The 52,648-nt window shown below is 69.1% G+C and carries 57 protein-coding genes; 30 read left to right on the top strand and 27 right to left on the bottom strand.

Features of this window, described 5'->3' with window-relative positions:
- Nucleotides 1-48: 48 nt before the first annotated feature.
- From ACFVM3_RS26220 to ACFVM3_RS26200, 5 genes are all read right to left on the bottom strand, one after another.
- Nucleotides 49-324: a hypothetical protein gene (locus ACFVM3_RS26220; protein ID WP_016331362.1), complete on the bottom strand. Its 276-nt coding sequence runs from the start codon at nt 322-324 to the stop codon at nt 49-51.
- On the bottom strand, nt 321-1,121 hold the full coding sequence (locus ACFVM3_RS26215; RefSeq protein WP_378442614.1) for a TNT domain-containing protein: 801 nt from the start codon (nt 1,119-1,121) through the stop codon (nt 321-323). Before ACFVM3_RS26215 ends, ACFVM3_RS26220 begins: the two co-directional genes overlap by 4 nt.
- Before the next feature lie 153 nt (nt 1,122-1,274).
- Entirely contained in the window at nt 1,275-2,207 is a 933-nt protein-coding gene (locus ACFVM3_RS26210; protein ID WP_378442612.1) for a hydroxymethylglutaryl-CoA lyase, read from the bottom strand.
- Nucleotides 2,207-2,782 (bottom strand): PH domain-containing protein, encoded by a 576-nt coding sequence (locus ACFVM3_RS26205; RefSeq protein ID WP_378442610.1) that lies wholly within the window; start codon nt 2,780-2,782, stop codon nt 2,207-2,209. The genes ACFVM3_RS26210 and ACFVM3_RS26205 overlap by 1 nt, the downstream gene beginning before the upstream one ends.
- Before the next feature lie 97 nt (nt 2,783-2,879).
- Nucleotides 2,880-3,704 carry a biotin--[acetyl-CoA-carboxylase] ligase gene (locus tag ACFVM3_RS26200; protein ID WP_378442608.1) on the bottom strand — a complete coding sequence of 275 codons (825 nt, stop codon included), beginning with the start codon at nt 3,702-3,704 and terminating at the stop codon, nt 2,880-2,882.
- 80 nt (nt 3,705-3,784) lie between these two features.
- On the opposite strand from ACFVM3_RS26200, the gene ACFVM3_RS26195 reads away from it, so the two are divergent.
- From ACFVM3_RS26195 to ACFVM3_RS26185, 3 genes are all read left to right on the top strand, one after another.
- The gene (locus ACFVM3_RS26195) at nt 3,785-4,900 is read left to right on the top strand and encodes a C40 family peptidase (protein WP_378442606.1); all 1,116 of its coding nucleotides are present in this window, start codon (nt 3,785-3,787) and stop codon (nt 4,898-4,900) included.
- Between the two features lie 72 nt (nt 4,901-4,972).
- Complete coding sequence (locus ACFVM3_RS26190) at nt 4,973-5,584, top strand: gamma carbonic anhydrase family protein (RefSeq protein ID WP_378442604.1); 612 nt, start codon at nt 4,973-4,975, stop codon at nt 5,582-5,584.
- Between the two features lie 55 nt (nt 5,585-5,639).
- The gene (locus ACFVM3_RS26185) at nt 5,640-6,110 is read left to right on the top strand and encodes a hypothetical protein (RefSeq protein ID WP_378442603.1); all 471 of its coding nucleotides are present in this window, start codon (nt 5,640-5,642) and stop codon (nt 6,108-6,110) included.
- Here the strand turns inward: ACFVM3_RS26185 and ACFVM3_RS26180 are convergent.
- Both ACFVM3_RS26180 and ACFVM3_RS26175 read right to left on the bottom strand, forming a co-directional pair.
- Entirely contained in the window at nt 6,107-6,664 is a 558-nt protein-coding gene (locus ACFVM3_RS26180) for a histidine phosphatase family protein (RefSeq protein WP_378442601.1), read from the bottom strand. The two genes, ACFVM3_RS26185 and ACFVM3_RS26180, sit on opposite strands and share 4 nt — an antisense overlap.
- Nucleotides 6,643-7,473, bottom strand: a complete 831-nt coding sequence (locus tag ACFVM3_RS26175) for an alpha/beta fold hydrolase (protein ID WP_378442599.1) — start codon at nt 7,471-7,473, stop codon at nt 6,643-6,645. Before ACFVM3_RS26175 ends, ACFVM3_RS26180 begins: the two co-directional genes overlap by 22 nt.
- A gap of 27 nt (nt 7,474-7,500) precedes the next feature.
- Here ACFVM3_RS26175 and ACFVM3_RS26170 point away from each other — a divergent pair, with 27 nt between their 5' ends.
- The 5 genes from ACFVM3_RS26170 to ACFVM3_RS26150 all read left to right on the top strand — a co-directional run bounded on the left by ACFVM3_RS26170 (nt 7,501) and on the right by ACFVM3_RS26150 (nt 10,246).
- Nucleotides 7,501-7,896 (top strand): nitroreductase/quinone reductase family protein, encoded by a 396-nt coding sequence (locus tag ACFVM3_RS26170; protein WP_378442597.1) that lies wholly within the window; start codon nt 7,501-7,503, stop codon nt 7,894-7,896.
- A 42-nt stretch (nt 7,897-7,938) separates the two neighbouring features.
- Entirely contained in the window at nt 7,939-8,334 is a 396-nt protein-coding gene (locus ACFVM3_RS26165) for a MerR family transcriptional regulator (RefSeq protein WP_192746662.1), read from the top strand.
- Complete coding sequence (gene trxA, locus ACFVM3_RS26160) at nt 8,335-8,670, top strand: thioredoxin (protein WP_378442595.1); 336 nt, start codon at nt 8,335-8,337, stop codon at nt 8,668-8,670.
- Nucleotides 8,671-9,139: 469 nt separating this feature from the next.
- Nucleotides 9,140-9,763 carry a LysE family transporter gene (locus tag ACFVM3_RS26155; protein WP_378442593.1) on the top strand — a complete coding sequence of 208 codons (624 nt, stop codon included), beginning with the start codon at nt 9,140-9,142 and terminating at the stop codon, nt 9,761-9,763.
- Between the two features lie 57 nt (nt 9,764-9,820).
- A complete protein-coding gene (locus tag ACFVM3_RS26150) occupies nt 9,821-10,246 on the top strand; it encodes a VOC family protein (RefSeq protein ID WP_378442591.1) in 426 nt (141 codons plus the stop codon).
- Here the strand turns inward: ACFVM3_RS26150 and ACFVM3_RS26145 are convergent.
- The 5 genes from ACFVM3_RS26145 to ACFVM3_RS26125 are packed head-to-tail and all read right to left on the bottom strand — an operon-like array spanning nt 10,243 to nt 14,577.
- Nucleotides 10,243-12,000, bottom strand: a complete 1,758-nt coding sequence (locus tag ACFVM3_RS26145; RefSeq protein ID WP_378442589.1) for a prolyl oligopeptidase family serine peptidase — start codon at nt 11,998-12,000, stop codon at nt 10,243-10,245. The two genes, ACFVM3_RS26150 and ACFVM3_RS26145, sit on opposite strands and share 4 nt — an antisense overlap.
- 4 nt (nt 12,001-12,004) lie before the next feature.
- Entirely contained in the window at nt 12,005-12,442 is a 438-nt protein-coding gene (locus tag ACFVM3_RS26140; RefSeq protein ID WP_378442587.1) for an SRPBCC family protein, read from the bottom strand.
- Nucleotides 12,439-12,756, bottom strand: coding sequence for an ArsR/SmtB family transcription factor (locus ACFVM3_RS26135; RefSeq protein WP_378240864.1), 318 nt, complete (start codon nt 12,754-12,756; stop codon nt 12,439-12,441). Before ACFVM3_RS26135 ends, ACFVM3_RS26140 begins: the two co-directional genes overlap by 4 nt.
- 59 nt (nt 12,757-12,815) lie before the next feature.
- On the bottom strand, nt 12,816-13,514 hold the full coding sequence (locus tag ACFVM3_RS26130; RefSeq protein ID WP_378442585.1) for a lysoplasmalogenase family protein: 699 nt from the start codon (nt 13,512-13,514) through the stop codon (nt 12,816-12,818).
- Nucleotides 13,515-13,566: 52 nt separating this feature from the next.
- Nucleotides 13,567-14,577, bottom strand: coding sequence for a GlxA family transcriptional regulator (locus tag ACFVM3_RS26125; protein WP_378442583.1), 1,011 nt, complete (start codon nt 14,575-14,577; stop codon nt 13,567-13,569).
- Between the two features lie 43 nt (nt 14,578-14,620).
- On the opposite strand from ACFVM3_RS26125, the gene ACFVM3_RS26120 reads away from it, so the two are divergent.
- From ACFVM3_RS26120 to ACFVM3_RS26085, 8 genes are all read left to right on the top strand, one after another.
- Nucleotides 14,621-15,391 carry an NAD(P)H-dependent oxidoreductase gene (locus ACFVM3_RS26120; RefSeq protein WP_378442581.1) on the top strand — a complete coding sequence of 257 codons (771 nt, stop codon included), beginning with the start codon at nt 14,621-14,623 and terminating at the stop codon, nt 15,389-15,391.
- Nucleotides 15,392-15,459: 68 nt separating this feature from the next.
- Nucleotides 15,460-16,611 carry a sensor histidine kinase gene (locus ACFVM3_RS26115; RefSeq protein WP_378442579.1) on the top strand — a complete coding sequence of 384 codons (1,152 nt, stop codon included), beginning with the start codon at nt 15,460-15,462 and terminating at the stop codon, nt 16,609-16,611.
- Nucleotides 16,608-17,273 carry a response regulator transcription factor gene (locus ACFVM3_RS26110; RefSeq protein ID WP_016331341.1) on the top strand — a complete coding sequence of 222 codons (666 nt, stop codon included), beginning with the start codon at nt 16,608-16,610 and terminating at the stop codon, nt 17,271-17,273. Before ACFVM3_RS26115 ends, ACFVM3_RS26110 begins: the two co-directional genes overlap by 4 nt.
- A gap of 286 nt (nt 17,274-17,559) precedes the next feature.
- A complete protein-coding gene (locus tag ACFVM3_RS26105; protein WP_378442577.1) occupies nt 17,560-19,197 on the top strand; it encodes an acyl-CoA carboxylase subunit beta in 1,638 nt (545 codons plus the stop codon).
- Nucleotides 19,194-19,415, top strand: a complete 222-nt coding sequence (locus tag ACFVM3_RS26100; protein WP_378442575.1) for an acyl-CoA carboxylase subunit epsilon — start codon at nt 19,194-19,196, stop codon at nt 19,413-19,415. The genes ACFVM3_RS26105 and ACFVM3_RS26100 overlap by 4 nt, the downstream gene beginning before the upstream one ends.
- 61 nt (nt 19,416-19,476) lie before the next feature.
- The gene (locus ACFVM3_RS26095; RefSeq protein WP_378442573.1) at nt 19,477-20,310 is read left to right on the top strand and encodes a helix-turn-helix domain-containing protein; all 834 of its coding nucleotides are present in this window, start codon (nt 19,477-19,479) and stop codon (nt 20,308-20,310) included.
- 197 nt (nt 20,311-20,507) lie between these two features.
- Nucleotides 20,508-20,714, top strand: a complete 207-nt coding sequence (locus tag ACFVM3_RS26090; RefSeq protein ID WP_378442571.1) for a DUF397 domain-containing protein — start codon at nt 20,508-20,510, stop codon at nt 20,712-20,714.
- The gene (locus tag ACFVM3_RS26085) at nt 20,711-21,034 is read left to right on the top strand and encodes a hypothetical protein (RefSeq protein WP_378442569.1); all 324 of its coding nucleotides are present in this window, start codon (nt 20,711-20,713) and stop codon (nt 21,032-21,034) included. The genes ACFVM3_RS26090 and ACFVM3_RS26085 overlap by 4 nt, the downstream gene beginning before the upstream one ends.
- A gap of 41 nt (nt 21,035-21,075) precedes the next feature.
- On the opposite strand, the gene ACFVM3_RS26080 is transcribed toward ACFVM3_RS26085, so the two are convergent.
- Entirely contained in the window at nt 21,076-22,881 is a 1,806-nt protein-coding gene (locus tag ACFVM3_RS26080; protein WP_378442567.1) for a glycoside hydrolase family 3 protein, read from the bottom strand.
- Between the two features lie 166 nt (nt 22,882-23,047).
- Here ACFVM3_RS26080 and ACFVM3_RS26075 point away from each other — a divergent pair, with 166 nt between their 5' ends.
- Both ACFVM3_RS26075 and ACFVM3_RS26070 read left to right on the top strand, forming a co-directional pair.
- The gene (locus ACFVM3_RS26075; protein WP_378442565.1) at nt 23,048-23,674 is read left to right on the top strand and encodes a Maf family protein; all 627 of its coding nucleotides are present in this window, start codon (nt 23,048-23,050) and stop codon (nt 23,672-23,674) included.
- A 100-nt stretch (nt 23,675-23,774) separates the two neighbouring features.
- A complete protein-coding gene (locus ACFVM3_RS26070; RefSeq protein WP_378442563.1) occupies nt 23,775-25,136 on the top strand; it encodes a dicarboxylate/amino acid:cation symporter in 1,362 nt (453 codons plus the stop codon).
- 247 nt (nt 25,137-25,383) lie between these two features.
- On the opposite strand, the gene ACFVM3_RS26065 is transcribed toward ACFVM3_RS26070, so the two are convergent.
- A complete protein-coding gene (locus ACFVM3_RS26065) occupies nt 25,384-26,067 on the bottom strand; it encodes a hypothetical protein (RefSeq protein ID WP_378442620.1) in 684 nt (227 codons plus the stop codon).
- 83 nt (nt 26,068-26,150) lie between these two features.
- Between ACFVM3_RS26065 and ACFVM3_RS26060 the strand changes: the two genes are divergently transcribed.
- Nucleotides 26,151-26,435, top strand: a complete 285-nt coding sequence (locus tag ACFVM3_RS26060) for an SAV_915 family protein (protein WP_378442561.1) — start codon at nt 26,151-26,153, stop codon at nt 26,433-26,435.
- 108 nt (nt 26,436-26,543) lie between these two features.
- On the top strand, nt 26,544-28,334 hold the full coding sequence (locus tag ACFVM3_RS26055) for an acetyl/propionyl/methylcrotonyl-CoA carboxylase subunit alpha (protein ID WP_378442559.1): 1,791 nt from the start codon (nt 26,544-26,546) through the stop codon (nt 28,332-28,334).
- 51 nt (nt 28,335-28,385) lie between these two features.
- On the opposite strand, the gene ACFVM3_RS26050 is transcribed toward ACFVM3_RS26055, so the two are convergent.
- Nucleotides 28,386-28,808 (bottom strand): hypothetical protein, encoded by a 423-nt coding sequence (locus ACFVM3_RS26050; protein WP_378442557.1) that lies wholly within the window; start codon nt 28,806-28,808, stop codon nt 28,386-28,388.
- Nucleotides 28,809-28,955: 147 nt separating this feature from the next.
- Here ACFVM3_RS26050 and ACFVM3_RS26045 point away from each other — a divergent pair, with 147 nt between their 5' ends.
- Genes ACFVM3_RS26045 through ACFVM3_RS26035 form a run of 3 tightly spaced genes read left to right on the top strand, consistent with a single transcriptional unit; the run spans nt 28,956 to nt 30,382 of the window.
- Nucleotides 28,956-29,414, top strand: a complete 459-nt coding sequence (locus tag ACFVM3_RS26045; protein ID WP_378442555.1) for a DUF1707 domain-containing protein — start codon at nt 28,956-28,958, stop codon at nt 29,412-29,414.
- A 41-nt stretch (nt 29,415-29,455) separates the two neighbouring features.
- Nucleotides 29,456-29,830, top strand: a complete 375-nt coding sequence (locus tag ACFVM3_RS26040; RefSeq protein ID WP_034304743.1) for a DUF1707 domain-containing protein — start codon at nt 29,456-29,458, stop codon at nt 29,828-29,830.
- A 21-nt stretch (nt 29,831-29,851) separates the two neighbouring features.
- Nucleotides 29,852-30,382, top strand: a complete 531-nt coding sequence (locus ACFVM3_RS26035; protein WP_125680141.1) for a GNAT family N-acetyltransferase — start codon at nt 29,852-29,854, stop codon at nt 30,380-30,382.
- 33 nt (nt 30,383-30,415) lie between these two features.
- Here the strand turns inward: ACFVM3_RS26035 and ACFVM3_RS26030 are convergent, their stop codons facing one another.
- On the bottom strand, nt 30,416-31,879 hold the full coding sequence (locus ACFVM3_RS26030) for an aldehyde dehydrogenase family protein (RefSeq protein WP_378442618.1): 1,464 nt from the start codon (nt 31,877-31,879) through the stop codon (nt 30,416-30,418).
- Between the two features lie 100 nt (nt 31,880-31,979).
- Entirely contained in the window at nt 31,980-33,719 is a 1,740-nt protein-coding gene (locus ACFVM3_RS26025; RefSeq protein ID WP_378442553.1) for a glycerol-3-phosphate dehydrogenase/oxidase, read from the bottom strand.
- A 235-nt stretch (nt 33,720-33,954) separates the two neighbouring features.
- Here ACFVM3_RS26025 and ACFVM3_RS26020 point away from each other — a divergent pair, with 235 nt between their 5' ends.
- Together ACFVM3_RS26020 and glpK are read left to right on the top strand one after the other, a co-directional pair.
- Nucleotides 33,955-34,704 (top strand): MIP/aquaporin family protein, encoded by a 750-nt coding sequence (locus ACFVM3_RS26020; protein WP_378442551.1) that lies wholly within the window; start codon nt 33,955-33,957, stop codon nt 34,702-34,704.
- A 188-nt stretch (nt 34,705-34,892) separates the two neighbouring features.
- A complete protein-coding gene (gene glpK, locus ACFVM3_RS26015) occupies nt 34,893-36,404 on the top strand; it encodes a glycerol kinase GlpK (protein WP_378442549.1) in 1,512 nt (503 codons plus the stop codon).
- A 47-nt stretch (nt 36,405-36,451) separates the two neighbouring features.
- Here the strand turns inward: glpK and ACFVM3_RS26010 are convergent, their stop codons facing one another.
- From ACFVM3_RS26010 to ACFVM3_RS26000, 3 genes are all read right to left on the bottom strand, one after another.
- On the bottom strand, nt 36,452-37,057 hold the full coding sequence (locus ACFVM3_RS26010) for a class F sortase (protein ID WP_378442547.1): 606 nt from the start codon (nt 37,055-37,057) through the stop codon (nt 36,452-36,454).
- A 22-nt stretch (nt 37,058-37,079) separates the two neighbouring features.
- Complete coding sequence (locus ACFVM3_RS26005) at nt 37,080-37,520, bottom strand: hypothetical protein (RefSeq protein ID WP_378442616.1); 441 nt, start codon at nt 37,518-37,520, stop codon at nt 37,080-37,082.
- Nucleotides 37,521-37,623: 103 nt separating this feature from the next.
- Nucleotides 37,624-39,027 carry an NAD(P)H-quinone dehydrogenase gene (locus tag ACFVM3_RS26000; RefSeq protein WP_016331316.1) on the bottom strand — a complete coding sequence of 468 codons (1,404 nt, stop codon included), beginning with the start codon at nt 39,025-39,027 and terminating at the stop codon, nt 37,624-37,626.
- 127 nt (nt 39,028-39,154) lie between these two features.
- On the opposite strand from ACFVM3_RS26000, the gene ACFVM3_RS25995 reads away from it, so the two are divergent.
- Nucleotides 39,155-39,607 carry a gamma-glutamylcyclotransferase gene (locus ACFVM3_RS25995; protein WP_192746686.1) on the top strand — a complete coding sequence of 151 codons (453 nt, stop codon included), beginning with the start codon at nt 39,155-39,157 and terminating at the stop codon, nt 39,605-39,607.
- A gap of 63 nt (nt 39,608-39,670) precedes the next feature.
- Here the strand turns inward: ACFVM3_RS25995 and ACFVM3_RS25990 are convergent, their stop codons facing one another.
- The 6 genes from ACFVM3_RS25990 to ACFVM3_RS25965 form a co-directional block, all read right to left on the bottom strand.
- The gene (locus tag ACFVM3_RS25990) at nt 39,671-40,564 is read right to left on the bottom strand and encodes an endonuclease domain-containing protein (protein WP_378442545.1); all 894 of its coding nucleotides are present in this window, start codon (nt 40,562-40,564) and stop codon (nt 39,671-39,673) included.
- Between the two features lie 178 nt (nt 40,565-40,742).
- Nucleotides 40,743-42,041 (bottom strand): amidohydrolase, encoded by a 1,299-nt coding sequence (locus ACFVM3_RS25985; RefSeq protein ID WP_126735221.1) that lies wholly within the window; start codon nt 42,039-42,041, stop codon nt 40,743-40,745.
- Between the two features lie 238 nt (nt 42,042-42,279).
- Nucleotides 42,280-42,588 (bottom strand): hypothetical protein, encoded by a 309-nt coding sequence (locus ACFVM3_RS25980; protein WP_378442543.1) that lies wholly within the window; start codon nt 42,586-42,588, stop codon nt 42,280-42,282.
- A 57-nt stretch (nt 42,589-42,645) separates the two neighbouring features.
- Entirely contained in the window at nt 42,646-43,644 is a 999-nt protein-coding gene (gene meaB, locus ACFVM3_RS25975) for a methylmalonyl Co-A mutase-associated GTPase MeaB (RefSeq protein ID WP_378442541.1), read from the bottom strand.
- A gap of 3 nt (nt 43,645-43,647) precedes the next feature.
- Nucleotides 43,648-45,816 carry a methylmalonyl-CoA mutase gene (gene scpA / locus ACFVM3_RS25970; protein ID WP_378442539.1) on the bottom strand — a complete coding sequence of 723 codons (2,169 nt, stop codon included), beginning with the start codon at nt 45,814-45,816 and terminating at the stop codon, nt 43,648-43,650.
- Complete coding sequence (locus ACFVM3_RS25965) at nt 45,816-47,687, bottom strand: methylmalonyl-CoA mutase family protein (protein WP_378442538.1); 1,872 nt, start codon at nt 47,685-47,687, stop codon at nt 45,816-45,818. Before ACFVM3_RS25965 ends, scpA begins: the two co-directional genes overlap by 1 nt.
- Nucleotides 47,688-47,814: 127 nt before the next feature.
- Here ACFVM3_RS25965 and ACFVM3_RS25960 point away from each other — a divergent pair, with 127 nt between their 5' ends.
- Entirely contained in the window at nt 47,815-49,581 is a 1,767-nt protein-coding gene (locus ACFVM3_RS25960; protein WP_378442536.1) for a serine/threonine-protein kinase, read from the top strand.
- Nucleotides 49,582-49,663: 82 nt separating this feature from the next.
- Here the strand turns inward: ACFVM3_RS25960 and ACFVM3_RS25955 are convergent, their stop codons facing one another.
- Nucleotides 49,664-50,338 carry a MerR family transcriptional regulator gene (locus tag ACFVM3_RS25955; RefSeq protein ID WP_378442534.1) on the bottom strand — a complete coding sequence of 225 codons (675 nt, stop codon included), beginning with the start codon at nt 50,336-50,338 and terminating at the stop codon, nt 49,664-49,666.
- A gap of 75 nt (nt 50,339-50,413) precedes the next feature.
- On the opposite strand from ACFVM3_RS25955, the gene ACFVM3_RS25950 reads away from it, so the two are divergent.
- From ACFVM3_RS25950 to ACFVM3_RS25940, 3 genes are read left to right on the top strand one after another with little or no spacing between them, the layout of a single operon-like run.
- Nucleotides 50,414-51,382, top strand: coding sequence for a hypothetical protein (locus ACFVM3_RS25950; RefSeq protein ID WP_378442532.1), 969 nt, complete (start codon nt 50,414-50,416; stop codon nt 51,380-51,382).
- Complete coding sequence (locus tag ACFVM3_RS25945; protein ID WP_378442530.1) at nt 51,379-51,810, top strand: ABA4-like family protein; 432 nt, start codon at nt 51,379-51,381, stop codon at nt 51,808-51,810. Before ACFVM3_RS25950 ends, ACFVM3_RS25945 begins: the two co-directional genes overlap by 4 nt.
- The gene (locus ACFVM3_RS25940) at nt 51,803-52,588 is read left to right on the top strand and encodes a purine-nucleoside phosphorylase (protein WP_340684579.1); all 786 of its coding nucleotides are present in this window, start codon (nt 51,803-51,805) and stop codon (nt 52,586-52,588) included. The genes ACFVM3_RS25945 and ACFVM3_RS25940 overlap by 8 nt, the downstream gene beginning before the upstream one ends.
- The last annotated feature ends 60 nt before the right edge of the window (nt 52,589-52,648 follow it).

Here is a 52,648-nt window from a genome sequence, read left to right as displayed (position 1 = left end):
ACCTTCAACGTTGCGAAAGTGGCTTTCGCAACGCGTCGACCAAGACGGTCACTGCGCCCCGGGAAGAAGGCCGACCGCGCCTCGCGCGACCTGCGACCACGCGAGGCGGCCGAAGAGGTAGTGGCAGGCGACCTGTTCGCTGGTGAACCGCGCCCAGTCGTACCGGTTGCCCTGCTCACGCCAGAAGACCTCCCAGGCGGGCTCGGCGCCTTCCTCCTCGGTGCGCATGAGGCACCACGCGTTGTCCGCCTCCGCGCCGACCGACACCACTTCGGGCGGCACGCCCAGTGCGGCCAGCCACCGCAGGATCGTCCCCGTGTTCACCGAACCTCCCCCGTGACGTCCGCCAGGAAGCCCAGCGTGACGAGTTCATCGGCGCCCAGCACCGTGTGGAAACGCACCCCGCCGCCGGGCTGGCCGAACCATCCTGCGGTCACCGAGCGCCAGACCGGCAGCGGCCGCACGACGCGGTAACGCCGATACGAGGTGACCTGATCGGGTGGCAGCGAGCGCATCGAGAACAAGGTCGCGTCCTCGGCGAACACCCGGCCGTGCTGATCCCCGAAGCGGTCGAGATGGGTGCCCACTTCCAGCATCACCGGCCTCGCCGGATCGGCGCCGTCCGGCCACAGATAGCCCGTTCCGGTCACGAAACGCGCTTTCCAGTCCTCTTCGGACATTCCGCCCCACGGATCGTGTCCCCTGGTCAACTCCGCCGGTGGCGCGACGCCCGGAGCCGTCGGCGAGCGCCGGAAACCGCTGCTGACGTGGGACAACGCGTCCAGGTCGTCGAGCACGTCCGCCTCGGGGTGGTCCCGCGGGCCGGAGCCGCCCTCGGGGAGCGGCAGCTGGCGCGCGGGTTTTCCCATCGCGACCGGCAGATGCCCGATGGGGAACATGTGCACGAGGAACAGCGCGATCACGCTCTCCCGTTCGGTCCGCAAGGCCCCCATGGGCGGCGGAGCGACGGGCTGGGGCGGAAACGGCACTCGCAGCGGCGCCACCGCGGGCGGCCACGGCGAAGGCGCGTACGGAGCGCGCGCCCCGTGCGGCGGGGTCGGGGCGTCGTACTCGGCAGGCAGCCGGATCGGGCCCGTTCCGGCCTCGCTCGGATCGGTCACCGCACCTCCCCCAAGGAATCGGACCCCACCGGTGAACGGGGGAGGCAGCGGACAGGACGCGTTACGACCTTAGCGCCGACCGGCGTTCTCGTCGGCGGATACCCGAAAGCGCGTCAAGGCCCGCGCGGACGTCTCGGCCAGGTTCCGCGAACCTCATCCGGCGAGCGCGTTGACCACCCTGGACGGGCTCGGCCTGCCCAGCTTCCCGGCCATCCACTTGCTCGTCGCGACCAGCGCGTCGAGATCGACACCGGTTTCGACGCCGAGACCGTCGAGCATCCACACGAGGTCTTCGGTGGCGAGGTTCCCGGTGGCCGACTCGGCGTACGGGCAGCCGCCGAGGCCGCCGGCGGATGAGTCCACAGTGGACACACCGCAGCGGAGGGCGGCCAGTGTGTTCGCGAGCGCCTGGCCGTAGGTGTCGTGGAAATGGACGGCAAGGGTGCCGACGTCGGCGAACTGCCCGATCAACGCCTCGACCTGGCCCGCGGTGGCGACGCCGATGGTGTCGCCGAGCGAGAGCTGCGAGCAGCCGAGGTCGAGGAGTCGTTTACCCACTCCGGCGACCTGCGCGGCCGGGACGGCGCCTTCCCACGGATCGCCGAAGCACATCGACACGTACCCGCGGACGTCGAGACCTTCGGCCCGCGCCCTGGTGACGACCGGCTCGAACATCGCGAACTGGTCGTCCACCGTCGAGTTGAGGTTCTTCTTGGCGAAGGTTTCGGTGGCGCTGGCGAAGATCGCGATATGCGAGACCCCGGCCTCCAGCGCCCTGTCCAGCCCGCGTTCGTTCGGAACGAGCACCGGGTACCGGACGCCTTCGCGCTTTTCGAGCCCGGCCAGGAGCTGCTCGGCGTCGGCCAGCTGCGGCACCCACTTCGGGCTCACGAAACTGGTCGCCTCGAGCGTGGTCAGCCCGGCGGCGGCGAGCTTGTCCAGGAACTCCAGTTTGACCTCGACCGGGACGATCGACTTCTCGTTCTGGAGACCGTCACGCGGACCGACCTCCCAGATCGTCACCCGCTCCGGCAACGCGGCCGCCGACGGGACGCGGTCGGGCAGCCCCAGCTCTCGCGTGCCCATCAGCGGCGCCGGTTTCCGCGCGGCGGGTGCCCCTGCGGCGGAAGCGGTTCGGTCTGCTGCGGCGCACCCGGCGCGAAGTCGTCGTACGGGTTGTCGTTGACTTCGCGATAGATGACCGTGTGCACCCGCTCGACCTTGGGGATGTCGTCGAACTTCAGCGGTTCGTCCGAAGCGGACTCGATCACCAGCGTGCCGCAGCCGAACACGCGGTCCAGCAGTCCGTGCTCGAACTGGACGCTGTTGATCCGCGACAGCGGGATGTCGATCCCGGTCCGCTTGAGCACACCTTCACGGGCGATCAGCCGGTCCGTGGTCACGATGAAATGCGTCGTGCGCCAGCGGACGAACGGTGCCAGGAAGAGCCACACGACGAGACCGAGCCCGACCGCGGCGATCGCGATCTCGGAGATCAGGTCCCACGGGGCCGCCGCGTCCTTCGCGACGACGGCCAGCCAGATCCCCACGCCGAGGGTGATGATCAGCGCGAGGAACGGGAAGATCAGCATCTTGAAATGCGGGTGACTGTGCACCACGACGTGCTCGTTTTCGCTGAGCAAATCGTCCGGATAGGCCACGACGGACGCTCCCAAAGTGTGTTCGGCGCTGGTGAGCTCACCGTACCGGCGAACGGTCCCGGCGGAAGAGGAGACGCCGGAAATCGAGACACACGGATCAGGCCTTGGCGGGCCGCACGTGGACGACGTCGCCGGCGAACACCGTGTACCGCTCACCACCCGGAACGTCGACCTGGAGCTGACCGGCGGGATCGATGTCGGCGGCGCGTCCGGTCAGCGCCGAGCCGTCGGGCAGCTGGACCTCGACGTCCTGGCCCAGCGTGGCGCAGTACCGCCGGTAGTCCCCGAGCAACCCGGCCTCGGCCAGCGACCCGCCGGCGAGCCGCCAGCGCCGTTCGAGCTCGTCGAAGCCGGTGAGCAACCGCGAGGCGATCTCGGCGCGATCGGTCTCCGTCGCACCCTGCTCGGCCAGCGAGGTCGCGGGCAGGCCGCCGGGCCCGGCAGGGACGTTCTCGCCGAGCGGGAGCACGTTCAGGCCGATGCCGAGGATCACGGTGGTGTCGTCGCCGGCGACGGCCTCCGCCAGGATGCCCGCGCATTTGGCGCGCTCGGGACCGGCGAGGACGTCGTTCGGCCACTTGAGGACGGCGTCGACGCCGAGTCCCGCGGCGACCTCACGGACCGCGAGACCCGCGACGACGGAAAGTGAACCCAAATTGGCGAACGGGACGCCGCCGGGACGCAGCAGGACACTGACGTAGAGGCCCGATCCCTTCGGCGAGGCCCACTGCCGCGCGCGGCGGCCGACTCCGGCCGTCTGCTCTTCGGCGATCAGCACCGTGCGGTCTTCGGCGCCCTTCGCGGCGGCTTCCCGCAGGTCGGCGTTGGTGGACCCGGTACTCGCCACGATCTGGATCGCGGCGTACCGGCCGGACAGCGTGGCACCCAGACGCCCTGCGTCGAGCACTCCCGACTCACTCATTCGTCCAGAATATGAGAGTCCCCCTAACGTGCAAGGCGTTCGCTCGTTACCCAGAGGTGGTCTCCAATAACCTGGACGGCGTGACTGAGCCCGACCCGGCCCCGAGCGCGCCCGAAACCAGCCGGAAGAAGTCGTGGGCGCACGGCGTGGCGATGCGCGGCCTGGTCGCCCTCCCCCTGGTCGCGGGGCTCGCGACGGCGGGCTGGCTGCTCGCGGGCGGCAACGATCCCGTGCCGGCGGACGGGCGCCAGCCGATTCCCGTTCCGGCCGCTAAGCAGGATCCGGCCACCGTCGGCGGCGGCGCGGGCCCGTCGGTGCTCGAAGTCAGCGCGCCGGTGAAGGCGCAGGAGACGCCGAAGGGCGCCCGGCCGCTCGAAGAGTGGGCCAACAAGCTCGCCGGGGCGCTCGACATCCCTGCGAAGTCGCTCATGGGATACGCGAACGGCGAACTGGCGCTGCGCGGCGAGCAGCCGAACTGTCACCTGTCCTGGGTCACCCTCGCCGGGATCGGCGCGGCGAGCTCGAACCACGGACGCGGCGGCGACAACCCGCTCGGCCTGTCGGCGCAGCAGTGGAAGAAGCATGGCGCGTCGATCCCCGGTATCGCGAAACCCGCGCTCACCGATCCCGACTCCGCGTCGGTCGCCGCCGGCCGCGCCCTGTGCGCTTCCGGAGCCGACCTCGGCGGCGGCAACGGCTGGTGGAAGGCCATCGCCGGTTACCAGGGCGGCAAGGGCAACGACGCCGAACTGTTCCGCCAGCGTGTCCTTGGCAACGCTCAGCTGTACGCGACCCTGTCCCTCGACCCGGCGCGGGCCGGCAGCCCCGCCGTGAAGGCGACGCGGTTCGCCCTCGGCCAGCTGGGCCTCCCGTACGTGTGGGGTGGCAACGGCCCCGAGGCGGGCGCGGCGGGCTTCGACTGCTCCGGCCTGACCAAGAAGTCCTATGACGAAGCCGGGATCTCGCTCCCCCGGACCGCGGACAGCCAGTTCCGGGCGCTGCCGCAGGTGTCCGGCGAACCGAAGCTCGGCGACCTCGTGTTCTACGGCAACCCGGCGACGCGGATCCACCACGTCGGGCTGTACCTCGGGAACGGGCTGATGATCAACGCGCCCACCCAGGGCCAGGCGGTCCAGATCCACACGTATCACTCGAAGGGCGACGACTACACGGGTGCAGGACGGCCCGCGGCCTGAACCGGCACCACCGCCGAACGCCACGTCGGAAAGCCGCCAGCGACGCCGGTGATCCTTTCGTAGCGTCCGGACATGCGCATTCGACACCGTGACCGGGAGCCCCGGGTACACGCCGACGCCTACGTGGCACCGACCGCGACCCTCATCGGGGACGTGGAAGTGGCCGCCCACGCACGTGTTCTGTCGGGCGCCGTGCTGGACGCCGAAGGCTCACGGGTGACGGTCGGCGAATACAGCATCATCGGCGAGCACGCCGTGCTCCGCGCGTCCGCGGTGGCCGGACCGCAACCGGTCGACGTCGGAGATCACGTACTCGTCGGCCCGCACGCGACCCTGCTGGGTTGCACGGTCGGCCGGTGCTCCTACCTGGCGACAGGGGTGACCGTGCTGCAGACCGCGCGGCTCGCCGAGGGCACCACCGTCGCGGTCGGTGCCCTGGTGCACGCGCGCGCCGAGACCCCGGCCGAGTACTTCGTGCCGCCCTTCACGGTCGCGCTGGGCGACCCGATCCGGCTGCTCGCCCCCGGCGACCCGGCCTTGCCCGACGCCATCCGCGAGGTGGGCTTCGCCGAAACCGCGTTCGGAGCCACAGCGACCTGGACCGACCGGATCCGGCGCGCCGAACACGCCACCGAAACACGCTCGGCCGAGCTCGGTGCCCACCAGGACGACGTCGTGCTCTGACCTCAACCGGCCAAGACACTCCTGGGCTCCGGCAGCGGCGATTACCGTGGCGCCCATGCGTTCGATCGAGTTCCGCAGGATCTCCACGAGACCGGCCGAGCGGGAAACGTCGCTTCAGTTCCTGATCGACGGAGTTTCGTTTCTGGAGCTGGTGCGCGAGGCCGAACTTCCCGGCGCGCTCGCGGAACAGAAGGAGCGCGCCGAGGAATTCCCGACGGAACCCGCGCCCTTGCTCGCCGGGGATTACGCTCCCTCGACGAGGCTTTCCGTCGAGCATCTCCTCGGTGGAGCGCCGGATCGCGTTCCGCACGGCGTCGAAGACGACGAGCACCTCTTGCTGGGGTGCACCTGCGGTATCGACGACTGCTGGGCACTGGTGGCGAAGATCGTGGCCGACGACGACACGGTGACTTGGTCGGCTCTCCGCAATACGTACCGGGACTGGGATTACGGCGGCATCGGTGAGCTGACGTTCTCGCGGCGGCAGTACGAGAAGGCGCTCGACACGGCGTTCGGTGTCGCTTAGCGGCTGGGTGTCCAGCGCAGCCGGTGAACGGCGGGCATCGGCATGTCCCGGGAGAACGACCAGCCGATCCCCGGCCTGACCCCGGCCAGCAAGCGGGAGACGAAGGTTCCGTGACTGCCCACCAGCACGACACCGCCGTCGTGCTCCGCCGCGAGCCGATCGACGGCGGCCATCGCGCGCGCCGTCAGCTGCCGCAGGCTCTCGGCACCCGGGCGCGCGAAATCCGGATCCGCCCAGCTGTGCTCGTAGTGCACGGCGTAGTCCGGTGTCGGTTCCAGGCCCGAGTCCCACTCGCGTAGTTCCCAGCGGGTCGTGACTTCGAGCCCGGCCTTCCTGGCCGCGGGCTCGACCGTCGCGACCGCTCGCCGGTACGGACTCGACACGACCGCCGTCGGCTTCATCGCGGCGAGCTGGTGTGCGAGCAGTTCCGCGGCCGCCACGCCCGCCGCGGTCAGTGGCCGCTCCGGATCGTCGGGCTTTCCCGGCGAAGGCGGAACGGACTCGGCGTGCCGGACCAGGACGACCTCGCAGCTCACGCCCGCTCGGCCAGCCACTCGAGCGCGGCCTCCCCATGACGGAGCACCGAGACGTGCCCGTCCTCGGGAAAGACGCGCGACTCCGCCGTCGCGCACTGCCGGGTCAGCCATTCGCCGTGCGCGACCGGCACGATCCGGTCCGCGCCACCGTGCAGAATCAGGACCGGGGCCTGGACGTCGGACGGCCGGAAGCCCCACGGCGCGACGTACGCGAGATCGTCGTCGATCAGCGCGCCGGGCCCGTCCTCGACCGCGGGGCCGACCACGTCGAGCACCCAGTTCCAGTCACCCGCCAGAGCCGCGTGATCCGCCGGGGTGAACATCTCGGCGTCGTATTCGGCGGTCGCCTCGTACCGCTCCTTTTCCTCCCGGCCCGCCACGGCCGCCCGCAGAGAGCCGGCTCCCGCCGCGCCCATCCCCGCGAACCAGTCCAGCTCCTCGGCGTCGTACGGAGCCGGACTCGCGACGCAGACCATCGCCGTCACCCGTTCCGGCAACAGGGCCGCGCAGGCGAACGCGTGCGGTCCGCCTCCCGAATGCCCGAAGACCGCGAACCGCTCGATCCCCAGGGCGTCGGCGATCTTCTCGACGTCCGACGCAGCCGACGCGACATCGCGGCCGGGCCGCGGCGAGGAACCGCCGTAACCGGGCCGGTCGTAGGAGACCCACCGCAACCCGAGCCGCTCGGCGGCGGCGAACAGCGGAACCGGCGGGGCGCCGATGTTCGGGGCGCCGTGGTGCCAGAAGACCACCCGCCCGGTCCCGCCCGTGTCGTACGTGTGCAGGGTGGTCCCGTCCCCCAGGTCCACGTCGGACTCGTTCACCATGGCCCGAGCGTAGGGCACCCTGGAGCCATGTCCCGCTATCACGAGATCAAGCACCGCGTGGCGACGACCCTTCAGCGTCACGTCGGCAACCCGATCCTCGGCCGCCTGCCCGCGCAGCCGATCCTGGAGACCACCGGCCGCAGGTCCGGGGAGCCGCGGCGGACGCCGATCGGTGGCCGCCGGGTGGGCCGCTCGTTCTGGATCGTCTCGGAGTTCGGCGAGAAGTCGCAGTACGTCCGCAACATCCAGGCCGATCCGCGGGTCCGGCTCCGGCTCAAGGGGCGGTGGCACACCGGCACGGCGCGCCTGCTGCCCGACGACGACGCCCGTGCCCGGCTGAAGACCCTGCCCACGGTCAACAGCGCCGCCGTGCGGGCGATCGGCACGAACCTCCTCACCATCCGGGTCGACCTCGACGACTGAACGTTTGCCTTGACGCCAAGGGCAAGGTTTACGCTCGGCTCCATGCGGATCGGCGAACTCGCCGCGCGTACCGGAACCACCACCCGCGCGCTGCGTTTCTATGAGTCACAAGGGCTTCTCGACGCACGGCGCGCGTCGAACGGCTACCGGGAGTACGACGAGGACGACTACCGCCTGGTGAACGAGATCCTGACCCTGCAAGCGGTCGGGCTCAGCCTCGAAGACACCAGGCCGTTCGTCGAGTGCCTGCGCGCCGGGCACGAGACGGGCGACTCGTGCGCCGATTCGATCGAGGTCTACCAACGCAAACTCGCCGAGGTGGACGCCTGTCTGGCCAGGCTCAACGACGTGCGGGAAAGCCTGCTGACCAAGCTGGCGGGCGCGCTGAAAACGCCGCCTGGGCCGTGCGTCGTCGTGCCGCGAAACGAGGAGGCCTGAATGACCCTTTCCGTCGTCACCGACGAAACCTTCCAAGAGCTCGTCCTCGATCAGGACACGCCCGTCCTGGTGGACTTCTGGGCGCAATGGTGCCCGCCCTGCCACATGATCGCGCCGGTGCTCGAACAGATCGCCGAGGAACGCGCCGGCTCGCTGCTCATCCGCAAGCTCAATTCCGACGAGAATCCGCTCACGGCACGGAATTATCAGGTCATGTCGCTGCCGACGCTGATCCTCTTCCGGGGCGGGAGTCCAGTGTGGACGACCGTCGGGGCGCGGCCGAAGGCCAAGCTGCTGGCCGACCTGGACGCCGCTCTGCAGCCCGCTCTCTCGTGAGTGAGATGGCACTGGGGAGACGTCACACCGCACTCGCGTGATCAGGCGCGTAACTCACGTGATCAGACATGTAACTCGCGTGCTTGGAGACGGAACTCGGGTGATCGGACGCCGGACATCGAGTGCGGCATCCAAACACGCGAGTTACGCACCTGATCACGCGAGTTACGTCTTCGCTCCACCCCGCCACCCGGGCGAAGGGCTCTTCACCGCAGACCTGGTTGTGAAGGCGCCCTTCGCCCCATCGGACGTGGTGAAGGGCGCCTTCGCCCCATCGGACGCGGTGAAGGGCGCTTTCACCTCACCGCCGCCCAGCACGCTGAAGTAATTGTGTTGCGCGAGCGGCCGTCCGTTCGCATCCTTCTCCCATGACTTCGACCCTCGCCTTCCTGACCCCGTCCTCCGTCGTCCGACGGGTGCGAGTGCAGCAGCAGGCCGGGTCCTGGCGGAGGCCGACACCAGTCCGACCGTGAACGCCGCGCTCGTCGCGGGCCTGCTCGCCGGCTACGGCATCGCCATCCCGGTGGGCGCGGTCGGGACCTATCTCGTGGTACTGACGGCCAGGTCGGGGCTCAAGATCGGCGCGTACGCCGCGCTCGGGGTCGCCACGGCCGACGGGTTGTACGCCCTGGTCGCGGTTCTCGGCGGCGGCAGGCTCATCCCCGTCATCGAACCGATCGCCGTACCGCTGCGCTGGGCATCGATGGTGGTGCTGCTCGCACTGGCCGTCCACATCGGACTCAGCGGGATCCGGAACCACCGTGCCTCCGCGAATTCCGAGGTGACACAGCCGGTCGTGATCGGGCCGGTGAAGGCTTACGTGAGCCTCCTCGGGATCACGCTGCTGAACCCGATGACGGTGGTCTACTTCGCGGCGCTCGTACTCGGCAGCGAGGACATGGCCGCCGCGAGCGGAGCGGAACACGTGGTCTTCGTGGCGGCGGCGTTCGCGGCCTCGGCCAGCTGGCAAGTGCTCCTCGCGGGTGGCGGCGCCGTACTCGGCAAGGCGTTGACCGGACGCCGCGGGCGGCTGGTGACCGCGCTGGCGTCGAGCGCGCTCATCGCCGTGCTCGGCCTGCGGCTGCTCTGGTGAAGAAACAGCCGGGAATCGAGGACCGTGGTTGTCCGCATCGGTTGCGAGGCTGTGCCCATGACCGAAACCCAGGAACGCTCAGCCTCCCTCCATTCCTACCTCGCCTACAGCGACGCCCCCAAGGCCCTCCGCTGGCTCGAACGCGCCTTCGGCTTCGAGACCGTCATGGAGTTCCCCGACGACAAAGGCCTGATCCTGCATGCGGAACTACGGCTCGGCGCGGTCGGGATCGTCGTGTTCAGCGCGGAAGAGGACTACGACCGCCCGGCACGCAAGGGCGAAACCGTCGGCCACGGCCTCTACGTGAGCCTTCCGACGCAGGAAGCCGTGGACGCCGTTTACGCCTCCGCCATCGAAGCCGGCGCGACGTCGGTCTGGGAACCGGCGGATACCGAATGGGGCAACTACCGCTGCCGCGTCGACGATCTCGAAGGTTACGAATGGACCTTCGGCACGTACGTCTTCGGAGCCCCGCAAAGCTAAAGCAACCGCGCGAACCACTCGCGGGTGCGGCGAAGGAGATCCAGCTGGTGTGCCCGTTCGGAGATCCTGTGGCCTTCGCCGGGATAGACGACGAGATCGTGCTCGACGCCGAAGTGGCGTAGCGCGCGGTGGAAGAATTCCGCCTGGGACAACGGGACGTTGGTGTCGTCCGCACCGTGCACGATCAGCACGGGGGTCTCGATCTTCGACGCGTAGGAGATCGGGCTGAGCTGATCATGCCGGTGCGGGCCTGTCCCTTCCCAGCCGACACTCCCGCCGTGCCCGGCTTCCACCATGGGGCCGAGTTCGCCGGTCGCGGCGAGCATTCCCCAGTCACAGATCCCGGCGACCATCAGCGCCGCCTTGAACCGGTGGGTCTGCCCGACGGCCCAAGCCGTCATGAATCCGCCGTGACTCCCGCCCGCGATCCCGAGCCGCTCCGGATCGGCCACTCCTTCGGCGACGAGGAGATCGATCCCTGTCTCGAGGTCGCTCCATTCCTCCAGACCCACCCGTCCCGCGACGGAAGCGGCGAATTCGTGCCCATGGCCTTGTCCCCCACGGGGATTCGGCAGGAAGACGGCGTGGCCCGCCAAGGCCAGCCATTGCGCCGACGGGTACCAGCCAAGCATGAAGCCGTCCGCGGACCGGTCGTACGGTCCGCCGTGGACCCGCGTGATCAACGAGAAAGGTCCATCGGCCCGGGTCTTTCCCGGCGGCAGAACGAGCAGTCCGTCCAGCGCGAGGCCATCGGAAGCCTTGTAGGACAAGCGTTCCTGCGATCCCCAGCGAATCTCGGCGAACTCCGGCGCCGTGTCGCTGACCCGCGTCAGGGCACCACCAACAGGTCCACAATGGACATCCTTTGAACGATGAGCGGTGCTCAGCACGATGACCACGATTTCGCCGTTCGAGGCCAGCGCATCGGCTTGTCCGCGCCACAACGACACTTCGCCGGAACCGAGCCGGTGAAGGGCCGTGTCGAGGCCGTCGGCGACGAGCATCAGCGGAGCACCGGAATCGACCTGCGCGAGCCTGACCGGACAGGCCGACTCCGGTGTCAGGTTCCGGTGTTCCCCCGTTTCCACGGGCACGTCGAAGACCGCCCTGCCACCCACCGGTTCCGGATTCCCGAGGTACGCGACGTGCCAGCCGTCCTCGTCCCGCCACCAAACGGGACAGGCGGCTTCGAGCGCGGCCCGGCCGAGGTCACGCCGTTCCCCGGTTTCCAGGTCCAGCAAGGAAAGCCGGGGGTCGAGCGCGCCGTGATCGAGTTCCGGGGTCGGCCAGGTCACCACGGCGAGTGCTTTGTCGTCTTGGCGACCCGCGACGGCGACCACGTGGTCTTCGAGCAGCGTCGTGATCTCACCGGTTCCCGGGTCGAAACTCCGCAGCCGCGCCGGGCGAAGGCTCTCACTCCAGACCCAGATTCCGGCGGCGGGCGTCTCGTCCTCGGCGATGAACACGATCCGGTCGCGCATCGGGAGGAACCCGGTGATCTCGCTCCGCCAGGCGAACAGCGGCCCGTCCTCCGTGTGAATCAGCCCGTCCCGGAGGAAGTAGAGGGAATCCGATGACCACTTCGGCGAAGAGCCCTCGGCCACCTTTCGAGGCTGCCGATCGCCTTCCGCGAGCCAGATCTCGGGGACGCCCTTCGCGATGGTGTCGACCTGGTAGGCGACCCACCGCCCGTCCGGGGAGAGCACGGGATCCGAGGGGAAGCGGCTGTCGACGATCAGCTCAGCGGTCAGCATGGGTTCATCCTGCCGACAAAGCCTTCCCCAGCGCATCGAGCCAGTCACCCGTGCCCTGCTCGCGCCATGCCGGTTCTTCGTGGCCGTCGAGGAAGGTGCCCTGCTCGATCAACGTCAGCCGGGTGCCGCCTTCCTCCGCTTCGAGCAGGATCGTCGTGACCGAAACGGTCGCCAGGACGTCGTCCGCGGAGAGCTTCCCCGCGTAGACGATCCGCTCGTTTTCCGCGATGTCCTCGTAGCGGGCCTCGAAAACCATCCGCTCGCCTTCGGCGGGGCCGGTGATGACCTCACGGCCGCCGACCCGGAAGTCCAGGGAGTGCCCGCCGCCGGGCACGGTGATCCAGCCGGCCTTCGCGGCCGGGTCCGACCAAGCCGCGAAAACGCGTTCCGGCGCCACGGGGTAGACGCGCTCGAGGGAGAACGTGGCGTGTTTGACGGTCATGACCGTTTCCCTTCGTCGGAGTCCAGAAAGCCGCCAAGGCGATCGAGCCGGTGTTCCCAGCCGGTGCGCTGCCCGCCGAGCCAGTCCTCGGCCATCCGCAGGCCGTCCGGTTCGAGGTGGCAGGTGCGAACACGCCCCGCCTTCTCCGACCGGACGAGCCCGCTGGCCTCCAGCACCTGGAGGTGCTGCATCACGGCGGGCAGCGACATCGACAACGGCTGCGCGAGCTCCCCCACCGAGGCGGGTCCCCGGGTGAGGCGCTCGATCATTTCGCGGCGCGTTCCGTCGGAAAGCGCCTTGAACACCTGGTCCATGCGTTGGTTAGGCACATGCTTAACTATCCGCCCTCGTCGAGCGATAGTCAAGTAAGTGCTTAACTTTCCGCGGTCATGCCTTCGACGAGCAGCCACTGCGACGCGAGGTACGACGTCAGCACGAAGGTTTCGAGATTGGCACGCACCCGCTCGCTGGTGACGAAGTTGCGGCGGATCAGGATCGCCAGATCCGACACCGAGAACAGCAGCGCGCCGGCGGCTATCCAGGTGCGGCGATCACCCGACGGGACCACCATCCCGCCCGAAACCTTGGCCTTCGGCGCCAGCACCGGGTCGGCCGCGAGGGTCGACGTCGTGCTCAGCAGGCCTCCGTAGACCGAAAGCACCGAAGAGACCGGGGACGGCTTCGGCAACGCCATCGCGACCGCGGCCGCGGCCCACGCCGCCAGCCGGGGCGGCGCGGTCGCCGCGCGCGGGCGGGCACCGCGACGCCACAGCAGCGCGGAGTACAGCACCTGCATCACACCGAACGACGTCGCGCCCCTGATCAGCTGACCGTCCTCATCGGACCGGCCCATGAAGTGGTCGCCGGCACCCGCCGCGATCAACGCGGCGACGAGAAGGCCCTTCTCCCCCGGCGCGAGCCCCCGCGAACGCGCGACCCTGGCGGCGAGCACCGGGACCGCGGCGGGCTTGGTCGCGAGTCGCAGCCTCCGATTGCCTGACCTCGCGGAGTACACCGTGCCGATCGCGGCAGCGCCGAACAACACCCGTTCGGCGAACTTGAGGGCTTTCACAGACCACCTCCGGAACTTATTTCCGGGTAAGTTACCAGGAGGTCAGCTGCGTTCAGACCGCTTCGCGGAAGGTGTTCCGATACGCGCTCGGCGAGACCCCCAAGGCCGCCTGCAGATGCTGGCGCAGCGAAGCGGCGGTGCCGAAGCCCGCTTCGGTGGCGACCTTGTCCACCGGCAGATCGGTCTCTTCGAGCAGCTGACGGGCACGTTCGATCCGCTGCTGGGTCAGCCACTGCAACGCCGAAATCCCGACTTCGTCGCGGAACCGCCGTGTGAACGTCCTCGTGCTCATCGCCTCTTTCGCCGCCAGCTCGCGCAGTGTCAGCGGCCGGTCGAGGTTCTCCAGCGCCCAAGCACGCGCCGCGGCCGTCGAGGAGGACTGCGGCTCCGGCACCGGCCGCCGGATGAACTGCGCCTGCCCACCCTCGCGATGCGGCGAGACGACCGTTCCGCGCGCGACCTCGTTCGCGATCGCGGCACCGTGATCACAGCGGATCATGTGCAGGCAGAGATCGATCCCGGACGCGACGCCCGCCGCGGTCAGCACGTTCCCGTCGTCGGTGTAGAGCACGTTGGGATCGAGGTCGACCTTCGGGAACTTCGCCTGGAAATCCAGCGCCGAACGCCAGTGCGTGGTCGCCTTCCGGCCGTCGAGCAAGCCGGCGGCGGCGAGCACGAAGGCACCCGTGCAGATCGACGCGATCCTCGCCTCCGGCCGGATCAGCTCCAGCGCCCGCGCGAGCGGCTCGGTGAGGTCGTGCCCCGACGGCTCGTATTCGGTGGACGACGCCGGGATGACGACGGTGTCGGCCTCGGCCAGCACCTCCGGGCCGTGCGCGACCGAGATCGTGACGTCGGCGTCGGTCCGGATCTGCCCCGGTTCCGGCGCGCAGGTGACGACCTCGTAGAGCGGCTCGCCGTCGGGTGACTTGGCCGTACCGAACAGCCGGGTGACGATACCCAGCTCCATCACCAGCATTCCGTGGCGGACCAGCACGGCGACCCGATGACGGCCGGGATGCGGGAAAAAGCCCATGGCCCGATTCTTGCACATGTTGTCCATCGGGCCACTCGTCCCGGCACGGAGAACGCGCGACGGTGGGACCATGAACGTGTTGTGGATCTTCGCCCATCCGGAACCCCGGTCCCTCGGTGGCTCGCTGCGCGACGAGGGGTTGCGCGCCCTCCGCGCGCAGGGTGCCGACGTCCGGGAATCCGATCTGTACGCGATGAAATGGAAGGCCGTCGTCGACGCCGACGACTTCGGCCGGGCCGCTTCCCCGGACCGGCTCATCGTCGGCTCGACGTCGAAGAACGCCTTCGAGACCGGCGAACTCGGCGAGGACATCCGCGCCGAACACGAGAAACTGGCGTGGGCGGACACCGTGATCATCCAGTTCCCGCTGTGGTGGTACGGAATGCCCGCCATCCTCAAGGGCTGGTTCGACCGCGTCTTCGTCAAGGGTTTCGCGTACGGCGTCCAGCGTCCCGACGGCCGGACGGCGCGCTACGGCGAAGGGGCGCTGGCCGGGAAGCGCGCCATGGTCGTGCTGACCGCGGGGGCGCCGGAGGCCACGATCGGCCCGCGCGGGGTGAACGGCGAAATCGGCGACCTGCTGTTCCCGTTGCAGCACGGGACACTCTGGTACGCGGGCATGTCCGTCCTTCCCCCGCTGACGATCTGCGGCGCCGACCGCGTCTCGCCCGAGCAGTACGAAGCCGCCGCGGCATCGCTGCGCGAGCGGTTGCGGACGCTGGCCACTCAGGACCCGATCCCGTTCCGGCACCAGAACGGAGGCGATTACGACGACGATCTGGTGCTGCGTGAGGAACTCGCGCCGGGACAGCGCGGGATCGGCGTCCATCTGTCCCGATGATCTCCACCCTGGGGATGACCTCCGCCGGACGGACGCGCGTGTGCCGCATGTCCGGTTAAGTTCGCCGTATGAAACAGCCGTCGGCGCTCCCCCAGCGGGTGGCGTACGCGATCGACGCGCTCCTCGCGCTGGTGCTCGTCGTGGCCGTCGGCGGGAACCTGGCCGCGAGGACCTGGACGTTCCTCATCGCGATCCCGATATGGCTCGCCTGGGCGACGGTCGCCGCTTGCGGGATCGCGATCGCGCTGCGGCGCCACCGGCCCCTGATCGCCTACGGCCTCGGCCTCGGCAGCCTGGTGCCCGCCCTGCTCGCCGGCAACGGACTGGGCCCGGCCGCGCTCCTGGCCACCGCGTGCGCCCTGTACACGGTGGCGCTGGAATACCCACGCGCCCGCTCGCTGATCGCGATGGGCCTCGGCCTGGTCGTCGTCATGATCTTCGAGTTGCTGCGGCTCGGGCCGAACACGATCGCGTCGACGGCCTTCGCGGGTGGCGGGGTGGCGGGCTCGTGGGCACTCGGCTGGATGACGCGGCAGCGGCGCGCGAACCTGGCCCAGCTCGCGGAAACCCAAGCCGATCAGGCGGTTTCCGACGAACGGCTGCGCATCGCCCGCGAGATGCACGACGTCGTCGCGCACAGCATGAGCCTGATCGCGGTCAAGGCGGCCGTCGGCAACCACGTCGCGAAGGAACAGCCGGAAGAAGCCCGCGAAGCGCTGCGGGTCATCGAGCTCACCAGCCGCGAGACGCTCGTCGAACTCCGGCGGATGCTCGGCGTCCTCCGTTCCGGTGACGGGACGCCCGAGGCCGCGCTCGGCCCCGCGCCGAAACTCGCCGACCTGCGGACCCTAGCCGAACGCGCCGGACAGGCCGGGGTGCGGGTCGAACTGACCGGCGAAGTGGTGGACGACCTCCCCGAAGGTGTCGCGCTTTCGGTCTACCGCATCACGCAGGAGGCGGTGACCAACGTCGTGAAGCACGCGGGACCGTCGGCCTGCCGGGTCACGATCACCGAAGGCCCCGGCGAGGTCAGCGTCGAAATCGTCGACGACGGGCGCGGCGAAGGCTCGCCGTCGACGCCCGGCGGGCACGGTTTGATCGGCATGCGCGAACGCGTCGCCGTCTACGGTGGTGACTTCGAAGCGGGCCCGTTGCCCGCCGGGGGATTCCGGGTGTTCGCGCGGCTGCCGTACGCCGCCAAGGAAGTGGGGACACGATGATCCGCGTACTGATCGCCGACGACCAGGCGTTGCTGCGCGGCAGTTTCCGCGTGCTCGTCGACAGCGCGCCGGACCTCGAAGTCGTCGGGGAGGCGAGCGACGGCGCGGAGGCGGCGGAACTCGCCGAGAAGGAGCGCCCCGACGTCGTGCTGATGGACGTCCGCATGCCCGAGCTGGACGGCATCGAAGCGACCCGGCGGATCTGCGCGTCGGCCGCCACCGAAGGCGTCCACGTGCTGATGTTGACGACCTTCGACCTCGACGCCTACGTCTATTCGGCGCTGCGCGCGGGCGCGAGCGGATTCCTGCTGAAGGACACCCCGCCCGCCGAGCTGCTGACCGCGATCCGCGTCGTCGCGGCGGGCGAAGGACTGCTCGCGCCGTCGATCACGCGACGGCTCATCGCCGAGTTCGCGCGGCTGCCCGAGCCCGGGCAACGCGTCGCGGCGTCGCTGGACAACATCACCACCCGCGAACGCGAGGTCCTGAGCCTGATCGCGCGCGGACTGTCGAACGACGAGATCGCCGGGACCCTGCATCTCGGGCTGGCGACGGTGAAGACGCATATCGGCCACCTCCTGCACAAACTCGCGGCGCGGGACCGGGCGCAGCTGGTGATCGCGGCCTACGAGTCCGGGCTGGTGCGCGCCTCCGTCCAGTGACGTCCACGCGCTCACGCGTGTCGTCCATCCGGTCACGCGTGTCGTCCGTCGGATCACCTGTGTCGTCCATCCAGTCACGCCAAGCCTCCGTTTCGGGCGGCGGCTGCTCCCTGACCGGCGCCAAGCCCCACGGACGTGTCGCGAAAGCCACTTTCGCGACGTCTGATGTCCTGAAAGTGGCTTTCGCGACACCCCACACCGGCCCCCCACCCCCTGGGTCGATCCGGTGACGGACGTTGCCTACGCCACACGCGAAGTGACCGTCGAGTAGCTAGGCTGCCGATTCATGAGCAGTGCGACGGAGCCGCTCGGGACGCCGCCCGAGGACGAACCGGACATCCACACCACGGCCGGCAAGCTGGCCGACCTGTACCGCCGGTATGACGAGGCGGTCCACGCGGGTTCCGCGAGGGCGGTGGAGAAACAGCACGCCAAGGGCAAGAAGACCGCTCGCGAGCGGATCGACCTGCTCCTGGACGAGGGCTCGTTCGTCGAACTCGACGAACTGGCGAAGCACCGCTCGGTGAACTTCGGCCAGGAGAAGAACCGGCCCTACGGCGACGGCGTCGTCACCGGCTACGGCACCGTCGACGGGCGTCCGGTGTGCGTGTTCAGCCAGGACGTCACGGTCTTCGGCGGTTCTCTCGGTGAGGTGTACGGCGAGAAGATCGTCAAGGTGATGGACCTGGCGATCAAGACCGGCCGCCCGATCATCGGCATCAACGAGGGCGGCGGCGCGCGGATCCAGGAAGGCGTCGTCTCGCTCGGGCTGTACGGCGAGATTTTCAACCGCAACGTCAAGGCGTCCGGCGTCATCCCGCAGATCTCGTTGATCATGGGCGCCAACGCGGGCGGACACGTCTACTCGCCGGCGCTGACGGACTTCGTGGTGATGGTCGACAAGACCTCCCACATGTTCATCACCGGCCCCGACGTCGTGAAGACCGTGACCGGCGAAGAGGTCTCCTTCGAGGAACTCGGCGGCGGGCGCACGCACAACACCCGTTCGGGCAACGCGCACTACCTCGGTTCCGACGACGAGGACGCGATCGCGTACGTCAAGGACCTGCTCTCGTTCCTGCCGGCGAACAACCTGTCCGAAGCACCGCTGGTCGAGACGGATTCGGCCCCTGGTGGGTTCTTCGACGACGTCACCGAGTCCGACCGGGAACTCGACACGCTGATCCCGGACTCGCCGAACCAGCCGTACGACATGCACGAGGTCATCACCCGCGTCGTCGACGACGGCGACTTCCTCGAGGTGCACGAACTGTTCGCGCCCAACATCCTGGTCGGCTTCGGCCGGGTGGACGGGCGCAGCGTCGGCATCGTGGCGAACCAGCCGACCCAGTTCGCCGGCTGCCTCGACATCGACGCGTCCGAGAAGGCCGCGCGGTTCGTGCGTACCTGCGACGCGTTCAACATCCCGGTGCTGACCTTCGTCGACGTCCCCGGTTTCCTGCCCGGCACCGATCAGGAGTGGAACGGCATCATCCGGCGCGGCGCGAAGCTGATCTACGCCTACGCCGAAGCGACCGTCCCGCTCGTCACCGTCATCACCCGCAAGGCGTACGGCGGCGCGTACGACGTCATGGGTTCGAAGCACCTCGGCGCGGACATCAACCTGGCGTGGCCGACGGCGCAGGTCGCGGTCATGGGCGCGCAGGGCGCGGCGAACATCGTGCACCGCAAGACCCTCGCCGCGGCCGCCGCCGACGGCAAGGACGTCAACGCGCTGCGCGCCGAGCTGATCCAGGAGTACGAGGACACGCTCCTGAACCCGTACGCGGCGGCCGAGCGCGGCTACGTCGACTCGGTGATCGTGCCCGCGCACACCCGCGGCCACATCGCGAAGGCGCTCTCGCTGCTCCAGGGCAAGCGGGAGACGCTGCCGCCCAAGAAGCACGGGAACATCCCGCTGTGACCGCGCCCGAAACCCCGCTGCTGCGCGTCGTCCGGGGCAACCCGGACGACGCCGAACTCGCCGCGCTGACCGCCGTCGTCGCAGCGGCGGCGGCTGGTGCGCGGGCGCCGGAACCGGCCCCGAAACGGGATTCGTGGTGGGCGGACAAGGCGTCGCTGGTGCGGGCTCCGCTCGAGCCCGGCGAAGGGGCTTGGCGGGCTTCGGCGCTTCCTCGCTGAAACCGGCTTCGCGGGTTATCGTGACGGAACCGCCGACCGCGATCGCCCCAGAAAGCCGTGCGTGACGAACCAGGACCACCTCTCCACCGAATTGCGCCGTCTGCGCAAAGCCGCCGGGTTGTCCGGTACCGAAGCGGCCAGGCTCACCGGTCTCAGTCAGTCGAAGGTGTCGCGGGTCGAAACCGGCGCGTTCATGCCGACCGAGGATCAGGTCGTCGCGCTGTGCCGCGTCTACCGCGCGCCCGCGAAGGTCCGTCGGGCGCTCGTCGCGATCACGCGGGACCTCCGTGAAGAGGCGGCGTCCGCCCGCGTCGTCCTCCAGCGCGGTGCCTGGCGGATGCAGCAGCGCATCGGCAAGATCGAGACGGCGTCCGCCCGGATCCGGAGTTTCCAGCCGACCATCGTGTTCGGCCTGCTCCAGACCCGCGACTACATCACCGCCCTGTTCGGCGATTCGCTGCCCGCCGACGAACGCGACCAGACGGTCGAGGCCAGGCTGGAGCGTCAGCGGATCCTCGACTCCAGCCGCGAGTTCCACTTCGTGCTCACCGAAGGCGCCCTGCGCTGGAACATGGGCGGCGCGGCGACGATGCTCGCCCAGCTCGACCACCTCATCGAGGTGTCCCGGCGCGGACGGGTACGGCTGGGCGTGATCCCGTGGACCGCACCGGTTTCGGTCCCGGTCCTCCACGGTTTCGACATCTACGACTCGCGCGCGGTACTCCTCGGGACCCAGACGGCCACGGCGCTCGTCACGGACGAACGCGAAGTGGCCGACTACGAGAAGAACTTCACCGAAGTCGAGCACTACGCCACCTACGGCGACAGCGCCTGCTCGCATCTGTCGCGGATCGCCGCCGACTACCGACAGCTCGCGGCCGATTCACTTCGGTGACCTAAGACCCTTTGCGCTATGCACTCCGAGAGTGCATCGTTAGTAAAGCAGCTGTCGGTGAAGGTCCCCTTTCGTGCGCCGAACGCGATCACCGAAGCCGTTCACCGACCAACGGGCACAGATCACCCGATCTCGCCAACCTTGCTGCCGCGCAACCCGTCTACTTGCCGAAACAGTCACTGGGGAAAGGGCCTCCGATGACCACCTGGCACGAGAACATGACCGGCTGGCACAAGTCGACCTACACGCACTGGGAAGAGAACGCCTGCGTCGAGGTCGGCGCCGCGCCCGGCCTGGTCGGCATCCGGGACACCAAACAGTGGGCGATGCTGGACGAGACCCGGCCGATCCTGGTGCTCCCGGCCGAGTCCTTCGCCGCGCTCCTCGAACACCTCGGACGATGAACGACGTCGCCGAGCCGTACATGGTCCACGATCCGCGGGAGATGGCGGGCCAGCTGATCAACGGCAAGTGGATCGTCGCGCGATGGGAGCACCTCGGCGAGGACGAGGACCTCGACCACTGGACCGCGGTCCTGCGGAGCCACTGCGAAGAACTCGACGTCGATCCGTACGTCATCAACATCCCGCGCAAGAGCCTCACCATCGTCTTCAACGGCGCGCTCCCCGCCCCGACGTTCGAACAGCTCGAGAACTCGATCGCGGCCATCGAGTACCACCGCTTCCTCGAACGCGAAATCGGGCCGAGACCGCTGACCTCGTGAGTGGTAGGGACGGTTAGAACCGTCCCTACCACTCACGAGGCCTACCGGCGGTACCGCAGGCCGTAGCCGTACGGGTACAGCGCCTTCTTGCCGTCACCGACGTTCACCGGTTCCTGCGCCGCGCTGGTCGGCCAGCTGAACGTCAGCTTCCCAGTCGGGTTGTAGTCGCCGTAAAGGACATCGGCGACGCCGGCGCCTTCGCTGCCAGGGAGCCAAGCGGCGAGCAGCCCGTCGAACTGCGGCAGTTGCGGAGCGATGTCGAGCGGGCGCCCGGACACGGTCACCACGACGACCGGGACCCCGGAGGCCTTCAGCTTGGCGACCGTGGCGAGGTCTTCCGCGTCGAGTCCGAAGCCGTTCGGACGATCTCCCTGTCCTTCCGCGTACGGCGTTTCGCCCACCACGGCGATGGCGACCTTGTAGCTGCCGTCGATTCCGTTACCCGCACGGTCATAGGTCACCGTGGTTCCCTTCCCCGCCCCCGACTTGATCCCGTCGAGGATGGTCGTGCCCGGGATCACCGGGCCGCTCTGGCCTTGCCAGGTGAGCGTCCAGCCGCCCGCCTGGTTGCCGATGTCGTTCGCGTTCTTGCCCGCGACGAAGATCTTGTTGTTCTTCTTCGCCAGTGGCAGCACACCGTCGTTCTTCAGCAGCACCTGGGATTCACGGACAGCCTGCCGGGCCAGTTCACGGTGTTCCTTGCTGCCGAACGTCTTCTGGAGCGAACGGTCGGTGTACGGGCGCTCGAACAGGCCGAGCTTGAACTTCTCCGCCAGGATGCGGCGGTTCGCGTCGTCGATCCGGTCGTGGGAAACACGGCCCGCTTCGACTTCGGCCTTGAGATAGGCGATGAACTGCGGCGCGTCCCACGGCACCATGAACATGTCGATGCCCGCGTTGACCGAGAGCCGCACCTCTTCGGGGGTGAAGCCTTCCTTGCCGTCGATCTGGTTGATCGCGTTGTAGTCCGAGATCACCAGGCCGGAGAACCGCAATTCCCGCTTGAGGACGTCGGTGATGAGGTACTTCTCGGCGTGCATGCGCACACCCTGGAAGCTGGAGAACGAGATCATCACCGAGCCGACGCCGCGGTCGATCGCCTCCCGGAACGGCGGGAGGTGGATCCGGCGCAGTTCGCGTTCGCCGATCTCGGTATTGCCCTGGTCGACGCCGTTCGTCGTGCCGCCGTCGCCGATGTAGTGCTTCGCCGTCGCGAGCACGGATCCCGGTTTCTCACCGAGCCTGCGCCCCTGGAGACCGGTGATGGCCGACGCGTTGGCGATGGCGTCGCGCGGGGATTCGCCGAAGGATTCGTAGGTCCGGCCCCAGCGATCGTCACGGGCGACGCACAGGCACGGCGAAAAGTCCCACTGCGGTCCGGTCCCGGCGACTTCCAGCGCCGTCGCGCGGCCGATTTTCTCGACCAGGCGCGGATTGTTGGCCGCGCCGAGGCCGATGTTGTGCGGGAAGATCGTCGCGCCGTAGACGTTGTTGTGGCCGTGCACGGCGTCGACGCCGTAGAGCGTGGGGATACCGAGCGGCGTCGAGATCGCCGCTCTCTGGTACGAGTCGACCATGTCGGCCCACCCGTTCGGCGTGTTGCTGGCGGGCACCGAGCCACCGCCGGAAAGCAAGGACCCCAGTTTGAGCGCGGCGGCCTGTTCGGGGGTGACCGCGCCGCGTTCGGCCTGGGTCATCTGGCCGATCTTGTCGTCGAGACTCATCCGCTTGAGCAGGTCGTTCACCCGCGCGGAGGTCGAAGCGTGGGGATTCTTGTAGACCGGGCCCGTGGTGGCGGACGCCACCGGCGACAGGGCCGAACCGGCCAGGAGCAGTCCTGCGAGCACTGTGGTTTGCGTCGTGCGAAGTGATCTTCTGACGCGGAGGCGGGACGACATTGGTTCCTCCGTAGCTCGAACAATCCATATGTTGCGCGCCACAACAAACTAACTCCACGTTCGGGTGTCCCAGGTCACAATTAGGCAACAGCGAGCCGTCGAGTACCTTCCTGAGGTGCGTTTCGTCCTTGCTTCCCAGTCCCCCGCCCGTCTCGGTGTCCTGCGTTCCGCCGGCTTCGACCCGAGCGTCGTCGTGTCCGGCGTCGACGAGGACGCCGTCGCCGCGTCCCTGACCGATCCGGCCCCCGAGGAGCTGGTCCGCGCGCTCGCCGCCGCGAAGGCCGAAGCGGTTTTCGAGGCACTCGGCGGCCACGGCGACATGGTCATCGTGGGCTGCGATTCGATGTTGTCGATCAACGGCGAAATGGTCGGGAAGCCGATCACGCCGGAGGCTGCACGCGAACGCTGGGCGGCGATGGCGGGCAAAACCGGCGAACTCCTGACCGGCCACGCGATCATCCGCGTCGAAAACGGCGTGAAGACGAAGGAAACGTCTGGCACCGAAGGCACCACTGTCCGCTTCGGCACACCTTCGCAAGAAGAGATCGAGGCGTACATCGCTTCCGGGGAACCGCTTCAGGTGGCGGGCGGATTCACACTGGACGGTCTCGGCGGCTGGTTCATCGAGGGAATCGACGGCGATTTCTCGAGCGTCATCGGGATCAGCCTGCCGCTGACCCGGCGTTTGCTGGCCGAGGTCGGCGTAAGCGTCATCGAACTGTGGACGCGTTCCACATCCTGAGACGACTCCCACACGATCGGGTGGTCCGGAAGAGTCCTGCTTCGCCGAGCGTTCTTCACGTTCGGGAAATCAGGAAACCTTCACGCACCGGAGTCGCCCCGTGTCTTTCATTCGGACCTATACAAGGCCAAAGGTCTTCGCGGCGGCGGTCCTCGGCTCGCTCGTCGTGGGCGCCCTGCTCGGCGTGCTCGCCAGGACGACCGAGGCGAGCTGGCTGACCGACCTGCTCGACCAGATCGGCACGATCTTCACCACGCTGCTGCAGATCGCGGTGATCCCGCTGGTCTTCACGGCGATCGTGGTCGGCATCAACAGCCTGCGCAATCTCGGTGGCGGCAAGAAGGCCGCGCGGCTGGGCGGCAAGACCGTCCTGTGGTTCGCGATCACGTCGTTCATCGCGTCGCTGATCGGCATCGCGGTCGCGAAGCTGTTCAACCCTGGCAGCGGCGGGCTCGGCGAAGGTGTCGCCGCGACGGCGAAGAACGCGGACAAGGCCGCCAAGAGCACCGAGAACTGGGGTTCCTGGAGCGCTTTCGTCGAAGGCCTGCTGCCCAAGAACTTCTTCACCGCCTTCACCGAGGGCGAGACGCTGCAGGTGCTGTTCCTCGCCGTGCTCATCGGCGCGGCCGCCTACAGCCTCGGCGACAAGGCCAAGCCATTCGTCGACTTCACCACCAGCGTTTTCGAGATCATCCAGCGCTACCTCGGCTGGGTCGTCCGGCTCGCCCCGATCGGCATCATCGGCCTGATCGGCGCCGCGGTCTCGAACTACGGTGACGCCCTGTTCCGGCCGCTGCTGTCCACCACCCTCGCGGTGTACGTCGGCTGCTTGCTGGTGCTGTTCGTGGTCTACCCGATTCTTCTGCAGTTCGTGGCGAAGGTCAGCCCGCTGACGTTCTTCTCGAAGGCGGGCACGGCAATCCAGTTCGCGTTCGCTTCGCAGTCTTCGGGCGCGACGCTGCCCCTGACCCGGCAGTCCGCCGTGAACCTGGGCGTCCAGCCCGCGTACGCCGCCTTCGCGACTCCGCTGGGCAGCGCGACGAAGATGGACGGCTGCGCCGCGGTGTTCCCCGCGATCGGCGCCATCTTCATCGCGAACCTGTCCGGTGTCTCGCTGAACATCTGGCAGTACGTCGGGATCGTCGTGGTCGCCGTGCTCGGCGCCCTGGCCACCGCGGGCACCACCGGCTGGCTGACCGCGCTGACCCTGACCACCGCGTTCATCGGGCTCGACGCGCAGCAGGTGGCGCTCGGGATCGCGCTGATCTACTCGGTGAACCCGATCATGGACATGATGCGGACCGCGACCAACGTCGCGGGCCAGATCGTCGTGCCGGTGGTCGTCGCGCGCAGCGAAGGCCTGCTGGACGACGACGTGCTCAACTCGCCGACGGATCCTTCGCCCACCCCCGACGGCGAAGCGGCTACTTCCGCGAAGGAGCCTGCCGCTGCGGGTGCTTGAGGTTCTTTGAAGTGAGCGTGCGGGCGGGTGTGTGGGTATAGGGACGTTGAGCGTCCCTATACCCACACACCTCTTACTCCGCGTAGTCGCACGCACTGACTGTGTGGATTTTGGGGCGTTAGATGACCTGAAATCCTCACAGTGAGGCGAGCACATCGGAGCCGCCCGGCGAAAAGAGAGCAAGGGACCTTTGCTATCACTTCTCTCAACGTCAAGAGAAGTGATAGCAAAGGTCCCTTACTCTCCCTCAGGGGCAGGCCCTCAGCTCCGCCTTCGTCAGCCGCACATCCGGCCACCCCCTCAGCTCCGAGGGCGCGGTGTACCGACGCGTGCAGCCGACCGAGCCGCGGGCGACGTCGTAGACCTCCGCGAGCACCGGCGCCGCCTGGCACCGCGCCGAACCGGACTGCGCGCCGGGGCATTCGTGCCGCACGACGATGACGTCCGCGATCCCGTCGGCGGTCACGTCGTTCAAGGCGACCGTCCCGGCGTCGGAGAAATACGGCTTCCCGGTGTCCCGCCAGATCCCGCCGCGCGCGACGAACAACTCGCCCGCCGAGCCCCCGCCCACTTCCCCACGCACCAGGCACACCGGCGTCGTGCCGTCGACACAGCGCAGAGAATCGCCCTTCAGGGTGACCCCCATGTCGTTGACGATCAGCGGGTACACGGTGTCCGCCCCGATCCGGACCACACCCTGTTTGCCCGCGTCGTCGGCCAGCAGCACGACGGGCAACCCGCCGACGGTCATCGCGCTGATCTCCCGGCACGCGGCGTCACCGCAGCTGACGCCGGGCGCGCTCGGGGCGGCGTCGGACACCGGAGGCACGCCAGGGGCACCGGCGGGCGCGGGAGCGGCGGGGCGGAGCAGGACGACGGCCACGATCACGCCTGCCGTCACCACCACCGCCAGCAGCGCGGTGAGCAGCACGGATCGCGGCGCCCGCGCTTCCTGAGTCCGCATATCCGAGAGCGTAAGTGATCTAGCGCAGAGTGCACGTCTATGTTGTTCCTGTGACGAACCCCGGACTGCCCAGCGCACTGTTCCTCCCGACGGCGAAAAAGCCGAAGGACTACACGAGCGCGGAGATCGAACTCCGCGCGACCAAGGACGGCCGGATGGCGCTGATCGCCTTCAGCACCGTGCAGCGACTGGTCGAGTGCTGCGGTCCGCACCAGCCTTGGGCACTGGTCAAATCCGAGCATCTCGGCCGGGTCCACCAGGCCCAGCCGTACGACCTGATCGTGCTCGATTCCGACCTTCCAGAAGAACTGCGGCACCGCTCCGCGCTGGTATAAACGAAGGTCACTGGGTGGCCTTGCTCTCACTAATCGGGGCGGGAACTTCCGTAAACTGCTGCGGAGCCGCATCGGGGCGGCCCGACGTGCGAACGCAGGAGGTACGGCGTGACCGAGCAGGCCGGCACAGGTGGTCCGGTGACCAAGATCCTGATCGCGAACCGCGGGGAGATCGCGGTACGGGTGATCAGGGCGGCGAAGGACGCCGGGCTGACCAGCGTGGCCGTCTACGCCGACCCGGACCGCGACGCACCCCACGTCCGTCTCGCGGACGAGGCCTTCGCCCTCGGCGGCACCACCGCGGCCGAGAGCTACCTCGTCTTCGACAAGCTGCTCGACGCCGCCAAGCGGTCGGGCGCGGACTCGGTCCACCCCGGCTACGGGTTCCTTTCCGAGAACGCGGACTTCGCCCAGGCCGTGATCGACGCCGGGCTCACCTGGATCGGGCCGAGCCCGCAGTCCATCCGCGACCTCGGCGACAAGGTCACCGCGCGCCACATCGCGCTGCGCGCCGGGGCTCCGCTCGTGCCAGGGACGAAGGACCCCGTCGCGAACGCCGACGAGATCGTCGCCTTCGCCGACGAGCACGGCTTGCCGGTCGCGATCAAGGCGGCGTTCGGCGGCGGCGGCCGCGGGCTGAAGGTCGCCCGCACCCGCGAGGAGATCCCGGAGCTCTTCGAATCCGCGACGCGCGAGGCGATCTCCGCCTTCGGCCGCGGCGAATGCTTCGTCGAGCGCTACCTGGACAAACCGCGCCACGTCGAGGCGCAGGTCCTCGCCGACCAGCACGGCAACGCCATCGTCGTCGGCACCCGCGACTGTTCGCTCCAGCGCCGCCACCAGAAGCTGGTCGAGGAGGCGCCCGCGCCGTACCTGACCGACGAGCAGCGCAAGCGCATCCACGAATCCGCGAAGGCGATCTGCAAGGAAGCCGGCTACTACGGCGCCGGGACCGTCGAGTACCTCGTCGCCGTCGACGGCACGATCTCGTTCCTCGAGGTCAACACGCGGCTGCAGGTCGAGCACCCGGTGTCCGAGGAGACCACGGGCCTTGACCTCGTGCGCGAGATGTTCCGTATCGCGCGCGGCGAGAAGCTGCGCATCACCGAGGACCCGGAACCGCGCGGCCACTCGATCGAGTTCCGCATCAACGGTGAGGACGCCGGTCGCGGCTTCCTGCCCGCGCCCGGCACCGTGACGAAGTTCGTCGCGCCGAGCGGCCCCGGCGTCCGCGTCGACTCGGGTGTCGAGTCCGGCAGCGTGATCGGCGGCCAGTTCGACTCGATGCTCGCGAAGCTGATCGTCACCGGTTCCGACCGGCAGAACGCGCTCGAGCGCAGCCGCCGCGCGCTGGCCGAGATGGTCGCCGACGGGATGGCGACGGTTCTGCCGTTCCACCGCGTGATCGTGGAAGACCCGGCCTTCGTCGGCGACGAGAACGGGTTCAGCGTGCACACCCGCTGGATCGAGACCGAGTTCGAGAACACCATCGAGCCGTTCGTGGCGCCGGAAGCCGCCGAGGCCGAGGAAGAGCCGCCGCGGCAGAACGTCGTCGTCGAGGTCGGCGGCCGCCGCCTCGAAGTGTCGCTCCCCGGCGGTTTCTCGCTCGACGCCGGTGGCGGCGGAACGGCAGTGAAGGCCAAGCCGCGCAAGCGCGCGGGCGGCACCAAGGCGGCGGTGAGCGGCGACGCGGTCACCGCGCCGATGCAGGGCACCATCGTCAAGGTCGCCGTCGAAGAGGGCCAGCAGGTCGAAGCGGGCGAGCTGGTCGTCGTGCTCGAAGCGATGAAGATGGAGAACCCGGTCACCGCGCACAAGGCGGGCACCGTCACCGGCCTCTCGGTCGAGGTCGGCGCCGCGGTGACGCAGGGCACCCAGCTGTTCGAACTGAAGGACTGATCCACCGGCGCGTCCCGGTGAGTCCATTGTGGACTCGCCGGGACCGGCGGATCAGCAGTACTGCTTCTCCACGTGGATGTCCTGGTCGGTACGGATCTTGTACCACCAGCCCGCCTTGCCCTTCCACGCCTCGTCCCACCAGAAGCCGGGGAAGGTCCAGGTGGACAGGGTGCCCTTGGCCTTGCATTTGACGTAGACGCCGTCCCAGTCCTGGTCCTTCGGGGTCTTCTGGCCGGGCTTGAGCCGCCGCCACTCGGTGCCGGGCTTCGGCCCGTTCGAGTCGAACGTGCGGATCGCCCAGATGTCGTGGCCGGACTTGTTGAGCACCGTGCCGCAGATCTTGCCCAAGCAGCCACCGCGCACCTCGGCATCGCCCTCCGGCGAGGTCGTGGCGCTCGCCGACGCCACGCCGAGCGGCAGCGCGGCGACCGCGATCCCGGCCGCCAGCGCGACCTTGGTGATGAACTTCCGCATGAGGTCCCCCTCTCGATCACGCCCGATTCCCGGACGCGTGACCAGGGTGAAGGGCACGGCGCGACCGCTACAACACCTTTGCGTCCTGGCGAAAAGACTGACGGATGTCGTGGTTGGCGGGGCCTCACCCGGCCTACCATCGCAAGGGTGAGCGAGGTTCCGTCACCGCGACTGCGGATCAGCGACCAGGATCGCGAGTCCGCGCTGGCCGCGCTCGGCGAGCACATGAGCGCCGGCCGGATCGACATCGACGAGTTCGGCGAGCGGTCCGCCCGGGTCACCGCCGCCAAGACACGCGGCGAGCTGTCCGAGGTCTTCGGCGACCTGCCGGAACCGCATCCGCGCTACGACACGCCTGGGACGGCGGTGAGCGAACCGGAGAAACCGGCGTGGGCGGACATCCCGCCGATGCAGCGCGTCATGGGCGCGCTCCTGCCGATCCTGTTCATCGCCACCATCGCGGTCATCATCACCACCGGCGTCACCTGGTGGTTCATCCTCGTCCCGATCGGGATCAGCGCCGTCGGCGAGGGCATCTGGGGCAAGGGCTGGGAGAACTCCCACAAGAAGCTCGGCAAGCGGCGCCGACGGGAGCTGGACGGCTGATCCGCCCGTAGACTCGGGACGTGAGTGCCGAGAGACCGGACATGCGGCTGAGCGACGCCGAACGCCAAGACGCGCTCGAAGCGCTGGAGGAGCATGTCCGCACCGGCAGACTCGACCTCGACGAGTTCGGGACGCGGTCGGCGAAGATCAGCGCGGCGAGGATGGCCAGCGAGCTCGAACCGCTGTTCACCGACCTGCCCTCGCCCCGCCCCAGCGCGCTGCTCCCCCTGCCTCCGATGCCCGGAGTCGCGCAGGCGTCCGCGAAGAACGAGGTCCAGCCGTCCAAATGGCTGACGGCCAGCGCGGTGCCGATCGCCGCGGCGGTCGCGATCGCACTGTTCTTCTTCACTCGCGGGACGTTCCTCGTCTTCCTGCTGCCACTGGCGGTCGCGCTGATCATGAGCCGCCGCCGCTGAAGGGCCGGTTACCCTCGAAGGGTGGAACCGGTGGAGATCAACGCGGGCGAGTACTACCTGCGGCAACTGCGGGCGGACAAGGCCCTCGACGACCGTCCGGCGCTGGTCGCGGCCTTCGCCGACCCGACGCACCGCAAGTACGTCCTGAACTATCGCTTGCGGGACCTCGACGAGGCGACCGAGTACGTCGCGCTGCGGGCCGCCCAATGGGCGGGTGACGAGCGCTGTTCGTGGGCGGTGGCCGAGCCGACGACCGGGGATCTGCTGGGCGAGGTCGGCCTGCGGGACCTGGATCTCGACGCCGGGTACGCGGAGGCGTCGGTCTGGGTGCGCGCGGCGTCGCGGGGCAAAGGGGTCGCGAGCACCGCGCTCAACGCGGCTCTGCGCTTCGGTTTCGGCGGGCTCGGCCTGCGCGAGGTCAGCTACCGCTACGAAGAGACCAACGAGATTTCGGCCTCGGTCGCCCGCAAATGCGGGTTCACCCTGGTCGGGCCGGAACTGGAGCCCGCCCCGACCGGGGAACGCCTCATCCGCTGGCGCCGCACCGCCTGACCTGCGTTTAGCAGGCTAAACGCGATCTGCCGGTCAGAAGGGGTAGGTCGGCGGCGGGTTCCGGACGGTGACCCACCGGGTCTCGGTGAACGCCTCGATGTTCGCCGCCGCGCCGCCGAAGCGGCTTCCGGTGCCCGAAGCGGCGACGCCGCCGAAGGGGCTGTTCGCCTCGTCGCTGACCGTCTGGTCGTTGATGTGCACGATCCCGGTCGGGACGCGGTCGGCGAGCTCCAGTCCTTTGAGGACATCGCGCGTGACGATCCCCAGCGAGAGCCCGTACTCGCTCGCCGTCGCGAGGCGGACGGCCTCCTCCGCGTCGGAGAACCGCACGACCGGCGCGACCGGGCCGAAGATCTCGTTGGCGACCGCGGGCGCCGTCGACGGCACGTCGGCGAGCACCGTCGCGGCGTAGAACAGCCGGTCGTACTCGGCGCCGGCGGCGACCCGCGCCCCCGCCGCGACGCTGGCCGTGACCAGTTCGTGGATCTTGTCCCGCTGCCCGGCGTCGATGATCGGCCCGAGCGCGACCTCGTCCCGCGCCGGGTCGCCCACCCGCAACGCGGCCGCCTTCGCCGCCAGCCGCTCGACGAAGTCGTCGTAGAGCCGCTCATGCACCAGGTGCCGCCCGGTGGTCATGCAGATCTGGCCCTGATGGAAGAAGGAACCGAACGCGGCGACCCCGGCGGCTTCGTCGACGTCCGCGTCGTCGAGCACGATGAGCGCGGAGTTCCCGCCCAGCTCCAGATGCGCCCGCTTCAGGTGCTTCCCGGCGAGTTCGCCGACCTTGCGCCCGGCGCCGGTCGAGCCGGTGAACGAGATGACCCGCACCGCCGGATGCGTCACCAGCGTCTCGCCGACGTCCGCGCCGCCCGGCAGCATCTGCAGCACCCCCGGCGGCAGTCCTGCTTCCTCGAAGATCCGCGCGAGGACCACGCCACCGGTGACGGCGGTGCGCGGATCCGGCTTGAGGATGACCGCGTTCCCCAGCGCGAGCGCCGGCGCGACCGAGCGGATGCCGAGGATGATCGGCATGTTGAACGGCGAGATCACCGCGACGACACCGGCCGGAACACGGCGCGCCATCGAAAGCCGCGGCTCCTCGCTCGGCAGCAGTTCGCCGTACGGGCGTCCGGGCAGAGCCGCCGCCTCGTAGCACTCCTGCTCCGCGACGTGCAGCGAAAAGCCCGCGACTCCCGGCACTGCGCCGACCTCGCGGACGTTCCACCAGCGGATCTCGTCGGCGTGCTCGGACCACAGCCGGGCGGCTTTGCGCAGGACGGCGGCCCGCTGGACGTGCGGTGTCGCCGCCCAGGCCCGCTGCGCCTCGGCCGCCGTTTCCGCCGCCTTCGCGGCGTCTTCGGCCGAGGCGATCCCCACGCTTCCCAGCACCGCTCCGGTCGCGGGCTCCGTGACGTCACGGACGCCACCGGTCCCTGGCACCCAGGAACCTCCGGCGAAGATCCGGTCCGTCCACGTCGACGAGTCGAGAAACACCAGCAGGCCGCCTTCCATCTCGAGAGACGGCCCGACGCTATGCCAGATTCACCGGATCAGGCAACGATCCCTGCGCGCGTGGCACACCACGCGGCGGGGACGATCAACTCACCGGTTCGATGATCCCCGAGCGCGCTTCCGGCGCGGCCGAGCGCAACGCGTCGGCGGCCTCGTCGCTCGGCTGCGACTGGGACTCCCGTTCCGCGTCGACCCGCGCCTTGTACACCTCGACTTCGCGGTTCTCCTCATCCTTCGACCAGCCGAGCACTTCGCCCACCAGCGTGGCGACCTGCGCGGCGCAGTCGACGCCGCGGTGCGCGTACTCGATCGAGATCCGCGTCCGGCGCGCGAGCACGTCTTCCAGGTGGAGCGCGCCCTCGTGGCTGGCCGCGTACACGACCTCGACACCGAGGTAGTCCGGAGCGTGCTCCAGCGGCTTCAGCAGTTCCGGACGTCCTTCGCCGAGCGCGAGGACCTCGTGCACCATCGAGCCGTACCGGTCGAGCAGATGACGCACGCGGTACGGGTGCAGCCCGTGCTCGCTCGCCAGGTGGTCGGCCTGATTGACCAGCGCGTGGTACCCGTCGGCGCCCAGCAGCGGCACCTTGTCCGTGATGGACGACTGCGGCCTGCCCGGAAGATCGACGGCCGCGGCGTCGACGGCGTCTGCCGCCATCACCCGGTACGTCGTGTACTTGCCGCCCGCGATCGCGACCAGCCCCGGCGCGACGCGCGCGACCGCGTGCTCACGCGAAAGCTTCGACGTCTCTTCGCTTTCCCCGGCCAGCAAAGGCCTGAGCCCCGCGTAGACGCCCTCGATGTCGTCGTGCGTCAGCGGTGTCGCGAGCACGGTGTTGACGTGTTCGAGGAGGTAGTCGATGTCGTGCTTGGTCGCGGCGGGATGCGCGAGGTCGAGGTTCCAGTCGGTGTCGGTGGTCCCGACGATCCAGTGGTTACGCCACGGGATGACGAACAGCACGGATTTCTCGGTGCGCAGGATCATGCCGGATTCCGAGACGATCCGGTCGCGCGGGACGACGATGTGCACGCCCTTGCTCGCCCGCACGCGGAACCGGCCGCGGCCGCCGGAAAGGCGCTGCAGCTCGTCGGTCCACACGCCGGTGCAGTTGACCACCGCGGAGGCGTGGATCTCGGTCTCGCGGCCGTCCTCGACGTCGCGCACGCGGACACCGGAGATGCGGTCCGCCTCGCGGAGGAAACCGACCACCTGGGTGGAGGTGCGCACCACGGCGCCGTAGTGCGCGGCGGTGCGGGCGACGGTCATCGTGTGGCGCGCGTCGTCGGCTTGCGCGTCGTAGTAACGGATCCCGCCGATCAACGCGGACCGCTTCAGCGCCGGGACCATCCGCAGCGCGCCCGCGCGGCTCAGGTGTTTCTGGCCGGGGACCGACCGCGCCCCGCCCATCGTGTCGTACATCAGCAGCCCGGCCGCGGTGTACGGGCGCTCCCAGACCCGGTGGGTCAGCGGGTACAGGAAGCTGACCGGCTTCACCAGATGCGGGGCGATCGTGGTCAGCATCAGCTCGCGTTCCCGCAGGGCTTCCCGCACCAGACCGAATTCCAGCTGTTCGAGGTAACGGAGCCCGCCGTGGAAGAGCTTGCTGGACCGGCTCGACGTGCCAGAGGCGAGGTCGCGCGCTTCGACGAGGGCGACCCGAAGGCCGCGTGTCGCGGCGTCGAGCGCCGTGCCCGCCCCGACCACTCCGCCGCCGATGACGACGAGGTCGAACTTGTCCTCACCCAGCCGCTTCCAAGACTCTTCCCGCTTGAGCGGTCCCAGCCTGGCGGGGCTGTTTTCGGCTTCGCGCTGAGAGCTTGCCACGTGACATTCCTCCTTGGTGCCGCTGTGGCTCCAGCATCGCACGATCGGCCGCGACCGGTCCGTTATGCGGGTGACACGTGTGGCGTAACCCTCGTCGATCTTGGAAGGATTGGTGCCCACGATGCCTGGAATGAACAAATACGCGACGGTAACGTGCCACGGACGTGGGTCGGCAAGGGCGCCGTAGCACACCGTGTTCGACCCTGCGCGGAATGTCCAAAGTGGAGGTCAAGCGGTGAGTGCAGGAGCCATATTCGTCTGGGAACTGCTGGGAACGGCGGTCCTGATCCTGTTGGGTAACGGCGTGGTCGCCAACCACGTGTTGCGCAAGAACAACGGCCACAACGGCGGCGTCGTGATGATCACCTTCGGGTGGGCGTTCGCGGTCTTCGCCGGTGCCAGCATCGCCGCGCCGAGTGGCGCGCACCTGAACCCCGCGGTGACGCTGGGCCTCGCCATCGCGGACAAGACGAAGTGGGCGGACGTCCCGCTCTACTTCGCCGGGCAGATGGTCGGCGCGATCCTCGGCGCCGTGCTCTGCTGGGCCGCCTACAAACTGCAGTTCGACGATCACCCGCAGCGCGACGAGACGCTCGGCATCTTCTCGACCGCGCCGCAGATCCCGAACAAGGCGTGGAACCTCGTCACCGAGATCATCGGCACCTTCGTGCTGGTCGCGTGGATCCTGCTCAGCCCGGTCTACGCCGCGGCCGAAGGCGGCACGCCGAACTTCGGCAACTCCGCGCTCGGCTACGCCGGTGTGGCGTTCGTCGTGCTGGTCATCGGCCAGTCCCTCGGTGGCCCGACCGGTTACGCCATCAACCCGGCCCGCGACCTCGGCCCCCGTATCGCGTACGCGTTCCTGCTGCCGATCAAGAACAAGGCCAACCCGAACTGGGGCTACTCCTGGGTCCCGGTCGCAGGCCCGCTGGTCGGCGGTGCCCTGGCCGCCCTGCTGTTCCTCGCCGTCCACAACCTGACCTGAGGCCCTGTGGCGGAGCTGAAGATGTACCGCGAACCGGACCGAACGAGTGAACCCGCCCCTGCCGAAGGCCCCGCTATCGCGGTGGCAGGGCGCCTTGTCCGCCATGGTGACATGGCAGGCGAGGCCGCGCCCTGCCGACGTCGATCGCGGACGCGGGTTCACCAACAGACACACAGACTGGAGCTTCGATGACTTCGTACGTAGCCGCGATCGACCAGGGCACCACGTCGACCCGCTGCATGATCTTCGACCACTCCGGCCGCGTGGTCGCCGTGGACCAGCGGGAGCACGAGCAGATCTTCCCGAAGGCGGGCTGGGTCGAGCACAACGCCGAAGAGATCTGGGAGAACACGCGGGCCGTCGCCGCGGGCGCGCTGGCCAAGGGCGACCTGGTCGCGAGCGACATCGTCGCGGTCGGCATCACCAACCAGCGCGAGACCACGCTGGTCTGGGACCGCACCACCGGCAAGCCGGTGTACAACGCGATCGTCTGGCAGGACACCCGCACCGACAAGATCGTCGCCGACCTGGGCGCGCTCGGCGGCGGGCAGGAGCGCTACCGCGCGAAGGTGGGGCTGCCGCTGGCGACCTACTTCTCCGGCCCGAAGATCAAGTGGATCCTCGACAACGTCGAAGGTGCCCGCGCGAAGGCCGAAGCCGGTGACCTGATCTTCGGCAACATGGACACCTGGGTGCTGTGGAACATGACCGGCGGGGTCGACGGCGGCGTGCACGTCACCGACCCGACCAACGCGTCGCGGACCATGCTGATGGATCTCGACACGCTGACCTGGGACGCCGGGATCGCCGAGGAGATGACGATCCCGCTGTCGATGCTTCCGGAGATCCGGTCGTCTTCGGAGACCTACGGCAAGGTCCGGGAGAAGGGCGCGCTGGCCGGAGTCCCGATCTCGGGCATCCTCGGCGACCAGCAGGCGGCGACCTTCGGGCAGGCGTGCCTCTCGCCGGGTGAAGCCAAGAACACCTACGGCACCGGCAACTTCATGCTGCTCAACACGGGCACCGAGAAGGTCATGTCGGACAACGGACTGCTCACCACGGTCTGCTACAAGATCGGCTCGAACGACACGGTGTACGCGCTCGAAGGCTCGATCGCGGTCACCGGTTCGCTCGTGCAGTGGCTGCGGGACAACCTCGGCCTGATCGGTTCGGCGGCCGAGGTCGAGCAGCACGCCCGCACCGTCGAGGACAACGGCGGCGCGTACTTCGTGCCGGCGTTCTCGGGGCTCTTCGCGCCGTACTGGCGTTCCGACGCCCGCGGCGCGATCGTCGGCCTCACCCGGTTCGTCAACAAGGGACACATCTCGCGGGCGGTCCTGGAGGCGACGGCCTTCCAGTCGCGCGAGGTGATCGACGCGATGAACGCCGACTCCGGTGTCCCGCTGAAGTCCCTGAAGGTCGACGGCGGGATGGTCGTCAACGAGCTGCTCATGCAGTTCCAGGCCGACATCCTCGGTGTGCCCGTGATCCGGCCGGTGGTCAACGAGACCACCGCGCTGGGCGCCGCCTACGCGGCCGGTCTCGCGGTCGGCTTCTGGGAGAGCGAAGACGACATCCGCAACAACTGGGCGCAGGACAAGCAGTGGGACCCGTCGATGGACGAGGCCCGCCGCGAGTCCGAGTACCGGAACTGGAAGAAGGCGGTCACGAAGACCTTCGACTGGGTCGACGAAGACTGATCTGCCGCTTTGCGCGTGAAGGCCCCCTTCCCCTCGGTCGGGGGCCTTCACGCGTTACGGGTCGAGATCATCCGGGCGAACACGATGACGTTGTCGAGGTAGTTGCGCGACGCCTTGTCGAAGACCCCGCCGCAGGTGATGAGCCGCAGTTCCGGCTCGGTGGTGTCGCCGTAGACGGCGTCGGTGGGGAACCTTTCCTTCGCCACCCGCTCGACCTTCGTGACCGCGAACTCGGCCGTCACGCCGTCCTTGCGGGCGATCGAGACCTTGTCGCCGGGCGCCAGTTCCTTCAGCCGGAAGAAGATGCCCTTCTGCTGGTTCCCGTCCACGTGCCCGAGGATCACCGAAGGCCCGACTTCCCCCGGTGTCGGCCCGTGCACGTACCAGCCCGCCTGCATCGGCCGGGTCACCGGCGGTACCTCGATGGTGTTGTCCGCGTTGAGCCCCAGCGGAATCAGGCTGGACCTCGCCTCGATCACCGGCACGTCGATCGACACCGGATCGGCCTTCGGCAGCCCGCGGGTGACCGCGTCCGGCGCGGCGCTCGACGGCACCTCGGTCTGCTCCGTGGCTCGCGGCGGCGTGACCTCGTCGCATCCGGACAGGAAGAACGCCAAGACGGCCGCCAGAACCACCGATGCCCGTCGCGTCATGCTCACCCCTTTCGGGAAGCGGTCAGGACGCCATGCTTCCGTCGCCCGCTTGAGCGGCACCGGAAGGCACCGCGCTCACCTGCCGGGGAGGAACGGTGAACGTTGCCGTATAAGACTTTCCGTTGCAGTTGACGGTCAACGGGTAGCTGCCGGGCGCGGTGCCGTCGTTGAGTTCGACCTCGGCGCTGACGTTCGCCGGGACGCCGATCAGCGGGCCGTAGTCGTACTTCCCGATGCCCAGCACCGGCGAAGAGAACGTCGTCGACGCCGGCGCCTTCAACCCGTCGCCGCCGGGGCAGCGCGCCAGCGCCACGTTGGAGTCGCCGTGCACGTATTTGTTGACGAGCCCGAGTTCGTAGGCGGTGTCGTCGTTGAGCTGCACCGTGACACCGGGATCCGCCTCGGGTTGCTGCGCGAAACCGGCCGACGCGCCCGCCAGCACCGTCGCACCGATCGCCACCACTCCGGCGAGAACCCTGCGAATCACGGAAACCCCTAGCTGTCAACGAAACACCGACACGCGCTAGACGCGGGCGCCCCCGCGAGGGTTGCCTCCCCGGCGGGGATCAGTCCAAATCGTCGTGGCGCATCAACTGGCGGCCCGCCTCGGTGATCGACCCGGACAGCGACGGGTACACCGAAAATGTCAGTGCCAGATGTTCCACTGTGAGCTGGTTCTGGACGGCGAGCGCGATGGGAAGGATGAGTTCGCTCGCCGTCGGCGCCACGACCACCCCACCGACGACCACGCCGGTGGCGGGGCGGCAGAACAGCTTCACGAAACCGCGTCGCAGGCCTTCCATCTTCGCGCGGGCGTTCGTCGCGAGCGGGAGCATGATGGTGCGGGCGGGCACTTCACCCGAGTCGATCGCCTGCTGGCTGATGCCGACGGTCGCGATCTCGGGGTGGGTGAACACGTTGGCGGCGACGGTCTTGAGCTTGATCGGCGCGACACCCTCGCCGAGCGCGTGCCACATCGCGATGCGGCCCTGCATGCTGGCCACGGAGGCGAGCATGAGCACCCCGGTGCAGTCGCCGGCGGCGTAGATGCCGGGCGCGCTGGTGCGGGAGACCCGGTCGACGCCGATGAAGCCGCCAGGGCCGGGCTCGATGCCGACCTTCTCCAGGCCGATGTCGGTGGTGTTGGGCACCGAACCGACGGTCATCAGCGCGTGGCTGGCTTCGATCACGCGGCCGTCGGAGAGGTGGATCTCGACGCCCTTTTCGGTGCGCTCGACCTTGTCGGCGCGGGCCTGCTTGACGACCGTGGTGCCGCGCTGGGAGAAGACCTCTTCGAGCACGGCGGCGGCGTCGGCGTCCTCGTGCGGGAGCACGCGGTCGCGGCTGGACACGACGGTGACCTTGACACCCATCTCGGTGTAGGCCGAGGCGAACTCGGCGCCGGTGACACCCGATCCGATGACGGCCAGGTGCTCCGGCAGCTCGCGCAGGTCGTAGAGCTGGCGCCAGTCGAGGATGCGCTCGCCGTCCGGCACGGCGCCGGGCAGCACGCGCGGGGTGGCGCCGGTGGAGATGAGGACGACGTCGGCGTCGAGCACCTCGGTCGAGCCGTCGGGGGCGGTGACGGCGACCTTGTGCGTGGCGAGCCCGGCCTCTTCGTCGTCGAAGCGGGCCTGGCCGATGACGACGCGGACGCCCTCGCGCTGGACGCGGGCGCGGATGTCGGCGGACTGCGCGAGCGCGAGGCCCTTCACCCGGCCGTGGACGGTCGGCAGGTCGACGCTGGTGTCGGCCATGTCGGTGTTGATGCCCAGCTCACGGAGGTCGTGCATGTTCGCCAGCGCGCCGGAGGAGGCGATGAACGTCTTCGAGGGGACACAGTCGTAGAGCACGCACGCGCCGCCGAGGCCGTCACGCTCGACGATGGTGACGTCGGCTCCGTGCTGTGCCGCGACCAGTGCCGCTTCGTAACCGGCGGGGCCTCCGCCCATGATCACGATCTTGGTCACTGGTCTCCTCCTCGCAGCGGTGTCTGTGACTGCGTTTACCGTACGCGGGCGACCGTTGGGCGGATTGAGTGGCCGGACACGGCATGTGCGTCCAGCCGGGTGACCGCCGGGTCGCTAGGCTGTGGCCGTGCCGTTGTATGCCGCGTATGGATCCAATATGGAGCCCTCCCAGATGTTGGAGCGCGCTCCCCACTCGCCCATGGCCGGCACCGGCTGGCTGGAGGGCTGGAGGCTGACCTTCGGGGGCGAAGACCTCGGCTGGGAAGGCGCGCTGGCGACCATCGTCGAAGACCCGGCCTCCCGGGTCTTCGTGGTGCTGTACGACGTCACGTCGCTGGACGAACCCAACCTCGACCGCTGGGAAGGCGGCGAGCTGGGCATTCACTCCAAGATCCGGCTCCGCGTGCAGACCATGGACGGCTCCGTGCTGGCGTGGCTGTACGTCCTGGACGCCTACGAGGGCGGCCTCCCTTCCGCGCGCTACCTCGGCGTGCTGGCCGACGCGGCCGAGGCCGCGGGTGCCCCCGCCGACTACGTCGACGCCCTCCGGACCCGCCCCTGCCAAGGCATCAGCGGCTGACGCCGCGAGCTGTCCATCTGATCACGCGTGTCGTCCGTCCAATCACGCGTGTCGTCCATCTGATCACGCGACCGCGCGCCTTTCGAACGCCCTGGACAGCTCGGCCAAGAAACGTTGAGGATCGCGCAGGTCAGCTGCCGACGCCCGGATCGTGATCCACCCCCGTCCAGCCATCCGTGCGTCTCGCTCGGAGTCGTAGTCCTGGCGCCCCTCGTGAGAGGCGAAGCCGTCGTACTCCACGGCGATCCGCCGCGAAGGCCACGCCATGTCGAGTACGTACAACGTCCGACCGTCGATCGTGGTGATCTCGTACTGCGCCTCCGGTATCGGGAACCCTGCCTCGACGACGATCAACCGGAGGATGCTTTCCGGCGGGGAATCCGCCTTTCCGGTCGCCAGGTCGAGCAGCATGACGGCCCTGTGGATACCTCGCCGGTCGCGGCGGTCCACGACTCTGTCCCGAACGTTGGCACGCAGGGCTCGGACATGATCCGGCACAAGCCCGTGCATCGCCTCGTCCAAAGCGGCGAACGCGGTGCGCTTGGGCCCATCACAGAGGAAGTCAGCCAGTGCCAGGTCCAAGGAAAACGTGGAGAGCCCATCGAGCTCGACGATATCCGAGGGCTGGAAATCGGCTTGATGGATGATCAACCCCGGCTTCGACTTGATCCGCCGCGAGTATGGCACCGTCACGTGGATGCGCGTGTCGTCCACGGCCGAAATCCCATGTAGCGCAAGGGCTGTAGCTCCGGACAGCGCCGACGGCTGTCCTACCACGAGCAGCGCGGCCTGAGCCCGGGTGGTCAGTTTCAGCAGATCCGCGGCATGCACCACCACGCCCCGCCATGGCTGAGCGAGGGCACCGGTGGCCAACCCTTCAAGAACCCTCCGGCGCCCCAGAACCTCGTCGGCCTCACTACGCGAGACCGCCCCATGTCGTCCTCCCCAGTCGATCATGACTTCGAGGATCGTCGGTTTCAGCGCCTCGGGAAAGGCCTGTCATCCACACCTGTGGATAACTCCAAGACTGTGGATAACCCTGTGGACAGGTGTTCGACACCGGAAGTGGCGAACACCTGTGACCAGGTGGACGACACGCGTGATCAGACGGACGACACGCGTGACTGGATGGACGTCAGGCCAGGGTGGCCAGGGCCGTGTGGACCAGCGTGCGGACTCCGCACAGGAGCGAACGCTCGTCGAGGGTGAAGGTCGGGCGGTGGATGTCGGCCATCGGGCCTTCGCCGGACCAAACGCCGAGGCGGGCGAAGGCGCCTTGGACGTGCTCCAGGTACCACCCGAAGTCCTCGCCGCCGGACGACTGTTCGGTTCCGGCGACGGCGGTCTCACCCAGCGCGGCTTCGACGCCGGCCCGCATCAGGGCGTGCGACTCGGGATCGGAGACGACCGGCGGCACACCGCGGCGGTAGTCGAGCGAGAACCCGACCCCGGTCGGCGCGAGCAGCGACTCCACCGAAGCCGCGACGAGCGGCTCCAGCATCGTCCAGACCTCGTGGTCCGCGGTGCGGAGCGTGCCGCGCAGCACCCCGTCCTGCGGGACGGCGTTGGCGGCCTGCCCGGCGTGCACCGCGCCCCAGACCAGCACGGTCCCGGAGCGCGGGTCGACCCGCCGCGAGAGGACCGCGGGCAGCGACGTGATCACGGTGCCCAGCGCGTGCACCAGGTCCGCGGTCAGATGCGGCCGCGAGGTGTGCCCGCCCGGCGACGTGAGCCGCAGCTCGATGAGGTCGGCGGCCGACGTCAGCGCGCCTTCGCGCAGGCCGACCTTGCCGACCTCGAGCCGCGGGTCGCAGTGCAGCCCGTAGATCCGCTCGACGCCTTCCATCGCGCCCGCGGCGATCATGTCCAGCGCGCCGCCGGGCATGACCTCCTCGGCGGGCTGGAAGATCAGCCGCACGCGGCCGGGCAGCTCCGGCGCGCCCGCCAGCGCCCGCGCCGCGCCCAGCAGGATCGCGGTGTGCGCGTCGTGCCCGCACATATGCGCGGCGCCGTCGGTCTTGGAGGCGTACGGAAGCCCGGTGGCCTCGGTCAGCGGCAGCGCGTCCATGTCGGCGCGCAGCGCGACACAGCGGTCACCGCTGCCGATGTCGCAGACCACGCCGGTGCCCGTGGGGAGCACCCATGGCTTGAGCCCGACCGAGCGGAGCAGGGACATGACCATTTCGGTCGTGGCGAACTCGTGGCGGGAGAGCTCCGGGTGCGCGTGGATGTGACGGCGCCACGCGACGACGTCGGTGGCGTTCGCGCGGAGCCAGTCGTCGAGCCAGAAAGGGCCGCGTCCGGCACCCAGATCATGCACAGGTGCCATGCTGACGCCGGCCTCGGAGATCAGCGCGGTGGACGCCTCTATAGGGGCAACGACGCGACCTTCGGGGTCGCCTGGAATGTCCGGACGTGAATCGAGCACCGTCACGCCGCACCTCCTCCCGCGACACAGTCACCTTCGTCTACCACCGTACGAGTGGTCTCTGAAGGCACGCTGGGTGCCGTTCGATCTGTGATACGCATTTGCGATAGATCGTGCACCATGCAGATGACAAGCCGCTCGTCGAGTGATCGAGCCGGAGACGGCCGGTAGTGGATCTGCGATGAACGGCTGCGAGAGTTCGGCCCGGGCTAAGCGGAGAGTCCTTCTACTTACCGGTAGCGGCTCAGGACTTCTTCTTCTTGGCACGAGCGCGGCGGCCGAGGATCACCAGGCCGAGCAAGATGGCCGCGGCGACGCCCGCGATGATCTTCCGTTTGGTCTCCTGGCTGTTGGCCTTGTCGGTCTCGGCGGGGTCGAGCACCGGCCCGGGAGGCGCCTGCGACGGCACCTCGTGCACCGCCGCTGCCTGCGCGATCACCGGCGCGGATGCCTGGATCTCCGTGAACGGCGCAGCCTGCGCGACCGGCGCGCAGACGACCAGCCCGGCGGCGACGAGTCCGGCAAGCTGCCCGAGACGAGACCTTTTCGGCATGACTCCCTTTCGACGGCGTGGCGCGAATCCGATTCTGCACTCTGCCGGGTTCCCGCGTCAGCCGCCACGCGGAGGACCGGAGAACGCCTCCAGAATCCGTTGCGCGGCCAGCGTCGGGGTCAGTTCACCGTCCCGGACCGCCCGCTCGACGTCCGGAACGACCGCTCGCACGTCCGGATGCGAAGCGAGCCGTCCGAGGAGCTGTTCCCGGACCATCGACCAGGTCCACTCCACCTGCTGCCGTCGTCGCCGCCCGTCGAGTTCACCCGAAGCGGTCAAAACGTCGCGGTGACGGCCGATTTCGGCCCACACGTCGTCCAGTCCGACGTCGGTGAGCGCGCTGCACGTCAGCACCGGGGGCGTCCACTCGGCGTCGCGTCCGTAGATCATCCGCAACGCGCCGGCGAGTTCGCGGGCCGCGCGTTTCGCGTCGCGTTCGTGGTCGCCGTCGGCCTTGTTGACCGCGATGACGTCCGCCAGTTCGAGGACACCCTTCTTGATGCCCTGCAACTGGTCCCCGGTGCGGGCCAGGGTCAGGAACAGGAAGTGGTCGACCATGTTCGCCACGGTCACCTCGGACTGCCCGACACCGACGGTCTCGACCAGCACGATGTCGTACCCGGCCGCCTCCATCAGCACGATCGTTTCGCGGGTCGCCCGTGCGACACCGCCGAGCGTGCCCGAAGTCGGCGAAGGGCGGATGAACGCCTTCGGGTCCACCGCGAGCCGCGCCATCCGGGTCTTGTCACCGAGGATCGAGCCGCCGGTCCGCGTCGACGACGGGTCGACGGCCAGCACGGCGACCTTGTGCCCGGCCCCGGTCAGATCCGTGCCGAGCTGGTCGATGAAGGTCGACTTGCCGACACCGGGAACGCCGGTGATGCCGACGCGCCGCGCGCCGCCCGCGTGCGGGAGCAGCTCGACCAGCAGTTCCTGCGCCTGCGCCCGGTGGTCGTCCCGGTTGGACTCGACGAGCGTGATCGCCCGGGACAGCAGGCCGCGGTCACCCGCGAGGACGCCCTTGGCCAGCGCTCCGACGTCGATCTTGCGCGGCAAGTTTCACGACTCCTGGGCGGTCAGCTGTCCGATGAGGTCGATCGCCGCTTCGGCGATCACCGTGCCGGGCCCGAAGATCGCCGCCGCGCCCGCCGCGCGCAGCTCTTCGTAGTCCTGCGGCGGGATGACGCCGCCGACCACGACGATGATGTCCTCACGGCCCTGTTCGGCGAGTTCGGCGCGCAGCGCGGGGACCAGCGAAAGGTGGCCCGCCGCCAGCGACGAAACGCCGATGACGTGCACGTCGGCCTCGATCGCCTGCCGCGCGACCTCCCCGGGGGTGGAGAACAGCGGGCCGACGTCGACGTCGAAACCGATGTCGGCGAAGCCGGTCGCGATCACCTTCTGGCCGCGGTCATGGCCGTCCTGTCCCATTTTCGCGACCAGGATCCGGGGACGGCGGCCTTCCTCCTCGGCGAACTTCTCGACCAGTTCGCGCGCCTGCTCGACGTTCTCGGTCTTGCCGACCTCCTCGCGGTACACACCGGAGATGGTACGAATCTGGCCGGCGTGCCGCCCCCAGATCTTCTCCAGCGAGTCGGAGATCTCGCCGACGGTGGCCTTCGCCCGCGCGGCGTCGATGGCCAGCGCGAGCAGGTTGCCGTCGGATTGGGCGCCCGCCGTGAGCCGCCGCAACGCGTCCTGAGTGGCGTCCTCGTCCCGTTCTTCGCGCAGCCGCCGCAGTTTCTCCAGCTGCTGCGCGCGCACCCCGGCGTTGTCGACCTTGAGCACGTCGATCTGCTCGTCGTCGGTGACCTGGTACTTGTTGACGCCGATCACCGGCTGACGGCCGGAGTCGATCCGCGCCTGCGTCCGCGCCGCGGCCTCTTCGATGCGCAGCTTCGGGATACCGGCGTCGATCGCCTTCGCCATCCCTCCCGCCTGCTCGACCTCGGTGATGTGGCCCCACGCCTTGCGCGCGAGGTCGTAGGTCAGCTTCTCGACGAACGCGCTGCCGCCCCACGGGTCGATCACGCGCGTAGTGCCGGATTCCTGTTGCAGCAGCAACTGCGTGTTCCGCGCGATGCGCGCGGAGAAGTCGGTCGGCAGCGCCAGCGCCTCGTCGAGGGCGTTGGTGTGCAACGACTGCGTATGCCCCTGGGTCGCCGCCATCGCCTCGACACAGGTGCGGACGACGTTGTTGTAGACGTCCTGCGCGGTCAGGGACCAGCCCGACGTCTGCGAGTGGGTCCGCAGGCTCAAAGACTTGGAGCTCTTGGGGTCGAAGCCCTTCACCAGCTTGGCCCACAGGAGGCGTGCCGCGCGGAGTTTCGCGACCTCCATGAAGAAGTTCATCCCGATCGCCCAGAAGAAGGACAGGCGCGGCGCGAACTTGTCGACGTCCAGCCCGGCTTCGACTCCGGCGCGGATGTACTCGACGCCGTCCGCGAGCGTGTACGCCAGCTCCAGGTCGGCGGTCGCCCCGGCTTCCTGCATGTGGTAGCCGGAGATGGAGATCGAGTTGTACTTCGGCATGTTCCGCGAGGTGAACGAGAAGATGTCCGAGATGATCCGCATCGACGGCTGCGGCGGGTAGATGTAGGTGTTGCGGACCATGAACTCCTTGAGGATGTCGTTCTGGATGGTCCCGGCCAGTTTGTCCGGCGTGACACCCTGTTCCTCGGCCGCGACGACGTAGAGCGCGAGCACCGGCAGGACGGCGCCGTTCATGGTCATCGAAACGCTCATCTTGTCGAGCGGGATGCCGTCGAAGAGCTGGCGCATGTCGTAGATCGAGTCGATCGCGACGCCGGCCATGCCGACGTCACCGGCGACGCGCGGGTGGTCGGAGTCGTAGCCGCGGTGCGTCGCGAGGTCGAAGGCGACCGAAAGCCCCTTCTGCCCGGCCGCGAGGTTGCGGCGGTAGAAGGCGTTCGACTCCTCGGCGGTGGAGAAACCCGCGTACTGGCGGATGGTCCACGGCTGGTTGACGTACATCGTCGGGTACGGGCCGCGCAGATACGGCGCGATACCCGGATACGTGCCGAGGAAGTCCACTCCGGACAGATCGTCGGCGGTGTAGACCGGTTTGACGCCGATGCCTTCCGGCGTCTCCCACGCGAGCGCGTCGGGCCCCTTGCCGGTGGCGGCGTGCAGCGCTTCTGTCCATTGAGGACGGTCGGCGGGGTCGGGGCCGCCCAGCTCGATTCCGGCGAAGTTCGGGATGGTCATCACTGCACTCCGAGCTCGTTCAACGTGCCGGTCAGGATTTCCAGGGCGTCGCAGCCCGTGTGGAGATAGCCCGTGACGTCCGGGTGGTCGCCGGGTTTTCCGGCGAGAAGCACTGACGTGGCGCCGGCTTCCTTCAGCGCCTTCGCGACGCTGTCGGCTTCCTCCGCGTAGGAAGTGTTGCTTCCGCAGAGGCAGGCGATCTTCGTTCCGCTGGCCCGGAATTCCGCGATGACGTCCTCGGGCGCGCCGGGGTTCACGGCCTCGATCCCGCCGGCTTGGAACAGGTTCGCCGCGAAACTCGCCCGCGCGGTGTGCGCCGCGACCGGGCCGAGCGTGGCGAGGAAGACGCGGGGACGGTTCGGATGCGCGTCCGCCCGGTCCCGCAGGGCCTCGAACGCTTCGGCGTACCGGTGCCGGGGCAGACCGCCGCCCGGCAGGTCTTCGACGGCGTCACGGACGACCGCTTTTTCCGTCAGATTGGGGAATTCGCTGACACCGGTGATCGGATCGCGCCGGGTCGCGAGCCGCTTCGACCGCTTCTCCCAGGTTTCGGCGAGCCGTCCGGCGAGCGCGCCGGACGCCAGTTCCGCCTCGATACCGCCCGCCGCCTCGATGCCGGTGAACTCGCGCCACGCGGCCTTGGCCAGGTCTTCGGTGAGGTTCTCGACGTACCAGGAGCCGCCGGCCGGGTCGATGACACCGGCCAGTTTGGACTCCTCCAGCAGCACCGCGTGCGTGTTGCGCGCGATCCGCGCGGAGAACGCGTCCGGCTGGCCGATCGCGGCGTCGAACGGGAGCACGGTGATCGCGTCCGCGCCGCCGACCCCGGCGCCGAAACAGGCGAGCGTGGTCCGCAGCATGTTCACCCACGGGTCACGCTGGGTCAGCATCGCGGGCGAGGTGACCGCGTGCTGCCGCATACCGGAAGCCTTGCCGCCGGAGACCTCGGTGACGCGCGCCCACAACCGCCGCGCCGCACGGAACTTGGCGATCGTGAGGAACTGGTCGGCCGTGGCGGCGAGCCGGAATTCGATCTGCCCGGCCGCGGTGTCGACGTCCAGCCCCGCTTCGGTGAGCGCTCGCAGGTAGGCGACCCCCGCGGCGATGGTCGCGCCGAGTTCCTGCGCGTCCGATCCGCCCGCTTCGTGGAACGGCAGGCCGTCGGCGACGATCGTCCGCACCTTCGGGTGACTGACGGCGACCCGCGCCGCAAAGTTCGCGGCGGGGGCGAGCGGACGCGCCGAACCGGTGCGCGCGGTCGACCCGATCGGGTCGGCGCCGAGGGTCGCGGTGACCGCGCTCGCCGGGATCTCGCGTTCGGTGAACAGGGCGAACAACTCGTTCGCGGCGGCCTCGTACTCGTCGCCCGCGTCGAGGACGACGGGCGCGAGGTCGATGTAGACCTCGTTCAGCGCGTCGCCAAGATCGGCGACAGGGACGCCGGCCGCACCGGCGCGCAGCCAGATGGAGCTGACGCCGCCTTCGAGGTCGGCGAGGATCGCGGCGTTCGTGGCCTTCGCGTCCCGGCGCGCGTACCGGGCACGGATGTCCCAGCCGGTCGTCACCGCGCCCTCGGGCCGGGCGCTTCTCACGAACGGCGGAAGACCGGGGAAACCCGTCCCCTCGACGGCGTCGTCGGCGGTGTAGAGCGGCTGGATCTCCAGGCCGTCGTACGTCCGGGTGACGAGCCTGCTTTCGGGCAGGCCGTCGAACGACTCGTCGATGGCGCCGCTCTTGCGCAGGACGCCGGCGACGAGTTCCCGCCACTGGTCCCGGCTCGCTTCCGGGAACTCCGCGGCGAGCGTCAGCTCTTCGGGCGCGTCGGGCTCGCCTGGGGTCGGCACTGACTCCGTCTCGGCCACTTCCGTCATAACCAACGATGCTAACGGCCCTTAACAGCCCCTACCTGTGACGCTAGTCGCGCATAAGGGGCCCCGATTCACTCCGACAGGGCACGGCGCATGGGTCCGTCACACGGGCATACGACACAATTGGGCCGTGCCGTCCGACACCACCGAGCCCAGCGAGAGTCCCGGCGACGAGAAGCGTGTGGTCGCCGGTCGATATCGGTTGCGCTCGGTCATCGGATCAGGGTCGATGGGCACGGTCTGGTCGGCCTACGACGAGTTCCTGCACCGTCCCGTCGCGGTCAAAGAGGTCCGTCTCCCGCCCGGCGTGCCGGCGTCGCAAGCCGACGAGCTTCGCGAGCGGACGCTGCGCGAAGCCCGCGCGATCGCCGTCCTGAGTCACCCGAACGTGATCATCCTGCACGACGTCGCGCGTGAGAACGACGAACCGTTCGTGGTCATGGAGCTGCTGCCGTCGCGAAGTCTCGCGCACATCCTGCGCGACCACGGGGCGCTGACGGTCGAGCAGGCGGCGGCGGTCGGCATCGCGGTGGCGTCCGCGCTCGAAGCCGCGCACGCCGCCGGCATCACCCACCGTGACGTCAAACCGGGCAACGTCCTCGTCGCGGGTGACGGCCGCATCAAGCTCACCGACTTCGGCATCGCGCGCAACGTCTCCGAAGCCACCATGACCCGGACCGGGATGATGCTGGGCTCGCCCGCCTACATCGCGCCCGAGGTCGCGTCCGGCGGCGCCGTCGTCCCCGCCGCCGATCTGTGGGGCCTCGGCGCGACGCTGTTCGCCGCCATCGAGGGCTCGCCGCCCTACGACGCCGACGGCGACCCGCTCGAAACGGTCGGCAAGGTCGTCAACGGGAAGGTGCCGAAACCCGCCCCCGGTCCGCTGGCCGACGTGATCGGCGCGCTCATGAAGAAGGAGCCGTCGAAGCGGATCACCCTGCGCGAGGTGCGCCGCCGGCTGTACCCGTTGCAGGCCAAGACGCTCATCGACCTCTTCCCCGCCGAGCTGTTCCACACGCCCGACGGCGGGAAGACCACCGCGCACCTCGACGCGACCGACACCCAGGTGATCAAGCAGGTCGCGCCGGAGAAACCGGGCGAGGGCACGAGTTCCGAACTCGCCGCCGACCCCGGCCCACTGCCGTTCCTGAACCAGCCGGCGCCGTCGCCTCCCGCCGAACTCGCGCCGATGCCGACCGTCACCCCGCCGTCGCCCCGCCCGACGGGCCGGTCCACGGTGGGCACGGTGGTGCTGGCGCTCGCGTCGGTCGTCCTGTTCCTGCTGGCCGCGGGAGGCGGGTTCGTGCTGGCCAGGGCCGTCGGCGGACAGGACCTGCGGCCACCGGAGAAGGTGCAGCAGGGCGACACGGTCATCACCCAGCCGCCGCCGAAACTGATCACGCAGCAGGGCGACGCGAGCACGGTGAACGGCCTGAAGGGCGGCAGGTTCAGCATCGGTGTCCCGGAAGGCTGGCAGAAGTTCGTCGCGCCACATGTCACCAAGGGCGTGCCGAGCACCGTGGTCCAGTACATCTCACCCGACGGCCGCCAGGTCATCCGGGTCGAGCGGCTGACCGGGTTCCTGGCGGGCAGCCCGCTGGCCACCTACTTCAGCTGGCTGAAGAGCCAGCATCCGGAGATCGCCCCCATCGGCGACGCCGCCACCGTGCCCGGCCGGGGCGACAACAGCCAGCGGTACACCTATCGGACGACCGAGCGCGCCGCCGGGAGCCGGGACGTGGTGAACGAGAGCATCACGCGCACGACGTACATGGACCTGTTCAGCGGCGGCACGGATCTGTGGATCCTCTCGGTGACGGCGCCGATCGAGCAGGAGAACTCGGCGAAGACCGGGATCTTCGAGCCGGTGGCGCTTTCCCTCGTCGTCGACGGCTAGCGGGCCGGGCTGAAGGACGCTTTCCCCGCATGTGACGAGAGGAAAGGGCCCTTCACCGCGTGAGATGCGGGGAAAGCGTCCTTCAGCCTCCCTGGGCGAAGTAGGCCTTCGAGGCACGCTGCTGCGCCAGCCTCCGCAACACCGACAGCAGCCTGTCTCCGAGCACCGTTTCCACGACGGCGATCTCGATGATCTTCTCCAGCGACTCGATCCCGGCGATCCCTTCGAGGTCCAGATCGGCGGTCCGGTCGGCGATCTCGGCGTAGGCGTCGAGTTTGTCGAGGTACCAGCCGTGCCCGACCTCGCGGATCGTGCACAGGACGCCGACCAGGGCCTGGATGACCAGGTCGTCGTCGGACTTGCAGGGCCAGCCTCGGCGTTCGGCGAGGTCACGGACCGTGGCGAGCGCCCAGCCCCTGGCTTCGTCGTCGGCGACCTGCCGGGAGGTGGTCATGCCCTGCTGGGCGATGCCGAGGACGTGATGGGGGCTGGCTTCCCCGGCGTCGACCGCGGCGAGCACTTCGCCGACCGTCGCGAGCGAAAGGCCGCCGACCTCCATCAGCGCCCTGATCAGCTTGATCCGCTGAACGTGCCCGTCGTCATACTTCGCCTGGTTGGGGCTGGTCCGCTCACCCGGCGGGAGCAGCCCTTCCCGCAGGTAGTACTTGATCGTGGCGACCGGAAGCCCGGCTTTCTCGCTCAGTTCGGCCATCCGCACGCGTGCGTTCTCCGATCTCGGGGACGGTTCCAGGGTCATCCCTGAAGACTTCTCAGGATGGATAGCTTAGCTTTCCATAACGGAGAGTTTGACTATCCATTCTGGGAGGATTCCATGACCATCTTGACCGATCTCCAGGAGAGAACCCGCACCTGGCACCGGGGTTCCTATCGCTCGGCCCAGGCGTTCGCCGTGATCACCGTGCTGTGCGTCCTGGCCATGCTGATCGACCAGCGGACGCTGAACGGCGCGCCGCTCTGGGCGAAACCGTTCAAATTCGCCGTCTCCGCCGCGCTGTACTTCTTCACCTGGAGCTGGCTCGTCTCGCTGCTGCCGAAGTTCCGGCGGACCGCGAACTGGCTGGCGAACGCGCTCGTCGTGATCTTCGCGGCCGAGTACGCGCTGGTGGTGTTCCAGGCCGCCCGCGTCCGCGCGAGCCACTTCAACAACGCGACCCCGCTGGACAACACGATCTTCCAGGTCATGGGCGGGATGATCGCCGTGCTGTGGCTGGTCAACCTCGTGCTGACCATCGCCGTCCTGTTCACCCGGCTCCCCGACCGCGCGACGGCGTGGGCGGCCAGGATCGGCGCGATCCTCGGCATGATCGGGATCTCGCTGGCGACACTGATGAGCAGCCCCACCCCGGACCAGCAGGCCCTGCTCGACGCGACCGGCCAGTCCGCGATGATCGGCGCGCATACCGTCGGGCTCCCCGACGGCGGCCCCGGCCTGCCGATCCTCGGCTGGAGCACGGTCGGCGGCGACCTGCGGATCCCGCATTTCCTCGGCCTGCACGGACTACAGGCGCTTCCGCTGCTCGCGCTCGCCCTCGGGGTCCTGGCCGCGCGCTACCCGCGGCTTCGCGACGACGTCCTCAGGCTGCGGCTGGTGGTGATCGCCGGCGTCGGCTACGCGGGACTTCTCGCCCTGCTGACTTGGCAGGCCCTGCGCGGCCAGTCGATCGTCGCCCCCGATTCCCAGACCCTGACCGCCTTCGCCCTGCTCGTGGCCGGCGTCGCCTTTAGCGGGCTAATCGCGATCGGGCGGCCGTCGCGGGAGCTGGAGGCCTCACTGCGATGAGCGTCGAGACGCTGTTCACCTGGACCTTTCCGCTGGCGACGCCGTTCTGGCTGCTGATGATCTTCCTTCCGGGCTGGTCGTGGACCCGCCGGATCCTGTCCTCGCCCTGGACGCCGCTGCTGCCGCTGATCCCGTACTTCGTGCTCGCCATCGCGCATTTCGGCGAACTCTGGACCGCGGTGAGCAGGCCCGACGTCGACGTGCTGAGCGCGTTCACCGGCACGCCGTACGGGGCGGCCACGATCTGGGCCCATCTGATCGCCTTCGACCTGTTCATCGCCCGCTGGATGTACCTCGAATCCCGCGAGCACCGGATCCACCCGCTGGTGACCGGCCCGATCCTGGCGCTCACGATCTTCCTGTCCCCGTTCGGGCTGGTGGCGTTCCTGCTCGTGAGAACCGTCCGGATACGCTCGTCGCATGAGTGAGAACGAGGTCGCGGCGGCCGCCGCCATCGCCGAACGCACCGGCGTCGAAAAGCACGACATCGCCGTCGTGCTCGGTTCGGGCTGGCGCCCGGCGGCGGACGTCATCGGGGAGCCCGAGGCGGAGATCCCGCTGGGCGAGCTGCCCGGATTCGTCGCGCCGGGCGCGGTCGGGCACGGGGGAACCGTCCGGTCGGTCCGCGTCGGCGACAAGCGCGCGCTGATCCTGCTGGGCCGCACGCATTTCTACGAGGGCAAGGGCATCGACCCGGTCGTGCACAACGTGCGCACCGCCGCGGCGGCGGGTGCCAGGACGGTGCTGCTGACCAACGCCGCGGGCGGCCTGCGCGAGGGTTTCCGGGTCGGGCAGCCGGTGCTGATCTCCGACCACCTGAACCTGACCGCGCGTTCGCCGATCGTCGGCGCGAACTTCGTCGACCTGACGGATCTCTACGCGAAGCGGCTGCGCGACATCGCCCGCGAGATCGACCCGTCGCTGGAAGAAGGGGTCTACGCGGGGCTGACCGGGCCGCATTTCGAGACGCCGGCGGAGATCCACATGCTGCGGACGCTCGGCGCCGACCTCGTCGGCATGTCGACGGTGCTGGAGGCCATCGCCGCCCGCGCCGCCGGGGTCGAGGTGTTCGGGCTTTCGCTGGTGACCAACCTGGCGGCCGGGATGACCGGGGAACCGCTGAACCACGAAGAGGTCCTCGAGGCGGGCCGCCAGTCCGCCACCCGCATGGGCACGCTGCTCAAGGAACTCGTCGCCCGCGCCTGACGATTCGCGCGTGAAGGCCCCCTTGCCGGAAGGGGGCCGTCACGCGCTTCTCAGCCGGCG

Origin of the sequence: Amycolatopsis sp. NPDC057786, assembly GCF_042797905.1 — a bacterium.
GTDB lineage: Bacteria > Actinomycetota > Actinomycetes > Mycobacteriales > Pseudonocardiaceae > Amycolatopsis.
Note: the sequence above shows the minus strand (reverse complement) of the source record. Positions and strands in the feature narration are given on the sequence as shown.

Coding starts and splice junctions, on each gene's coding strand:
- ACFVM3_RS26210 (WP_378442612.1), bottom strand. CDS start 2,207: ATGGGCACGCGAGAGCTGGGGCTGCCCGACCGCGTCCCGTCGGCGGCC.
- ACFVM3_RS26200 (WP_378442608.1), bottom strand. CDS start 3,704: ATGAGTGAGTCGGGAGTGCTCGACGCAGGGCGTCTGGGTGCCACGCTG.
- ACFVM3_RS26190 (WP_378442604.1), top strand. CDS start 4,973: ATGCGCATTCGACACCGTGACCGGGAGCCCCGGGTACACGCCGACGCC.
- ACFVM3_RS26185 (WP_378442603.1), top strand. CDS start 5,640: ATGCGTTCGATCGAGTTCCGCAGGATCTCCACGAGACCGGCCGAGCGG.
- ACFVM3_RS26175 (WP_378442599.1), bottom strand. CDS start 7,473: ATGGTGAACGAGTCCGACGTGGACCTGGGGGACGGGACCACCCTGCAC.
- ACFVM3_RS26170 (WP_378442597.1), top strand. CDS start 7,501: ATGTCCCGCTATCACGAGATCAAGCACCGCGTGGCGACGACCCTTCAG.
- ACFVM3_RS26165 (WP_192746662.1), top strand. CDS start 7,939: ATGCGGATCGGCGAACTCGCCGCGCGTACCGGAACCACCACCCGCGCG.
- trxA (WP_378442595.1), top strand. CDS start 8,335: ATGACCCTTTCCGTCGTCACCGACGAAACCTTCCAAGAGCTCGTCCTC.
- ACFVM3_RS26150 (WP_378442591.1), top strand. CDS start 9,821: ATGACCGAAACCCAGGAACGCTCAGCCTCCCTCCATTCCTACCTCGCC.
- ACFVM3_RS26145 (WP_378442589.1), bottom strand. CDS start 12,000: ATGCTGACCGCTGAGCTGATCGTCGACAGCCGCTTCCCCTCGGATCCC.
- ACFVM3_RS26140 (WP_378442587.1), bottom strand. CDS start 12,442: ATGACCGTCAAACACGCCACGTTCTCCCTCGAGCGCGTCTACCCCGTG.
- ACFVM3_RS26135 (WP_378240864.1), bottom strand. CDS start 12,756: ATGGACCAGGTGTTCAAGGCGCTTTCCGACGGAACGCGCCGCGAAATG.
- ACFVM3_RS26125 (WP_378442583.1), bottom strand. CDS start 14,577: ATGGACAACATGTGCAAGAATCGGGCCATGGGCTTTTTCCCGCATCCC.
- ACFVM3_RS26120 (WP_378442581.1), top strand. CDS start 14,621: ATGAACGTGTTGTGGATCTTCGCCCATCCGGAACCCCGGTCCCTCGGT.
- ACFVM3_RS26115 (WP_378442579.1), top strand. CDS start 15,460: ATGAAACAGCCGTCGGCGCTCCCCCAGCGGGTGGCGTACGCGATCGAC.
- ACFVM3_RS26110 (WP_016331341.1), top strand. CDS start 16,608: ATGATCCGCGTACTGATCGCCGACGACCAGGCGTTGCTGCGCGGCAGT.
- ACFVM3_RS26105 (WP_378442577.1), top strand. CDS start 17,560: ATGAGCAGTGCGACGGAGCCGCTCGGGACGCCGCCCGAGGACGAACCG.
- ACFVM3_RS26090 (WP_378442571.1), top strand. CDS start 20,508: ATGACCACCTGGCACGAGAACATGACCGGCTGGCACAAGTCGACCTAC.
- ACFVM3_RS26085 (WP_378442569.1), top strand. CDS start 20,711: ATGAACGACGTCGCCGAGCCGTACATGGTCCACGATCCGCGGGAGATG.
- ACFVM3_RS26050 (WP_378442557.1), bottom strand. CDS start 28,808: ATGCGGAAGTTCATCACCAAGGTCGCGCTGGCGGCCGGGATCGCGGTC.
- ACFVM3_RS26040 (WP_034304743.1), top strand. CDS start 29,456: ATGCGGCTGAGCGACGCCGAACGCCAAGACGCGCTCGAAGCGCTGGAG.
- glpK (WP_378442549.1), top strand. CDS start 34,893: ATGACTTCGTACGTAGCCGCGATCGACCAGGGCACCACGTCGACCCGC.
- ACFVM3_RS26010 (WP_378442547.1), bottom strand. CDS start 37,057: ATGACGCGACGGGCATCGGTGGTTCTGGCGGCCGTCTTGGCGTTCTTC.
- ACFVM3_RS25990 (WP_378442545.1), bottom strand. CDS start 40,564: ATGATCGACTGGGGAGGACGACATGGGGCGGTCTCGCGTAGTGAGGCC.
- ACFVM3_RS25980 (WP_378442543.1), bottom strand. CDS start 42,588: ATGCCGAAAAGGTCTCGTCTCGGGCAGCTTGCCGGACTCGTCGCCGCC.
- scpA (WP_378442539.1), bottom strand. CDS start 45,816: ATGACCATCCCGAACTTCGCCGGAATCGAGCTGGGCGGCCCCGACCCC.
- ACFVM3_RS25965 (WP_378442538.1), bottom strand. CDS start 47,687: ATGACGGAAGTGGCCGAGACGGAGTCAGTGCCGACCCCAGGCGAGCCC.
- ACFVM3_RS25955 (WP_378442534.1), bottom strand. CDS start 50,338: ATGACCCTGGAACCGTCCCCGAGATCGGAGAACGCACGCGTGCGGATG.
- ACFVM3_RS25950 (WP_378442532.1), top strand. CDS start 50,414: ATGACCATCTTGACCGATCTCCAGGAGAGAACCCGCACCTGGCACCGG.
- ACFVM3_RS25945 (WP_378442530.1), top strand. CDS start 51,379: ATGAGCGTCGAGACGCTGTTCACCTGGACCTTTCCGCTGGCGACGCCG.
- ACFVM3_RS25940 (WP_340684579.1), top strand. CDS start 51,803: ATGAGTGAGAACGAGGTCGCGGCGGCCGCCGCCATCGCCGAACGCACC.